Source organism: Ruminococcus turbiniformis (assembly GCF_020687545.1).
GTDB classification, from domain to species: domain Bacteria; phylum Bacillota; class Clostridia; order Lachnospirales; family Lachnospiraceae; genus Mediterraneibacter; species Mediterraneibacter turbiniformis.
Genome location: NZ_JAJEQX010000001.1, coordinates 1 through 57,671, shown reverse-complemented (window position 1 = coordinate 57,671; position 57,671 = coordinate 1). Strand labels below are relative to the sequence as shown.

Annotated in this window: 52 protein-coding genes (1 of these 52 running past the window's edge); 40 read left to right on the top strand and 12 right to left on the bottom strand. The window is 51.8% G+C overall.

Translation table 11 applies throughout. From position 1 onward, the window contains the following. The 15 genes from LKD70_RS00265 to dnaB all read left to right on the top strand — a co-directional run. Positions 1–992, top strand: the 3' portion of a protein-coding gene (locus LKD70_RS00265) for an aminotransferase class V-fold PLP-dependent enzyme (protein ID WP_227706064.1). It extends 145 nt beyond the left edge of the window; 992 of the gene's 1,137 nt are visible here — the last part of the coding sequence; the start codon falls outside the window, past its left edge; the stop codon is at positions 990–992. A gap of 22 nt (positions 993–1,014) precedes the next feature. Further along, positions 1,015–2,178, top strand: a complete 1,164-nt coding sequence (gene yedE / locus LKD70_RS00260) for a YedE family putative selenium transporter (RefSeq protein WP_227706063.1) — start codon at positions 1,015–1,017, stop codon at positions 2,176–2,178. A gap of 21 nt (positions 2,179–2,199) precedes the next feature. After that, complete coding sequence (locus LKD70_RS00255; protein ID WP_227706062.1) at positions 2,200–2,403, top strand: sulfurtransferase TusA family protein; 204 nt, start codon at positions 2,200–2,202, stop codon at positions 2,401–2,403. A 29-nt stretch (positions 2,404–2,432) separates the two neighbouring features. Beyond that, positions 2,433–2,678, top strand: coding sequence for a DUF3343 domain-containing protein (locus LKD70_RS00250; RefSeq protein WP_407690868.1), 246 nt, complete (start codon positions 2,433–2,435; stop codon positions 2,676–2,678). A gap of 152 nt (positions 2,679–2,830) precedes the next feature. Next, the gene (locus LKD70_RS00245; protein WP_407690873.1) at positions 2,831–3,820 is read left to right on the top strand and encodes an ABC transporter ATP-binding protein; all 990 of its coding nucleotides are present in this window, start codon (positions 2,831–2,833) and stop codon (positions 3,818–3,820) included. Further along, entirely contained in the window at positions 3,804–4,670 is an 867-nt protein-coding gene (locus tag LKD70_RS00240) for an ABC transporter permease subunit (protein ID WP_227706060.1), read from the top strand. The genes LKD70_RS00245 and LKD70_RS00240 overlap by 17 nt, the downstream gene beginning before the upstream one ends. Positions 4,671–4,683: 13 nt before the next feature. Then, positions 4,684–6,195, top strand: coding sequence for a Gldg family protein (locus tag LKD70_RS00235; protein WP_227706059.1), 1,512 nt, complete (start codon positions 4,684–4,686; stop codon positions 6,193–6,195). Then, the gene (locus LKD70_RS00230) at positions 6,195–7,100 is read left to right on the top strand and encodes a DUF4340 domain-containing protein (RefSeq protein ID WP_227706058.1); all 906 of its coding nucleotides are present in this window, start codon (positions 6,195–6,197) and stop codon (positions 7,098–7,100) included. The genes LKD70_RS00235 and LKD70_RS00230 overlap by 1 nt, the downstream gene beginning before the upstream one ends. 110 nt (positions 7,101–7,210) lie before the next feature. Further along, on the top strand, positions 7,211–7,618 hold the full coding sequence (locus LKD70_RS00225; protein ID WP_227706057.1) for a zinc-ribbon domain-containing protein: 408 nt from the start codon (positions 7,211–7,213) through the stop codon (positions 7,616–7,618). Positions 7,619–7,657: 39 nt separating this feature from the next. Beyond that, positions 7,658–8,440: a J domain-containing protein gene (locus LKD70_RS00220; protein WP_227706056.1), complete on the top strand. Its 783-nt coding sequence runs from the start codon at positions 7,658–7,660 to the stop codon at positions 8,438–8,440. A 180-nt stretch (positions 8,441–8,620) separates the two neighbouring features. Beyond that, on the top strand, positions 8,621–11,203 hold the full coding sequence (locus LKD70_RS00215; RefSeq protein ID WP_227706055.1) for an FAD-dependent oxidoreductase: 2,583 nt from the start codon (positions 8,621–8,623) through the stop codon (positions 11,201–11,203). Between the two features lie 14 nt (positions 11,204–11,217). Further along, positions 11,218–12,021, top strand: coding sequence for a sugar phosphate isomerase/epimerase family protein (locus LKD70_RS00210; RefSeq protein WP_227706054.1), 804 nt, complete (start codon positions 11,218–11,220; stop codon positions 12,019–12,021). Positions 12,022–12,168: 147 nt separating this feature from the next. Then, complete coding sequence (locus LKD70_RS00205; RefSeq protein ID WP_227706053.1) at positions 12,169–14,217, top strand: DHH family phosphoesterase; 2,049 nt, start codon at positions 12,169–12,171, stop codon at positions 14,215–14,217. Positions 14,218–14,220: 3 nt separating this feature from the next. Further along, positions 14,221–14,670 carry a 50S ribosomal protein L9 gene (rplI, locus tag LKD70_RS00200; protein ID WP_227706052.1) on the top strand — a complete coding sequence of 150 codons (450 nt, stop codon included), beginning with the start codon at positions 14,221–14,223 and terminating at the stop codon, positions 14,668–14,670. Positions 14,671–14,683: 13 nt separating this feature from the next. Next, a complete protein-coding gene (dnaB, locus tag LKD70_RS00195; RefSeq protein WP_227706051.1) occupies positions 14,684–16,030 on the top strand; it encodes a replicative DNA helicase in 1,347 nt (448 codons plus the stop codon). 43 nt (positions 16,031–16,073) lie between these two features. Here dnaB and LKD70_RS00190 read toward each other — a convergent pair whose 3' ends face one another. After that, positions 16,074–16,712, bottom strand: a complete 639-nt coding sequence (locus tag LKD70_RS00190) for a helix-turn-helix domain-containing protein (RefSeq protein ID WP_227706050.1) — start codon at positions 16,710–16,712, stop codon at positions 16,074–16,076. A 150-nt stretch (positions 16,713–16,862) separates the two neighbouring features. Continuing rightward, the gene (locus tag LKD70_RS00185; RefSeq protein WP_009244075.1) at positions 16,863–17,033 is read right to left on the bottom strand and encodes a DUF362 domain-containing protein; all 171 of its coding nucleotides are present in this window, start codon (positions 17,031–17,033) and stop codon (positions 16,863–16,865) included. A 362-nt stretch (positions 17,034–17,395) separates the two neighbouring features. Between LKD70_RS00185 and LKD70_RS00180 the strand changes: the two genes are divergently transcribed. Then, the gene (locus LKD70_RS00180) at positions 17,396–18,745 is read left to right on the top strand and encodes a substrate-binding domain-containing protein (RefSeq protein WP_227706049.1); all 1,350 of its coding nucleotides are present in this window, start codon (positions 17,396–17,398) and stop codon (positions 18,743–18,745) included. A gap of 3 nt (positions 18,746–18,748) precedes the next feature. Here the strand turns inward: LKD70_RS00180 and LKD70_RS00175 are convergent, their stop codons facing one another. From LKD70_RS00175 to LKD70_RS00165, 3 genes are read right to left on the bottom strand one after another with little or no spacing between them, the layout of a single operon-like run. Further along, entirely contained in the window at positions 18,749–20,155 is a 1,407-nt protein-coding gene (locus tag LKD70_RS00175) for a sensor histidine kinase (protein ID WP_227706048.1), read from the bottom strand. A gap of 29 nt (positions 20,156–20,184) precedes the next feature. Further along, positions 20,185–20,886: a response regulator transcription factor gene (locus LKD70_RS00170; RefSeq protein ID WP_227706047.1), complete on the bottom strand. Its 702-nt coding sequence runs from the start codon at positions 20,884–20,886 to the stop codon at positions 20,185–20,187. 13 nt (positions 20,887–20,899) lie between these two features. Continuing rightward, positions 20,900–23,275 (bottom strand): endonuclease MutS2, encoded by a 2,376-nt coding sequence (locus LKD70_RS00165; RefSeq protein ID WP_227706046.1) that lies wholly within the window; start codon positions 23,273–23,275, stop codon positions 20,900–20,902. Positions 23,276–23,428: 153 nt separating this feature from the next. On the opposite strand from LKD70_RS00165, the gene LKD70_RS00160 reads away from it, so the two are divergent. The 7 genes from LKD70_RS00160 (at position 23,429) to LKD70_RS00125 (ending at position 30,768) form a co-directional block, all read left to right on the top strand. Continuing rightward, entirely contained in the window at positions 23,429–24,724 is a 1,296-nt protein-coding gene (locus LKD70_RS00160) for a S1C family serine protease (protein WP_227706045.1), read from the top strand. Between the two features lie 33 nt (positions 24,725–24,757). Beyond that, positions 24,758–25,699: a 3'-5' exoribonuclease YhaM family protein gene (locus LKD70_RS00155; RefSeq protein ID WP_227706044.1), complete on the top strand. Its 942-nt coding sequence runs from the start codon at positions 24,758–24,760 to the stop codon at positions 25,697–25,699. A 197-nt stretch (positions 25,700–25,896) separates the two neighbouring features. After that, positions 25,897–27,339, top strand: a complete 1,443-nt coding sequence (gene rlmD, locus LKD70_RS00150; protein WP_227706229.1) for a 23S rRNA (uracil(1939)-C(5))-methyltransferase RlmD — start codon at positions 25,897–25,899, stop codon at positions 27,337–27,339. Beyond that, positions 27,333–27,827 (top strand): KilA-N domain-containing protein, encoded by a 495-nt coding sequence (locus tag LKD70_RS00145; protein ID WP_227706043.1) that lies wholly within the window; start codon positions 27,333–27,335, stop codon positions 27,825–27,827. Before rlmD ends, LKD70_RS00145 begins: the two co-directional genes overlap by 7 nt. A gap of 90 nt (positions 27,828–27,917) precedes the next feature. Beyond that, a complete protein-coding gene (locus LKD70_RS00140) occupies positions 27,918–28,790 on the top strand; it encodes a M23 family metallopeptidase (protein ID WP_227706042.1) in 873 nt (290 codons plus the stop codon). Between the two features lie 590 nt (positions 28,791–29,380). Next, complete coding sequence (cysK, locus tag LKD70_RS00130; RefSeq protein ID WP_227706041.1) at positions 29,381–30,310, top strand: cysteine synthase A; 930 nt, start codon at positions 29,381–29,383, stop codon at positions 30,308–30,310. A 41-nt stretch (positions 30,311–30,351) separates the two neighbouring features. Then, positions 30,352–30,768, top strand: coding sequence for an RrF2 family transcriptional regulator (locus LKD70_RS00125; RefSeq protein WP_407690872.1), 417 nt, complete (start codon positions 30,352–30,354; stop codon positions 30,766–30,768). On the opposite strand, the gene LKD70_RS00120 is transcribed toward LKD70_RS00125, so the two are convergent. Next, entirely contained in the window at positions 30,746–31,396 is a 651-nt protein-coding gene (locus tag LKD70_RS00120) for a DUF6198 family protein (RefSeq protein WP_227706039.1), read from the bottom strand. The genes LKD70_RS00125 and LKD70_RS00120 overlap by 23 nt on opposite strands. A gap of 231 nt (positions 31,397–31,627) precedes the next feature. Between LKD70_RS00120 and LKD70_RS00115 the strand changes: the two genes are divergently transcribed. The 8 genes from LKD70_RS00115 to aroE all read left to right on the top strand — a co-directional run bounded on the left by LKD70_RS00115 (position 31,628) and on the right by aroE (position 41,606). Then, positions 31,628–32,515 (top strand): LysR family transcriptional regulator, encoded by an 888-nt coding sequence (locus LKD70_RS00115; protein ID WP_227706038.1) that lies wholly within the window; start codon positions 31,628–31,630, stop codon positions 32,513–32,515. A gap of 65 nt (positions 32,516–32,580) precedes the next feature. Then, positions 32,581–33,807: a molybdopterin molybdotransferase MoeA gene (locus LKD70_RS00110; protein ID WP_227706037.1), complete on the top strand. Its 1,227-nt coding sequence runs from the start codon at positions 32,581–32,583 to the stop codon at positions 33,805–33,807. After that, on the top strand, positions 33,804–35,738 hold the full coding sequence (locus LKD70_RS00105) for a molybdopterin biosynthesis protein (RefSeq protein ID WP_227706036.1): 1,935 nt from the start codon (positions 33,804–33,806) through the stop codon (positions 35,736–35,738). The genes LKD70_RS00110 and LKD70_RS00105 overlap by 4 nt, the downstream gene beginning before the upstream one ends. Positions 35,739–35,754: 16 nt before the next feature. Continuing rightward, positions 35,755–37,680 (top strand): aldehyde ferredoxin oxidoreductase family protein, encoded by a 1,926-nt coding sequence (locus tag LKD70_RS00100; protein ID WP_227706035.1) that lies wholly within the window; start codon positions 35,755–35,757, stop codon positions 37,678–37,680. A 4-nt stretch (positions 37,681–37,684) separates the two neighbouring features. Next, the gene (locus tag LKD70_RS00095; RefSeq protein ID WP_227706034.1) at positions 37,685–37,909 is read left to right on the top strand and encodes a MoaD/ThiS family protein; all 225 of its coding nucleotides are present in this window, start codon (positions 37,685–37,687) and stop codon (positions 37,907–37,909) included. Further along, complete coding sequence (locus tag LKD70_RS00090) at positions 37,909–39,399, top strand: iron-containing alcohol dehydrogenase (protein WP_227706033.1); 1,491 nt, start codon at positions 37,909–37,911, stop codon at positions 39,397–39,399. Before LKD70_RS00095 ends, LKD70_RS00090 begins: the two co-directional genes overlap by 1 nt. 80 nt (positions 39,400–39,479) lie before the next feature. Beyond that, on the top strand, positions 39,480–40,532 hold the full coding sequence (locus LKD70_RS00085; protein ID WP_227706032.1) for a choloylglycine hydrolase family protein: 1,053 nt from the start codon (positions 39,480–39,482) through the stop codon (positions 40,530–40,532). A 201-nt stretch (positions 40,533–40,733) separates the two neighbouring features. Beyond that, on the top strand, positions 40,734–41,606 hold the full coding sequence (gene aroE, locus LKD70_RS00080) for a shikimate dehydrogenase (RefSeq protein ID WP_227706031.1): 873 nt from the start codon (positions 40,734–40,736) through the stop codon (positions 41,604–41,606). Between the two features lie 69 nt (positions 41,607–41,675). Here aroE and LKD70_RS00075 read toward each other — a convergent pair whose 3' ends face one another. The 5 genes from LKD70_RS00075 to LKD70_RS00055 all read right to left on the bottom strand — a co-directional run bounded on the left by LKD70_RS00075 (position 41,676) and on the right by LKD70_RS00055 (position 47,418). After that, positions 41,676–42,485 carry a Cof-type HAD-IIB family hydrolase gene (locus LKD70_RS00075; RefSeq protein ID WP_227706030.1) on the bottom strand — a complete coding sequence of 270 codons (810 nt, stop codon included), beginning with the start codon at positions 42,483–42,485 and terminating at the stop codon, positions 41,676–41,678. A gap of 36 nt (positions 42,486–42,521) precedes the next feature. Then, positions 42,522–43,901, bottom strand: coding sequence for a UDP-N-acetylmuramoyl-tripeptide--D-alanyl-D-alanine ligase (locus LKD70_RS00070; RefSeq protein ID WP_227706029.1), 1,380 nt, complete (start codon positions 43,899–43,901; stop codon positions 42,522–42,524). 20 nt (positions 43,902–43,921) lie between these two features. Next, complete coding sequence (locus LKD70_RS00065) at positions 43,922–44,977, bottom strand: D-alanine--D-alanine ligase family protein (protein WP_227706028.1); 1,056 nt, start codon at positions 44,975–44,977, stop codon at positions 43,922–43,924. Positions 44,978–45,011: 34 nt separating this feature from the next. Further along, the gene (locus tag LKD70_RS00060; RefSeq protein ID WP_227706027.1) at positions 45,012–46,460 is read right to left on the bottom strand and encodes a nicotinate phosphoribosyltransferase; all 1,449 of its coding nucleotides are present in this window, start codon (positions 46,458–46,460) and stop codon (positions 45,012–45,014) included. A gap of 223 nt (positions 46,461–46,683) precedes the next feature. Further along, on the bottom strand, positions 46,684–47,418 hold the full coding sequence (locus LKD70_RS00055; RefSeq protein ID WP_227706026.1) for a lysophospholipid acyltransferase family protein: 735 nt from the start codon (positions 47,416–47,418) through the stop codon (positions 46,684–46,686). A 268-nt stretch (positions 47,419–47,686) separates the two neighbouring features. Here LKD70_RS00055 and LKD70_RS00050 point away from each other — a divergent pair, with 268 nt between their 5' ends. The 9 genes from LKD70_RS00050 to LKD70_RS00010 all read left to right on the top strand — a co-directional run bounded on the left by LKD70_RS00050 (position 47,687) and on the right by LKD70_RS00010 (position 56,756). Continuing rightward, complete coding sequence (locus LKD70_RS00050; RefSeq protein WP_407690867.1) at positions 47,687–48,148, top strand: protease complex subunit PrcB family protein; 462 nt, start codon at positions 47,687–47,689, stop codon at positions 48,146–48,148. Between the two features lie 11 nt (positions 48,149–48,159). Further along, the gene (locus tag LKD70_RS00045) at positions 48,160–49,719 is read left to right on the top strand and encodes a DUF3794 and LysM peptidoglycan-binding domain-containing protein (RefSeq protein ID WP_227706025.1); all 1,560 of its coding nucleotides are present in this window, start codon (positions 48,160–48,162) and stop codon (positions 49,717–49,719) included. A gap of 64 nt (positions 49,720–49,783) precedes the next feature. Further along, entirely contained in the window at positions 49,784–50,671 is an 888-nt protein-coding gene (gene ispE / locus LKD70_RS00040; protein WP_227706024.1) for a 4-(cytidine 5'-diphospho)-2-C-methyl-D-erythritol kinase, read from the top strand. Continuing rightward, a complete protein-coding gene (locus tag LKD70_RS00035) occupies positions 50,661–51,338 on the top strand; it encodes a GntR family transcriptional regulator (RefSeq protein ID WP_227706023.1) in 678 nt (225 codons plus the stop codon). Before ispE ends, LKD70_RS00035 begins: the two co-directional genes overlap by 11 nt. A gap of 96 nt (positions 51,339–51,434) precedes the next feature. Then, a complete protein-coding gene (gene spoIIR, locus LKD70_RS00030) occupies positions 51,435–52,067 on the top strand; it encodes a stage II sporulation protein R (protein ID WP_227706022.1) in 633 nt (210 codons plus the stop codon). An 11-nt stretch (positions 52,068–52,078) separates the two neighbouring features. After that, positions 52,079–53,263 (top strand): cation diffusion facilitator family transporter, encoded by a 1,185-nt coding sequence (locus tag LKD70_RS00025; protein WP_227706021.1) that lies wholly within the window; start codon positions 52,079–52,081, stop codon positions 53,261–53,263. Between the two features lie 7 nt (positions 53,264–53,270). Beyond that, entirely contained in the window at positions 53,271–53,993 is a 723-nt protein-coding gene (locus LKD70_RS00020; protein WP_227706020.1) for an acyl-[acyl-carrier-protein] thioesterase, read from the top strand. Between the two features lie 7 nt (positions 53,994–54,000). After that, a complete protein-coding gene (locus LKD70_RS00015; RefSeq protein WP_227706019.1) occupies positions 54,001–54,945 on the top strand; it encodes an alpha/beta hydrolase in 945 nt (314 codons plus the stop codon). Continuing rightward, positions 54,942–56,756, top strand: a complete 1,815-nt coding sequence (locus LKD70_RS00010) for a DUF6320 domain-containing protein (protein ID WP_227706018.1) — start codon at positions 54,942–54,944, stop codon at positions 56,754–56,756. The genes LKD70_RS00015 and LKD70_RS00010 overlap by 4 nt, the downstream gene beginning before the upstream one ends. 15 nt (positions 56,757–56,771) lie before the next feature. On the opposite strand, the gene LKD70_RS00005 is transcribed toward LKD70_RS00010, so the two are convergent. Further along, on the bottom strand, positions 56,772–57,671 hold a 900-nt coding region (locus LKD70_RS00005), incomplete at its 5' end, for an HAD family hydrolase (RefSeq protein ID WP_407690866.1).

Below are 57,671 nucleotides of genomic sequence, written 5' to 3'. Positions count from 1 at the left end.
CGAGGGAAAAGCTGGCGCGTTTTTTTCACGCGGAGAATGCGAATCAGATTGTCTTTACGGCAAACTCCACAGAGAGTCTGAACATTGCCATAAAAGGACTGTTTGCCGGAGGGGACCATGTGATTACAACAGTGCTTGAGCACAATTCCGTGCTCCGGCCGCTGAGGGAGTGCGAAGAGAGGGGGACAGAACTTACCATTCTCGGATGTGATGAGAAGGGCCGCATTTCCTTTGCGGAGATGGAGGCTGCGGTGCGTGAAAATACAAAAGCCATTGTCTGCACTCACGCGTCCAATCTGACGGGAAATATGATTGACCTTAAGAAGGCGGGGGAGACTGCGCGCAGACACGGGCTGCTGTTTGTGGTGGATGCCTCCCAGACAGCCGGAGCGTGTGAGATTGATGTGCAGAAGCTTGGAATTGATGTCCTCTGCTTTACCGGGCACAAGGGGCTGATGGGACCTCAGGGGACCGGCGGCATGTACGTCAGACCGGGTCTCTCTGTCCGGCCGCTTCTGTCCGGAGGAAGCGGAGTGGACACATACAATCCCCGCCATCCGTCCCGGATGCCTGCCGCGCTGGAGGCGGGAACGCTGAACGGACACGGGATTGCCGGCCTGGGCGCGGCGGTGTCGTGGATCATGGATAAAGGTACGGATGAGATAAGGAAGAGAGAGCTTTCCCTGATGCGCCGTTTTTATGAGGGTATTATCCGAATTCCCGGAATTAAGGTTTACGGAGACTTTGACACGGATGACAGAGCTGCCATTGTCTCGTTAAACATCCGGGATTATGACTCTTCGGAAGTCAGCGATGAGCTGAATATGGAATACGGGATCGTGACCCGGCCCGGAGCCCACTGTGCTCCGCTTATGCACCGGGCGCTCGGGACTGTGGAGCAGGGGGCGGTGCGGTTCAGTTTCTCGTATTTCAACACAGAAGAGGAAGTCGATACTGCCATAAGGGCAGTGCGGGAACTGGCATGTGAATAAAAGCCGGTAAGTATGCCCCGGAATGCAGGAGGTGAAGGGGAAAGGCCCATGCCGGTTTCCGGACAGGAAACAGCAGGAGGGAATTATAATGAACTTAACAGATTCGAAGAAAAAACTTGCGCTCTCAGGCGTGGTCTGCGGACTCGTTGCCGCCTGCCTTGCGTATTTCGGCAACCCGGCCAACATGGCGTTCTGTATTGCGTGCTTTATCAGAGACACGGCAGGCGCGCTCGGACTTCATCAGACCGAGACTGTACAGTATGCAAGACCGGAGATCATCGGTCTTGTGCTGGGAGCGTTTCTGATCTCAGCGGCAACGAAGGAATACCGCTCCATGGCGGGATCTTCCCCGATGACCAGATTTGTTCTCGGGATGATCCTTGCAATCGGTTCACTTGTGTTTCTCGGCTGCCCGCTTCGCATGATTATCCGTATGTCGGCGGGGGACCTGAACGCATGGGTGGCGCTGATCGGATTCATCCTCGGAGTCGGCACCGGGGTGATTGCGCTGAAGAAGGGGTTCAGTCTCGGACGCGCACATATGACGAACAGGGCAAGCGGAGGCGTGCTTCCGGTTCTTATGCTCGGAATCCTTGTGATAGCGCTTGCGACGACGCTTTTAAAGAGCAGCCAGAGCGGACCGGGAAGCATGCACGCGCCGATCTTTCTCTCCCTTGCGGGAGGACTGATTTTCGGTGTTTTTGCGCAGAAGTCGAGAATGTGCTTTGCAGGAAGCATCCGCGATGTGATCCTGATGAGAAACTTTGATCTTCTGACCATTATCGGGGGATTCTTTGTTGTGATGCTGATCTTTAACGCGGCGACAGGACGGTTCATTCCGGCGTTTGACACGCCGGGCATTATCGCGCACTCACAGCATCTCTGGAATATCCTCGGAATGTATGCGGTCGGATTCGCGGCAGTGCTTGCGGGAGGCTGTCCGCTGCGCCAGCTGATTCTTGCGGGACAGGGATCGTCCGACTCGGCGGTAACGGTGCTGGGAATGTTTATCGGAGCTGCGATGGCGCATAATTTCGGCCTTGCGGCGAGTGCGACAGCATTAAACGCGGAGACGCAGGAGGTGACGGCCGGAGCCGTGCCGCCCGCGGGACAGGTCGCAGTTGTTATCTGTATTATCGTATGCTTTGTGATCGCCTTTACAAACAGGCGCAGCGAGGGCAGATAGAAGATTCGGAGGAGAACAGATATGAGAGAAGTAGATGCAAGAGGGCTGTCCTGTCCGGAGCCGGTTATGCTCACGGAGGACGCACTGAAAAGCGGGGAGATGCCGGTACGGGTGCTTGTGTCGGAACCCCACCAGAGGATGAACGTGGAAAAGTATGCAAGAGACCACGGAAAGAAGGCTTCATCCACAGAGACGGATGACGGCTTTGCTGTTGTGATCGAGTAGAAAAGAGTGGGAAAGAGCGGGAAAGACAGATGGCAATGAGGAAGAAAGAACGGAAACTTGTAGTCACATTTCACACAACGGCGGACGCCATGGCCATGGAGAAAGCCTGCCGGGAGAAAGACGCTCCCGGCAGGCTGATTCCCGTGCCGAGAGAGATATCAGCCGGGTGCGGCCTTGCCTGGTGCGCGCCGCTTTCCTGCCGGGAGACGCTGATCGGGCTTATGGAGGAACAGGGCATCGAGCGGGAAGAGCTGCACGAGTGCATGCTGCGGTAGGAAGTCTTCACCGGCCGCATTGCCCCTTCTGGACCGGCGCTGAGATACAAAGCTTTGTCACACTTACAACACAGAACCTTCACACAATTCTGGTACCTTTTTAAACGTGCTTAGTGCAAATATATGTTTAGGAGGGTAAGACCTTGATCGAAGTGAGGAATCTGGTAAAGAAATATGGGAACCATCTGGCCGTAGACCACCTGGACTTCACGATTGAAGCAGGGCGGATCTATGGCTTTTTAGGTCCCAACGGCGCCGGCAAATCCACAACAATGAACATCATGACCGGGTATCTGGGTGCCACCGAGGGGCAGGTACTGATCGACGGGCATGATATTTTAAAAGAACCGGAGGAGGCGAAAAAGCATATCGGCTATCTTCCGGAACAGCCGCCGCTGTACATGGATATGACAGTGCGGGAATATCTCCGGTTTGCGGCAGAGTTAAAAGGAATACCGAAGAAAAAAAGAGAGGATGAGATAACCGAAGTAGAGAAGATGGTCAGAGTCAGAGATGTGGAAAACCGTCTGATCAAAAATCTTTCCAAAGGATACAGGCAGAGAGTGGGTCTTGCACAGGCCGTGCTCGGATTTCCGGAGACGATTATACTCGATGAGCCGACGGTGGGGCTTGACCCGAAGCAGATCATAGAGATCAGGGAGCTGATCCGGAAGCTTGCAAAGAAACATACGGTAATACTGAGCTCCCATATTCTGGCGGAGGTCAGAGAAGTCTGTGACTACATACTGATTATATCAAGAGGTAAGCTGGTCGCCAGCGATACGCCCGAGAATCTGGAAAAGATGTTAGGCGAGAACAGTACGGTAGAACTTGAGACGAGAGCGGTTCCTTCCGAGATCCGTCTCCTTCTGAAAAATGTGCCCGGGATTGAGATGATGGAGATCAAAGCCGGCGGAAACGGCATCTCAAATGTTATGATCCGGCAGAAGAAAGACGAGGATGTAAGAGAACGTGTATTCCGTGCTTTTGCATCGGCCGACGTACCGCTTCTGACACTTAAGACAGCGGGAACCAGCCTTGAGGACGTATTTATGGAACTGACGCAGAAAGAGACGGTTCCGGAAGCGTTCAGAAAGCAGAAGAAATGGGAGGAGGATAAGAACAATGCTGGCGATATATAAAAGGGAGCTGAAATCATATTTTCAGTCTATGGTCGGGTGCGTATTTATCGCGTTCCTGATCGCATATACGGGAATTTATTTTATGGCTTACAACATGGTTTCGGGATATCCTTATTTTTCCTATACACTTTCGGGATCTCAGCTTGTATTTATCGTCGGAATCCCGCTGATAACCATGAGAAGCTTCTCGGAGGAACGTAAGAACAAGACAGATCAGCTTCTTCTCACAGCGCCGGTAAGCCTGGCAAAAATCGTGATTGGCAAGTATCTTGCCATGGTGACGGTTATTGCAATACCGAATATTATTTTCTGCGCATTTCCTCTGATTATCATGTCGCAGGGAACGGCATATCTGACGATTGATTATATTTCCATCGGTGTATTTTTCCTGCTGGGATGTGTGTACGCCGCCATCGGCATGTTTATGTCATCGCTTACCGAGAGCCAGATGATCGCGTTTATCAGCAGTTTTGGCGTGCTGATTGTGCTGTATTTGTGGGAAGCAATTCTTACTATGCTGCCGAGTTCAGCCGTGAGCGGGCTGATAGGTGTAATCATTATTCTCACGGTTGTAGTATTCTATATATGGAATATGACAGGAAATGTGGCCATTGTGGGAGGACTTGAGATTATCGGTGCTGCTGCCGCCATTATTGTCTATGTTGTGAAGTCAGAGATGTATGAGAATCTGCTCACAAACCTTCTTGGAAGACTGGCGCTTTCCTCTGTATTTACAGACATTACGGACAACAGTATTGTTGATTTGACCGGAATTGCACTGTATCTTTCATTTATCGCTGTGTTTGTGTTCCTCACAGTACAGTCGATTCAGAAGAGACGCTGGAGTTAGGAGGGACAAAAACATGAATAAGTTAAAAAGCATAAAAAGCATTGGCAGGGGAAAGGGCGTAAAAGGACTGAAAAACAGTTTCCATACCTCAGGGACAAAGCACGGATCTTACAGTGTCGGAGTGACAGTACTTGTGATTGCGGTAATTGTTGTGTTTAATCTGATTGTCGGACAGATACCGGAAGCGTACCGCAACCTCGATGTGAGCAGCACGAAAATATATGATATTTCGGATACAACAACAGAACTTCTTGACAGCCTTGAGTCGGATGTAGATATGACCGTGCTGGCTGTAAGGGACGAGACGGATGAGAGAATCCGGACTTTTTTGAGCAAGTATGACGCGCTGTCGAATAAGATTAATATTGAATGGATTGACCCGGTGCTGCATCCGTCTGCTCTTACAGAGTACGACGCTTCGGAGGATACGATTGTTGTCTCATGCGCGGATACGGGAAAGACGACGACAGTTTCCTTTGATGATATCCTTGTGTTTGACGAGTATTCTTATTATTATTACGGCAGCATGAGCTATACCTCGTTTGACGGAGAGGGGCAGCTTACAAGCGCCGTGAACTATGTGACAAACGATGTGGAGAGGACGATTTACCAGACGACAGGACACGGGGAGGGAGAGCTTTCCTCAACAATTACTGATATGCTGGATAAAAACAACTATCTTCTCTCAGAGACAAATCTGCTGATGGAGACTGCTGTCCCGGAAGACTGTGATCTTCTGCTTATGTATGCGCCGACGGCGGATCTGTCAGAGGATGAGGCGCAGATGCTCAGGGATTATCTGGCATCAGGCGGCAAGATTATGGTGATTTTCGGGGAAACCGGCGCATCTGAGCTTGCAAATCTTTCCGGTATCCTTACAGAATACGGCATGGAGCCGGTGAACGGATATATCGCAGATCCGTCCAGGTGCTATCAGGGCAATTACTTCTATATTTTCCCGGAACTTTCTGTATCGGGAGATATGGCGGAAGGCATTTCCACCCAGATGGTACTTCTTACCTATGCGCAGGGAATGAATCTGGCAGACCCGGAAAGAGATACGATCAGCGTGACAGATTTTATGTCCTCGTCTGACCAGGCGTATGCAATTACAGAGGATGCCCAAACTGAAGGCTCCTATGCGATCGGCGCGACGGCCACCGAGACAGTAACACTTTCATCCGGGGAAGATGAGGATTCATCCGATACGTCAGCAGACAGTGAGGAGAGTGAGGAGAGTGAGGAAACTGCGGAGAGCCGCCTTACCGTTATCACAGCGGGAAGCCTTATCGATCAGGGCATTACTGACTCCTTCTCACAGCTTGAGAATACACAGCTCTTTATGAATGCGGTGACGGCAAACTTCGAGGGCGTACAGAATCTGTCGATTGAGGCAAAGAGCTTAAGTGTGGAGTATAATACAGTACAGCATGCAGGGCTTTTCAGCATGATTATGATCTTCGGAATCCCGGCTGTGATTCTGATCGCAGGGTTCGCTGTATGGTTCAGAAGGAGGAAGGCGTAGTGAAGAGAAAAAGAGGAGTGATTATTCTTGCAGGGGTGCTTGTCCTGCTTCTGGTTATTTACTTCGCGCTTCAGTCGTGGAACAGCGAACAGGAAGCAAAACAGGAAGAAGAGGAGGAAGCGGCAGTCGTCCATGTGACGCAGACGGATGCTGAGGACATCACCGCAATCAGTTTTGACGTGGGAAACGGAAGCATTGAACTGGTAAAAGAGGATGGAACATGGTACTATTCGCCTGACAGAGATTTCCCGCTGAACCAGACCTACCCGGAAGACTTCGCCGAGGCGCTGGGAGATATCACTGCCGAGCGTGAGCTCGTGGATGGGGATGAATTGGCAGCCTACGGGCTTGACGAACCGGTATATACTGTTGAATACACAGATACTGACGGAAATGTGACTTCCATCTATTTTGGAGATACAGCCAACGGGGACTATTATGTGACGACAGGAGATACTGACAGTGTATATACAGTTGCAAGTTCACTGATTGACGATCTGAATTACCAGCTTTCGGATATGGCTGTGCTTGATTCGTTTCCGAGCATCGGAAGCGGCAATCTTGTAAAAGAGGTGATTACACAGAATGGCGAGACAACAACTTATGACAGTGAAGATGAAGAGCAGGAGGAGGATATCGCGGCAATTGCCGGAGGGCTTGGCGCGGTGGATCTGACGGACGCGGCGGATTATTCTGTGGCAGATGAAGACCTGGCGGGCTTTGGTCTTGATGAGGCATCCAGAACAACGGTCGAAGTGACATATACCGAGGACGATGAAGAACAGCTTCTTACAATGTATATGGGAGGAAGCGACGAAGATGGAAACCGTTATGTGATGATTAACGATTCAAGAATTGTTTACCTGATTTCAGAGGAAGTCTGCAGCAACATTCTGAATAATTAATAGGATTTTAATTGACTTTGAGGGAAAAACGGAGGAAAATATATCCTGTATCACATTTGGGCGCCGGTATATACGTGCCGGCGCCGGCAATATCAGAAGGATGGATGAATATGAAAGAAAGATTAGCTCGTTTTATGCAGGGAAGATACGGGGTGGACCAGTTCTCCAGATTTCTTCTTATCGCAGGACTTGTCCTTGTGTTTGTGTCATTGTTCTTTGGCAGCAGTGTGCTCGGGTCGGCTGCATACCTGCTCGGCTGGGTGATGGTGATCTACTGTTATTTCAGGATGTTTTCAAAAAACATTTCAAAGCGTTATGCGGAAAATCAATCGTTCCTCTCCAAAACTTCAGGGATAAGAAACTTTTTCCAGAACCAGAAAAATATCTGGAAGCAGCGCAGAATATATCATATATATACATGTCCGTCCTGCAGACAGAAGATACGAATACCGCGTGGAAAAGGAAAGATAGAAGTCCGTTGTCCGAAGTGCGGCACTACTTTTATTAAAAAGAGCTGACGCCGTCGGATAACCGGAAAACGGAGGGAGAAGGAACACATGACAGATCCATACAGTATACTCGGTGTGGACAGAAACGCATCTGAGGATGAGATCAAGAAAGCCTACCGAAGGCTGAGCAGAAAGTATCATCCGGATGCGAATATCAACAATCCTCATAAAGAGGAGGCAGAAGCAAAATTTAAAGAGATACAGCAGGCGTATCAGCAGATCATGGATGAACGCCAGAGAGGGTACTCCTCTGCCGGCGCCGGAAACGGAGCGTCCTACGGAGGAAGCGGCAGTTCCGGAAGCGGATATGGCGGATACAATGATTACAGCGATTACGGCCCGTTCGGCGGCTATGGTCCGTTCGGAGGGTTCGGAGGCTTTGGAGGCTACGATCCGTTCGGTAACCAGGGCACGGGCGGAAATCAGAATGCGGGCCAGACAGAGGAGGACATCCATCTGCGGGCTGCGGCAAACTATATCAGGAGCGGGCACTACAGCGAGGCGCTCAATGTCCTGAACGGAATAAAAGAGAGAAGCGCACTCTGGTATTTCTACAGCGCCTCGGCCAATTCCGGGCTGGGCAATAATGTGACGGCGCTCGAGCACGCAAAGGAGGCCGTCCGGCTGGAGCCTGACAATGCGCAGTACCAGATGCTGCTTCAGCGGCTTCAGAACGGTGAAAGCTGGTATCAGCAGCGGCAGAGCCCGTTCGGCTACTACGGAACATTTGATTCCAGCTGCTGCATCAAGCTGTGCGCGGCGAACATTCTGTGCAATATCTGCTGCAGCGGAGGACTTTGCTGCGGCGGACAGGGATATTATTATATGTAAATACCGGTATATACGTGAGAATGTGAACAGTACTGATCCATTTCCAGCGGATCGGTGCTGTTTTGCTTTATTGACATATGGTCTCAAAGAGGTATACTTAAGTCAGAATCGGATGTGTGCGGATTAAACGGATCCAGAGTTGTTTTCTGCAGCAGAAAAAAAGGAAGAGGAGGGAAACGCATGAAGGTATTGATCATTGGCGGCGTGGCAGCGGGAACGAAAACCGCGGCAAAATTAAAGAGAGAGGACAGAAGCATTGAGGTGACAGTCATTACAAGAGATCAGGATATCTCCTATGCAGGCTGCGGTCTGCCCTACTATGTGGGAGGTATGATCGAAAGCCGGGACGAACTGATTGTAAACACCCCGCAGAAATATTCCGGACTCACCGGAGTGGAAGTGCGCACGGGCAAGGAAGCGGTGGCCCTCGACGCGGCGAAAAAAGAAGTGACGGTAAAAGATGTGCAGACCGGAAACACGGAGGCCTGTCCCTACGACAAACTTGTTATCGCGGTCGGGGCGTCCGCGTCAAAACTCCCGGTTGAGGGGGCGGAGCTGCCGGGCGTGTTTACAATGCGGACTCCGGACGACGCGGAAGCAATCCGTACATACGCGGACGAAAACGGAGTGAAAAAGGCGGTTGTGATCGGCGCCGGATTTATCGGACTTGAGGCAGCCGAGAACTTAAAGGCAAAGGGAATCAGCGTGACAGTGATCGATTTCGCACCGCAGATCCTTCCGAATATTCTGGATCCTGAGATGGCGGCTTACGCCAAAAAGCATCTGCTCAATGAAGGGGTGCGCGTGATCACGGGAACGAGTGCCGAGAAGATTCTCGGGACAGAACGGGTGAGCGGAGTCAAGACGTCAGCGGGAACACTTGCCTGCGAGATGCTTATTATGGCTGCCGGAATCCGGCCGAATACGGAGTTTTTAAACGATTCCGGCATTGAGATGTCCAAGGGAACGATTCTTGTGGACAATCAGATGAAGACAAGCCTGGAAGACGTGTATGCGGCGGGCGACTGCGTGATGGTCACAAACCGGATTACGGGAAAGAGGCAGTGGTCGCCCATGGGATCTTCTGCAAACATGGAAGGACGTACTCTCGCGCAGATTCTTGCGGGAGCGCAGAAGTCCTATCCCGGCGTGCTCGGAACCGGAATTGTGAAGCTGCCGGGGCTGAATGTCGGGCGAACCGGACTTACCGAAGAACAGGCGAGGGAAGCAGGGTACGACGTAGAGACCGTGCTTGTGCCGTCGGACGACAAGGCGCACTATTATCCCGATTCCTCGTTCTTTATCACAAAGCTGATCGCGGACCGGGCGACGAGGAAACTGCTCGGAGTTCAGGTGTTTGGCCCGGGAGAAGTGGACAAGATGATCGACATCGCGGTGATGGGCATCAATATGGGCGCCGTGCTGGAAGATTTTGAGAACGCGGACTTCGCGTATGCACCGCCGTTTTCCACGGCAATCCACCCGTTCGTGCAGGCGGTTTATGTGCTGATAAACAAGCTGGACGGCACCTTTGTCAGCATGACTCCGGCGGAATACGCGGCGGGAAAGGCAAAAGGATACCGTGTGGTAGACGTGCAGCCTGAACCTGCGATCCGCGGGGCGTTCTATGTGAACCTTGCGCAGGTGAGAGGCGAGATTGAAGGACTTGACAAAAAGGAAAAGCTGCTCCTTGTCTGTGCGAGAGGCAGAAGAGCCTACTTCCTTCAGAACAGGATGCGCTATTACGGTTATGAGAATACGGTGGTTCTTGAAGGCGCGACATTCTTTAATGATGTGAAGGTGGAAAACGGAGATGCTCCGGTGTCCAAAGAGGAGGAGACCCGGGTAAAGGCGCTGGGATTCTTAAAGGATAAGAGGACACCGGATAAGTTCAACGGCCGTGTGATTACGAGAAACGGAAAGATCACGGCGGAAGAAGCCAGAGTGATCGCGGAAGCTTCAGAGAAATACGGAAGCGGAGAGGTGACGATGACCTCCCGTCTGACAATGGAGATTCAGGGGGTTCCGTTCGACAATATAGAGCCGCTCAGAGAGTATTTGATGCAGGCAGGACTTGAGACCGGAGGAACCGGTTCTAAGGTGCGCCCGGTCGTATCCTGTAAGGGAACGACATGCCAGTACGGACTGATCGATACCTTTGCCCTCTCCGAGGAGATCCACGAGAGATTCTACCACGGATACAGGGAAGTGAAGCTTCCGCACAAGTTCAAGATTGCCGTTGGCGGATGCCCGAACAACTGCGTGAAGCCGGATCTTAATGATCTTGGAATTATCGGGCAGAGAGTGCCTCAGATTGACCTGGAGAAATGCCGCGGGTGCAAAGTATGTCAGGTCGAGAACAACTGTCCGATCCAGGTGGCGAAGCTTGCAGACGGAAAAATCACGATTGATGACAGCGCATGCAATCACTGCGGAAGGTGTATAGGAAAATGTCCGTTCCATGCAGTGGAAGACTATACGAACGGATACCGCATCTATATCGGCGGACGCTGGGGCAAGAAAGTGGCCCAGGGCAGATATCTGGACAAGGTGTTTACCGATAAGGACGAGGTGCTGGCTGTTGTGGAAAAGGCGATCCTTCTGTTCCGCGAGCAGGGAATCACCGGAGAGCGTTTTGCAGATACGGTGGCGAGGATCGGGTTCGAGAACGTGCAGGAGCAGCTACTGTCCGACGATCTGCTGGAAAGAAAAGAGGAGAATATCAGGGCGCAGAAGCATATGAAGGGCGGAGCAACCTGCTGAGAAGAGAGAAGATTATGAGATTTGGATGTTGTCTGAATATGGTCGCGTCAGAGCCCGGCGGGACCGGAATTGAAAAGATTCATACCCTGGCAGAGCTGGGGTATGATTATGTGGAACTGCCGCTGGCCCAGATCTCCACGATGGGAGCGGAGGAGTTCAGAGAGCTGAAACGGGCGGTGGACGCTTCGGGAGTCCGCTGCGAGACGTGCAACAATTTTTGCCCCGGCGAGCTTCGGCTCATCGGGGAAGACGCAGATCCCCGGAAAGCGCTTGAATATGCCGGAAGGGGACTGGAGCGCGCCCAGGCGCTGGGCGTGGAGTACACCGGATTCGGAAGCGGGCCGGTCAGAAGCGTGCCGGAGGGCGTTTCCCCGGAAGAGGGATATGAACGTCTGGCAGAGTTTTTAAGAGAACTTGGAACGCTTGCGGAGAAACATCATATTACAGTGCTTATTGAACCGGTGCGGAAAGCAGAGAGTAACCTGATCAACACCTATGAAGAAGGATGCCGCCTGGCGGCAGATGTCGCGTCGCCGGCAGTGAAAATGCTGGTGGATTTTTATCACATGGCCGTGGAGGCGGAGCCGGCAGAGCACCTTCTGAAATTCGGAAGGGGAAAACTGTGCCATACGCACATTGCGAATCCGGCAGGGAGAGCGTTCCCCGCGGATGAGAGCGAGGCGGATTACGCATCGTTTTTCTTGGCGCTTGAAAAAATCGGATATAACGGGCGGATCAGCTGTGAGGCATATACGGAAAACTTTGAGAAAGATGCGGGAAAAGCGCTTGAATTTCTGAGAAGAAACTGCGGCAGGTGAACGGAAGTCTGTGCTTTGATTTAATAGTGGAATATAATCTGAAAAGATGGTATAATAAATCATTGTAACGTTGGCAGATTGGTTTTATCAGCTTTCATAAACAATCGTTGTGCGCGCCCCGAACCGGGTGCGGATGAGGTAGTATGTATGAAAAAGAAGAACAGAATGCGTTTAAAAGGCCAGCTCAGGATGTACATGAACTGGCCGCTCATTATGACAGTTCTGCTTGTGGCAATGGACATATGGCTGTATGTGATCGACCGGAAGGCCGGTCTGATTATGACCGTATGTATCGTGCTTTACCTGGGAATTGCCTGCGGCCTGTATTTTTACAACCGGTCTCTGATCCTGGCGGACCTGATTCAGTTCTCTGCGCAGTACAAGGGGATTGAGAATACGCTTCTCAAAGAACTGCCGGTTCCTTATGCTGTCGTCCTGGAGGACGGCCGTATTCTCTGGATGAACGACGCTTTCGCCGCTCTGTCGGAGGGACCGAGAAAAGAAAAATATCTTCACAGGGTTATACCTGAGCTCTATCCGGGGGTATTCCCGAAAGGGGATATCGGACACTCGGAACTGGAAGTGACTTACAGGGACAGAAACTACCAGGCCGAGCTAAGAAGAGTGTCCTTTGAAGGGTTCAGCGAGAAAGAGGAACTTCTGCAGATCCCTGCGGAGGAAGAATACTTTGTGGCGGTATCGCTGCAGGATGTGACGGAACTGAACGCCTACATCCGCGAGAATGAAGACCAGCGGATGATCGCCGGACTGATCTATATCGACAACTATGACGAAGTGATGGAGAGTGTCGAGGAGGTGCGCCAGTCACTGCTCGTGGCACTGATTGACAGGAAGATCAACAAGTATATCGGTGATGTGGACGGTATCGTGAAGAAGATGGAGAAGGATAAATACTTTATCGTCATCCGCAAGGAGAGCTACAGAAGAATTGCGGAGGACCGGTTCTCCCTTCTCGAGGAAGTCAAGCAGGTCAATATCGGAAATGCCCGTTCAGCCACGCTGAGCATCGGTCTGGGACTGAACACGGCGACTTACGCTCTGAGCTATCAGTATGCCCGTGTGGCGATTGATCTTGCGCTGGCGCGCGGCGGCGATCAGGCCGTGATCAAGGACTGCAACGGTATCACCTATTTCGGCGGAAAGAAAGAACAGACCGCAAAGAATACCCGTGTAAAGGCCCGCGTCAAGGCGGAGGCACTCCGTGAGTTTATTGTGACAAAGGATCAGGTCATGGTCATGGGGCACAAAATCGCGGATCCGGATTCTTTCGGCGCATGCATGGGAATTTACAGGGCGGCGGTAAGCCTGGAGAAGAAGGCGCATATTGTCATCAACACTGTGACCGAGTCCGTGCGTCCGCTCTACGATGAGATCGCGGAGAGCCCGGCGTACGAGGACGATATTTTCCTGACATCGGAGCAGGCGCTCGACTACATCTCCGACAATACAATGGTGATCGTGGTGGATACGAACAAGCCTCAGATGACGGAGTGCCCGGAGCTTCTCAAACGATCCAGGATGATCGCTGTGCTTGACCACCACCGGCAGGGCAGCAATGTGATTGAGAACGCAGTTCTCTCCTATGTGGAGCCGTATTCTTCGTCAACATGCGAGATGGTTGCGGAAGTGCTGCAGTACATTGCAGATGACGTGAAAATCCCGTCTGTGGAGGCAGACTGCCTCTATGCAGGCGTTATGATTGATACGAGAAACTTCATGAACCGGACAGGAGTGCGGACTTTCGAGGCCGCGGCGTTCCTGCGCAGATGCGGTGCGGATATCACCCGCGTGCGCAAGATGTTCCGGGATGACATGGAATCATACAGGGCAAAGGCGGAGGCAATGCGGAAAGCGGAGGTTTACCGCGACGAGTTTGCCATTGCAGAGTGCCCGAGCGACATTGACAGTCCGACCGTGCTGGGAGCGCAGGCAGCCAACGAGCTTCTGGATATCAGCGGCATCAAGGCGTCCTTCGTGCTCACAGAGTATGAGGGCAAGATCTATTTGAGCGCACGCTCCATCGATGAGGTGAACGTGCAGATTATCGCCGAGAAACTGGGCGGCGGCGGACATATCAACTCCGCGGGCGCACAGTTCGACCATACAAATATGCCGGAGGCGATCAGTGCGCTGAAAGCGACGATAGACCAGATGATTGAGGAAGGAGATATATAGAAGATGAAAGTTATTTTACTGCAGGATGTAAAATCTCTCGGGAAAAAGGGCGATATCGTCAGTGTGAACGACGGTTACGCCAGAAACTTTATTCTGCCGAAGAAGATGGGTGTTGAGGCTACGGGAAAGAACTTAAACGACCTGAAGCTTCAGAAGAACAATGAGAAAAAAGTAGCGCAGGAGAACCTTGACGCCGCGAAGAAGCTGGCTGCGGAGCTGGCTGAGGGCCAGGTGGAACTGTCCATCAAAGTAGGAGAGGGCGGACGTGCCTTCGGGTCGGTGTCCGGCAAGGAGATTGCGGAGGCAGTCAGCGATCAGATGAAACTTGCGGTGGACAAGAAAAAGATCCAGTTAAAAGAGCCCATCAAGTCTCTTGGAACACATATTGTAAAAGTGAAACTTCACCCGGAAGTCACCGCGGAACTGAAAGTGGTTGTAAAAGAAGAAGCGTAAGGGGATATTCGCTATGGATATGGAAGCGGCAATGAAACGGATACCGCCACACAGCATTGAAGCGGAACAGGCAGTGCTCGGGGCGATGCTGATGAATAAGGACGCTGTCATGACTGCGTCGGAGATACTCACGGGCGAGGACTTCTATCAGACGGCATACGGCATCCTGTTTGACGCCGTTGTCGATCTGTTCCGGGCGGGAAAGCCGGTTGATCTGATTACCCTTCAGGAGCATCTCAAGGAAAAGGACGTTCCCCCGGAAGTAAGCAGCATGGAATATGCCCGGGAGCTTCTCGTGGGGACGCAGACGTCCGCGAATGTGAAGTATTATGCGGAGATCGTCAAAGACAAGGCGATTCTTCGCAGACTGATCCGAATCAATGAAGAAATCGCCAACACCTGTTATCTTGAGAACCAGCCTCTGGAAGAGATTCTGGAGAGGACGGAGAAACAGGTGTTTGAACTTGTAGAGCACGGAAACTCTCAGGAGTATGTTCCGATAAAGCAGGTTGTTCTGAATGCCCTCGATGTGATCGAGAAAGCGTCCAAGACAAAAGGAAATGTAACGGGAATCCCAACCGGATTCATCGATCTGGATTACAAGCTGTCGGGGCTTCAGCGTTCGGACCTGGTGCTGATCGCGGCGAGACCGTCTATGGGAAAGACGGCGTTCGTGCTCAATATCGCCCAGCATGTGGCGTTCCGCCAGAATCTGGCGGTGGCGATCTTCAGTCTCGAGATGTCAAAGGAACAGCTCGTAAACCGTCTCTTTTCTCTGGAGTCCCACGTGGACGCCCAGGTTTTAAGAACGGGAAATCTGACAGATACGGACTGGGAGAAACTGATCGAAGGTGCAGGCACCATCGGAAATTCCAGAATGATCATAGACGATACGTCGGGTATCTCGATCTCGGAGATGCGCTCAAAGTGCAGAAAATATAAGCTGGAGCAGGGACTTGATCTGATTATCATCGACTACCTGCAGCTTATGAGCGGAAGCGGCGGGAGAAAGAACGAGAGCCGTCAGCAGGAGATCTCCGAGATCTCCCGTTCCTTAAAAGGACTGGCCCGTGAGCTCAATGTTCCCGTGATCGCTCTGTCGCAGTTAAGCCGTGCGGTGGAGCAGAGAACCGACAAGCGTCCGATGCTCTCCGACCTGCGTGAGTCGGGAGCGATCGAGCAGGACGCCGACGTATGTATGTTTATTTACCGCGATGACTATTATAACCCGGATACGGAAGATAAGAACATCGCGGAAATCATTATTGCAAAACAGAGAAACGGCCCGATCGGAACCGTGAGGCTTGCGTGGATGCCGCAGTACACACGTTTCGGCAATGAACTGCGGCAGCAGCAGTAAGCGGACGGAGCGGGCGGTGGTGCATCTGTCGATGCGCTGCGGACTATGTAAATATTTTTTTGAGCTTTCCGAGCGGACTGACTCTGGCAGTTTCTCTCCGGTTCGCCTGCTGCTGGCGGATCAGAGTGTCGAGTCTGCGGAAATGCTCTTCCTGCTGGCGTTCTTTGGCCTGCAGGAGAAAATCCATCTCATGCATGACATCAGCGGTCACGGTACTGCTGATGTCTTTTTTCAGCACATCGTTGTTTTCAGTGAGCGCTTCCCGGAAAACGTTGCCGATCAGAGAACGCATCTGGTCTGCACGGTTTAAGGAGATCATGATATTGTCCGCCGTGTCCGTATCGTCCGGGACTGCTTTCAGTTCAGCTTTGTCATGATCCGTTTTCGGCTCTGATTGATCTGATTTATCGGAAGCGGGAGATTCGTTTCCGGAGGATCTCAACTTCAGGCGCGTTTCTTTTAACTCCGGAATAAGAGGCTTGAGATCTCTTAAGAGCATCCCTTCGTCTTTCAGTTTCTTAATGCAGCGAAAGAGCTGAATGTCATCATCCGTATAATATCGATGGCCCATTTCCGTGCGCCCGATTGTCAGGTTCAGTTCTTCTTCCCAGTATCTTAAGACGTGGGATTCAACTTCCACCTTTTTCGCGGCTTCGGAAATCATAAATCTGACCTCGCCCATTAATATTTATACCTCCTTTAAACTTTAAGGTCATTATAGCACAGGGGTGCTTAAGGGGAGGGAAGAATCGTTCGTTAAATTGTGACAAAAAAACACCGCTCCGGAAAAGGAACGGTGTTCTGCGTGTGATCACTTTGCGATTTTCTATTATTACTCTGCTGAGATAGCACCTGTCGGACATGCAGCTTCGCATGCTCCGCAGTCTACACAAGCATCAGCATCAATCTCATATTTGCCATCGCCTTCGGAGATAGCGCCTACTGGACATTCGCCTTCGCAAGAACCACAGCTTACGCATTCGTCACTAATTACGTGTGCCATAGTATGTATCCTCCTTTTCTGAATTGCGAAAAGGATCTTGTCCTTTTCCGCTGTTTTCATTTTAATACATTGAAAGTGATTATACAAGAGCTTTAAGTGTTCTAAATTAAATACCTCTGAATTAAATGTGCTGTATCAGTTCCGCTTTGAGAATGACGCGGTCTGAACAGATACGCTTTGAGGAGAAAACATATCGGAAATGCAAAATTTAAGGAAAAATTCACTTTATTTTTCCATGAATTGGTGTATTATAGTACAGTGAAACGCTGATATGCACAGATAAACGGGTGATATGCAGCTGCAGGACAGCAGGAGCAGGAATGTTATACGCTGCGCGTACCGGCGTCAGTGGAGGAGCAGAAATGAAAAAGCAGATAACAGCAGCAGTCCTCTCGATATGTGTCGCAGCAGGCGCCTGTGCCTGCGCGCCGGCAGAAGAGGAAAATGTATTTACAGGCGAAAAAGTAGAGCAGCCGGAATGGCAGGAAAACCTGGATGCGATCAGCCCGTCTGTGTATGCGAGCATAGACGACCTGGATCTGGAGCCGGGAACATATATATCGGTGATTGGAAAGCGGGACGACGGCGCATACTGGGAGCAGGTGAAAGCCGGTGTGGAACAGGCGGCCGATGATATCAACGAGAGACTCGGATATTCGGGAAGCGATGAAATCAAAGTTCTGTTTAACGCGCCTTCCGGATCGGAAGATATCGACGAGCAGGTCAATATTCTCGACGAAGAGATGGCGCGCTATCCGGATGTGATCGCCATCGCAAGCATTGATGAGAATGCTTCGGCCGTTCAGTTTGATCTGGCGATCAGCAACGGGATCCCGATCGTGGCGTTTGACTCCGGAAACAGTTATCAGGGGATACAGTGCATCTGTATGACAGACAATCAGACAGCCGCGGCGGAAGGCGCTGCGAAACTGTGCGAGGCGATCGGAGAGAGCGGAGAAGTGGCGCTTCTCGTCCAGGACTCGGTTTCTGCGAATGCAGGAGAGAGAGCACAGGCATTCCAGCAGGAGATCGCGGATAATCATCCCGGCGTCACTGTCGTGGAGACGCTTTATATGGATCAGCTTGACAGCCTGAAAAGACAGGCTGCGGCCGAGGAGCTGGGCGTGACACAGGAAGAGCTGGAGACATGGACAGCCGCGGCGGCCGGAGAGGCGTCTGCGGAGGGCGAAACCCAGGATTCAGCCGATGCGTCGGACAGTGCGGATGCGGGTGCGGGTGCAGCAGATACGGAGAACAGTGCGGGAATTGATGGAGAAGCAGCGGATGACGGAGAGAGCATGTCTGAAACCGCAAGGGCAAAGCTTGAGGATATCAATACTCTGGCGGAGGAGATGAGCGATGAGGACGTGATCGCCTACTATCTGCAGAAACACCCGGAGCTGGCGGGCTGCTTTGCGACAAATGGCGACGCTGTTTCGCTCGGAGCAAATGTTCTGGAAAATATGGATAAGACAGAGGATATTGTCCTGATGGGGTTTGACGCCGGAAGTGATCAGGTGCAAGGCCTGGAAAACGGCAGTATTGACGGACTGATCGTCCAGAATCCTTTCGGCATGGGATATGCCACGGTTGTAGCCGCGGCGCGTACCGTACTGGAGATCGGCAACGAGGCGGCAGTCAACACGGGCTATATCTGGGCCGACAGAGATAACCTGGAAGATGAGGCTGTGCAGGCCATGCTCTATGAATAAATTTTACTCAATAAATGGCAGGGAGAAGATGAACTCGGTTCCGACTCCTTCCGTGCTTATGACGTTGATATGTTCGTCATGAGCCTGAATAATTTCTTTGACAATGGACAGGCCAAGGCCTGTCCCTTTTTTGTCTTTTCCGCGGGACAGATCGGATTTGTAGAAGCGCTCCCATATCTTGTTCTGCTCTTTTCTCGGAATGCCGATGCCGTGATCTCTTACGGAGATAAAAGCCTTGTCGCTGCGCAGACTTACCTCAACTGTAATGGAAGACTCATTGTCGCTGAATTTGATCGCGTTGTCGAGCAGGTTATAGAGAACCTGCTGGATCTTCCTCCTGTCAGCGTACACGATCACTTTGCCGGGCATGAGAAGAAGCTCGATGGAGATATGTTTCGGAGTACACACCGCTTCAAATGATTCTGCGGTTCCCTTGATCACTTCCTGGATATCAAATTCCGCTTTGTCAAGGAGCAGCTCTTTTGTGTCGAACTCATTCAGAGTGAGAAGATCGCCGGTCAGGTCGGTAAGCCGCTCTGTCTCGAAAAGAATGATCTTTAAATATTTTCCGTACAGCTCCGGCGGAATCGTACCGTCGGCCATGGCTTCCACGTACCCCTTCATGGAGGTGAGCGGGGAGCGGAAATCGTGGGAAACATTGGCCACGATTTTTTTCTGATAGTCGTCCATGTCCTTTAACTGCGCTGCCATGTAATTCAGTGATGCGGAGAGATGCCCCATCTCGTCGTGAGTGTAGACAGGAATCTCATAATCCAGGTTGCCGAGAGCGTACTGCCTTGCTGCTTCTGTGATCTGCTTAAGCGGACGGAAGACAAAAAACTGAAATCCCAGGAGAAAGATAAAGGAAAGCAGGTATATGACTCCAAGTGAGATATACACAGGGATCATAATGGGGCGGCAGCGGTCTTCGATCAGTGAAACCGGGCTGTGAATCAGCAGATACCCGACGGTGGAGTACCGCTGCGTCACAGGAGCCATCACAGTGATCACTTCCTCATCGAAATAACCGTGGTATGTGCCGGAGAGAAAACGGTCCCCTCCGATTTCGGCCGGGTCAAAGTTCTCGATTGCCTCGGGGGCGGATGTCCCTTCCATATTGGACGAGGTGATCAGGTTTCCGTCTGCGTCAACAAACCACAGAGATGCCTCAAGGTAGAGCCGCATGGCCGCAAGCTGAGACTGGACCGCGTAGAGGGAAGAGTCATCCGTAAAGTAGGACGGAAGATAATCGTCTGCGATCAGCGTGGCTTCCCGGTAAAGCGTGCGGGAGGTATCTTCCATAAGACGGTTTGTCACAAGCTGCGTTGTAAGCGTCGCCGTGGTAAACAGACACAGAAAGCCGAAGATAATATAGAGTGCGATAAATTTTAAGTGCAAAATACTTTTCATGCTGCTGCTCCGGTAGTTGTTCGTCGTTATTATTTCGTTTCAAATTTGTAGCCGATCCCCCACACCGTGCTTAAGCTCCAGTGGGGATGATCCTTGATTTTTTCGCGGAGACGTTTGATATGGACGTCCACGGTACGTGTGTCGCCGATGTATTCGTATCCCCAGATCCGGTCCAGAAGCTGTTCGCGGGTGAACACCTGGTTTGGGGAGGAGGCGAGACAGTAGAGAAGCTCAAGCTCCTTCGGAGGCATTTCCACATTGCGGCCGTCGCAGACAACGGAATAGTTTGTGAGGTTGATTGTGAGATCTTCATACTCCACGCATTTTGCCTTCTCCTTTTCCGGCTGCTCCGGTTTGACCGGGTGGTATCTTCTGAGTACGGCGCGTACGCGGGCGACCATTTCCTTGGAATCAAAAGGCTTCATAATATAGTCGTCCGCTCCGAGTTCCAGACCGAGCACCTTGTCGAACACTTCGCCTTTGGCGGAGAGCATGATAATCGGAGTGGCAGAGTGTGCCCGGATCTCCCTGCATACCTGGTAGCCGTCGATGCCCGGCAGCATCAGGTCCAGCAGGATGAGACTGGGCTGGTAAGTCTCGAACGCTGCGAGAGCGTCCTCGCCGTTGTACACAATCTTTGTATCAAAACACTCTTTTGTGAGATAGAGTGAGATCAGTTCCGCGATATTTTCGTCATCATCCACAATAAGAATTTTCTGTTTCAATGCCATTGTCGGTACCTCCTTATCCAAGTTCTGCAATTGTAACTCCGGCATCTCCCTCGCCAAATTCCGCGAGGTGATATGATTTTACGTGTTTCTGGCGTCTCAAATATTCGTGAATGCCTTTCCTGAGCGCTCCCGTTCCTTTCCCGTGTACGATCCGGACGGTATTTAAGTGAGAGAGAAGCGCGTCGTCCAGATATTTGTCCAGTTCGGCTATTGCTTCGTCTACGGTCCGGCCGAGCAGATTGATCTCCGGGCTTACGGAGAGGGATTTGCTCATCTTGATCTTTCCGCGGGAAGTGCGGTTCAATTTCTGCGGCGCGTAGGCTGGAGCCTCGTCGATGATTTCCAGATCAGAGATGTTGACCTGGGAATTTAAAATTCCCATCTGGACGGTTACATTTCCGCGGGAGTCCGGGACGGAGCGCACGGTTCCGGTCAGGTTCATACTCAGAATTTTTACGGTTTCGCCCGGCTTGAAGTCTTCCGGTTTGTATGCCTTTTTCTGCTTCGCAGACTGAATGGAAGAAGCGGCGGAAGTATCCTTTATCTTTTTGCGGAGACGTTCGCGCTCTTTTTCCATCTCTGCGGCCGAGATGTTCTCCTTGCCGAATTTGTGGAAGTTGCGGATTGTCTCATCGGCAACCTCTTTCGCGTCGCGCAGGATGGCCGCGGCTTTTTCGTTAGCTTCCCGTATGATTTTATCCCGCTGTGCGTCCAGCTTTTCCTGGCGCTGTGCCGCCTGTTTCTTCAGCTCTTCCGCTTCCCGGCGGTAGGCGGCGATCTCTTCCCGCTCTTTTTCGATAGTGCGTCTGCTCGTCTCAAGGTCGGTCAGAAGATCCTCGAAGGAGATATCCTGTTCACTTAAGCGCTTTTTTGCGTCCTCGATAATGTAGTCCGGAAGGCCCAGCTTGCCGGAGATGGCGAACGCGTTGCTCTTTCCGGGAATACCGATGAGAAGACGGTAGGTGGGCCTCAGGCTTTCCACGTCGAACTCGCAGCAGGCGTTCTCCACGCCGGGGGTGGACAGAGCATATACTTTCAGCTCGCTGTAGTGGGTTGTGGCCATGGCACGGATGCCTCTCTGATGGAGATAGGAGAGGATCGAAGTCGCCAGCGCAGCGCCCTCTGTCGGGTCGGTTCCGGCGCCCAGCTCATCGAAGAGGACAAGGGAGTGTTCGTCGACCTTTTTGAGGAACGAAACAATATTTGTCATATGGGACGAGAACGTACTCAAGCTCTGTTCAATGCTCTGTTCGTCGCCGATATCCGCATATACCTGATGAAAGACAGCCAGCTCGGAACGGTCGGCAGCCGGAATGTGAAGCCCTGCCTGCCCCATCAGAGTGAACAGCCCCACGGTTTTTAGAGACACAGTCTTTCCGCCGGTGTTCGGTCCGGTGACGATAAGGAGGGTAAAATCTTCCCCAAGAGAGACCGTGATGGGTACAACTTTTTTCTGATCGAGAAGCGGATGACGCCCCTCGCGGATGTGGATCCTGCCCTCCTCGTTCAGAACCGGACGGCTGCCGCGCATGGAGAGCGCAAGGGCTCCTCTTGCGAAAATGAAATCCAGGTCGGTCATCGTCCGGTAGTCGGTGCGGATCTCTTCAATATACTGTGCGGCGTCCGCGCTTAAGCGGGCGAGAATCACCTGAATCTCCTCCTGCTCTTTCGCATACAGCTCCTTTAAGTCATTGTTCAGCTTTACGACAGCCATCGGCTCGATAAAGAGCGTTGAGCCGGTGGAAGACTGATCGTGAATGAGTCCCTGGACGGAAGAGCGGTACTCTGCTTTCACAGGGATGCAGTAGCGGTCTCCGCGCATGGTGATAATCGCATCCTGCAGATACGTGCGGAGCGACCCGTTTACGAGCCCGTTCAGTGTAGAGTGAATCCGGTCATTGATCGCACCCATGCTTCTGCGGATGTGCTTGAGCGTGCTGCTGGCGTCGTCGCTGATCTCGTCTTCGGAAATGATGCAGCGCTCGATCTCTCCGGAGAGTGCGGGGAGCGGGTCAAGCTGATCAAAGAATGCATCCAGACAGTCCGCAGAATCTTCCTGCGTGTCATGGCGTCCGTAGGCCTTTGCGCGGGCTGTGTTAGACAGAAGCTTTGCGATGCGCAGAAGCTCGGAGATGCTCAAAGAGCCCCCGATCTCAAGACGTTTCATGGACTCTTCCACAGGGGAAGCGTCGGAGAAGGAGATGCGCCCTTTTCTGACGATGCGTGTATAGGCGGCAGCGGTCTGCTCCTGATACGTATTGATCTTTTCGAGATCGGTCATCGGTTTTAAACGGCGGCAGAGCTGTCTGCCGCGAAAAGATCCGGCATTCTCTTCAAGGAGTGCCGTGATCTTGTCAAATTCAAGTTTTGTCAAAGTTTTCTGATTCATAAATCCACCTGATCTAATGTGTTGATAATGCCCTTTAAGGGCTGTAAACATTTTACTCCATTCTCGGGATAAAGAAAAGCTTTTCCTTCATGATTGAAGATTGAACAATCGGTACGAATCGGTTATACTATAATTCGGAGGAGATATAAGTCCATGCCGAACGAGAAAGACCAGAATCAGAGTAAGGATGAAGTTCCCGAGGAAAAGAAATATTCCTTTCTTCAGGAGACAATAAAACCGAAACCGATCAGCAGGCAGCAGCTTATAGGAGAGATCGGCAGAGTCGCAGTGTACGGAGTGATCCTCGGCCTGTTTGCCTGTGTGGGCTTTTTTGCGCTTAAACCGTGGGCACAGAACTGGTTTAAGGAAGATCCGGCGACGGTGACGATCCCGGAGGACGAAGAACCGCAGGAGGCAGAGAGTGAAAATGCGGAGGAAGATCCTGCCGCTGCTGCGGAGGCTGCTGATCCGGTTCTGGACGCAGAGAGTTATGACGAGATGCTTTCAGCGCTGAATGACATTGCAGCGGAGGCAGGACGCGGTGTCGTATCAGTAGAACCTGTGACGGACGCTGAAAACTGGACAGCAGAGATGACCGGAATTGACGGAGGCGCGACAGGAGTGATCACCGCGGACAACGGGCAGGAACTTCTGATTCTCTCAGATGATTCCGTGTGCGCGGACGCGTCCGCATGGAATGTGGTCTTCTCAGACGGAAGCAGCTTAAGCGCTTCTCTCAAAATGCAAGACAGAAATACAGGACTGGCTGTTTTCAGTGTGCCGCGAAGCAGCATTTCAGAGTCAACGTGGGCTTCGATCAAAGTGTCGGTGCTTGGAAACTCGAATCTTGTGAACCAGGGGGATTCTGTGATTGCCCTGGGAAATATGTTCGGATATGAAGATGGGATGAGTTTCGGGCTGGTCAGCTCAACCGCGTATAAAGAGTCGTTTTATGATGGGGAGTGTGACATTCTCTCGACAGACATATCGCTTAGTGACGGCGGTACCGGGGTACTGTTCAACATGGCGGGGGAAGTTATCGGAATGATTTCATCGGATATATGGGATCAGAGCGGCAGCAGCGCAGCAAACGCGTATGCTATTTCGGATCTGAAGACAATTATAGAAATGCTGGCAAACGGACAGAGCGTACCGTATGTGGGTGTGCGCGGCATAACAGTCACAGGCGAGCTTCAGGAATCCCAGGGAATGCCTGCGGGTGTCTACGTGGTGGACGTAGACCCGGATTCGCCGGCCATGTCAGCGGGGATCCAGAGCGGTGATATCATATGCCAGGTGTCAGGGGAAAGTGTGTCCAGCATCGTTACATACCAGAGCGCTGTACTTGACACTGCGGCAGGTCAGCAGGTGACATTCCAGGGCAAACGGCTTGGAGCCGGCGGGTATGTGGACGTGGAATACACTGTGACAGTGGGCAGCAGAGAATAAAGCAGCAGAGAATAAAATAGAAAGAGGAAAGACATGAGATATATTAACGGATTACATGAAGGCGAGACAATCAGAAATGTCTATCTGTGCAAGGGAAAACGTTCTGCGGAGACGAGAAACGGAAAACCGTATGACAACCTGCTTCTGCAGGATAAAACAGGGATACTGGATGGAAAAGTCTGGGATCCGAACTCGCAGGGAATCTCGGACTATGACGAGAAAGATTTCATCGAAGTGTTCGGGGATGTGATCAGCTACAACGGCAATCTTCAGATCAACATCCGCCAGATCAGAAAAGCCGGGGAGGGCGAGTATGATCCGGCAGATTACATGCCGACTACGGAGAAAAATGTGGACAGGATGTACGAAGAGCTTCTGGCGTACATCCGCCAGATCGGAAATCCGCATTTAAAACAGCTTCTGGAATACTATTTCGTGAAGGATGAAGCTTTTATAAAGACATTCCGAGGACATTCTGCGGCGAAGACGGTGCATCACGGATTCTCCGGAGGACTTCTGGAGCACACGCTGAGCGTGGTTCATATGTGCGAGTATTTTGCAGGCGCATATTCGATCCTGAACAGAGATCTTCTCATTGCCGCGGCGATCTGCCATGATATCGGAAAGACGAGAGAACTTTCCTCTTTCCCGGACAATGACTACACTGATGAAGGCCAGCTGATCGGCCACATCGTAATCGGCGTGGAGATGGTGGATGAAGCGCTCCGGACGATTCCGAACTTTCCGCCCCGTCTTGCAAATGAGCTGAAACACTGTATCATCGCGCACCACGGCGAGCTGGAGTACGGGTCGCCGAAGAAGCCGGCGCTTGCGGAGGCCATGGCGCTTAATCTTGCGGACAATGCGGACGCCAAGATGCAGACGCTCACAGAGATTTTCAAAGGGAAAACAGGAACGGAGTGGCTTGGATATAACCGTCTGTTTGAATCGAACTTAAGAAGAACGTCGATTTAAAAAAACAGGACAGCGGGGACGCACAGAGCGGCGCTTGCGCGCGGGCGGTGCGTCCCTTTTTGTACAGGCGACGAGCCAAAGTCCGGGCTTGACCGAGACCTTGGCGACCGCTTACAATCCCGGAATGTGCCTTTTGGCACTTCCGGTGATTTCTTTTTTGTACAGGCGAGGAGGATAGAAGTGAGGTGGCAGAGCAGATGCAGAAAAATGATACGGCAGTGACTGCGATTACGGATATTGGAGTGAACGGAGAGGGGATCGGAAAAGTAGACGGATATACGCTTTTTATCAAAGACGCGGTCATCGGAGATACGGTGGAAGCAAAGGTTATGAAGGCGAAGAAAAACTACGGGTATGCCAGGCTTATGAAAATCATCGAGCCATCGCCGGACCGTGTGGAGCCTGTGTGCCCGTTTGCAAGGAAGTGCGGGGGATGCCAGATTCAGGAGATGTCCTACGAAAGGCAGCTGGCATTCAAAGAGCAGAAAGTCAGGGGGAATCTGGAAAGGATCGGCGGGTTTGACGGCGAACTTCTCGATCAGGTTATGGAGCCCATTCTGGGAATGGAGAATCCGTTCGGCTACCGGAACAAAGCACAGTTCCCGTTCGGAAAAGACCGGAACGGCAATACAGTGACCGGATTTTATGCAGGGCGCACGCACGATATCATTGCGAATACGGACTGTGCCCTCGGTGTGCCTGTAAACAGAAAAATCCTTGAGATCATTCTGGAATATATGGAGCAATACGGTGTCTCGCCTTATGACGAGAAGAGCGGGAAGGGGCTTATCCGGCATGCGCTGATCCGGTATGGATTCCAGACCGGGGAGATCATGGTCTGTCTCGTAGTGAACGGGACTGCGAAAGACCTTTCCCATGCGGAGAAACTGACGGAAAAGCTCTGCACTCTGGAAGGAATGACGAGCATTTCCATAAGTCCGAATACAGAGCGCACGAATGTGATTATGGGAAAGACGTACGAAGTGCTCTGGGGCCAGGGATATATCACGGATACGATCGGCGGGATTCGATATCAGATCTCCCCGCTGTCTTTCTATCAGGTGAATCCGGCCCAGACGGAAAAACTTTATTCGACTGCCCTTGAGTATGCAGAGCTGACAGGAAAAGAGACGGTGTGGGATCTGTACTGCGGGATCGGGACGATCACACTCTTCCTCGCCCAGAAAGCAAAGAGTGTGTATGGTGTCGAGATTGTTCCCCAGGCTATCGATGACGCCCGGAGGAACGCGCACATCAACGGCATTGAAAACGCGGAGTTCTTTGTGGGAAAGGCAGAGGAAGTGCTGCCGAAGTATTATGCGGCCCACGGAGAAAACGCCGCAGCGGCGGATGATGCGGATAATGCGGATGATATGGCGCATGCGGATGTGATCGTGGTCGACCCGCCGCGAAAAGGATGCGACGAGGCGCTGCTTGACACGATCGTGAAGATGAAGCCGGAGAAGGTTGTGTATGTGAGCTGCGATTCCGCGACACTGGCCAGAGATCTGAAGATGCTGTGCGGGAACGGGTATGAGCTGAAGAGAGTGCGGGCGGTGGACCAGTTCCCGATGACGGTGCATGTGGAGACTGTGTGCCTTTTATCCCACAAATCACCAGATAGTGTTATCAATTGTTAGATTATTCCCTGGATTTTACATGTGATGAAAAAATATGGGAAGATGAAGAAGAACTGGAAAATGAATTTATTTCATTAACGGATATTGCAAAATATAGAAATGAAGATGACCCAAGATTTGTGATTCAAAACTGGATGCGTAATCGTAACACGATAGAATTTTTAGGCGTTTGGGAAGAATTGCATAATCCAGATTTTAACCGTGTGCAATTCGAGGCGGTTAAAAATGAGGCTGGACTAAATCGTTTTGTTATGACCCCGACAAAGTGGATTACTCAGATGAACGCTATTGGTATTGTCTCAAAAGCAGGACGTTATGGCGGAACATATGCCCATAGCGATATTGCTATGTCTTTCGCAACATGGATTTCTCCTGAATTCCAGTTATATATCATGAAAGATTACAGGAGATTAAAGACTGATGAACAAATGCCAACTACCGAGGGGCAGACGTGGAGTGGTACATCAAGGCAGACGACATTGTGCTGAAAAATAAACAGATAAAAGCTGATATGTATTGCCTGCCCTTTCAAGCTCCTATATAATGAGAACGAAACAATATAGGAGTGATGATAATTAGTGGAAACTTTCGCAAAAATCATAAAAAAGATGTATTGGCTAGGATTGATAGGTTTTCTTGGAACATTTCTTGATATTCCGGTGTTGAGGTTATTCTATCTGTTTTTTCTGCTGGCGATTGTGGATTTTGTTCTATCTTTTATTATTGTGATACGGACAGAAAGCACAGATGAAACAGCAATCGCCTTGAAATTCTTGTCTCAGAATATAGGTATGCTGATTGGAATACCCGTGATATATGTACGAAACTTGTTTTTTCTGCCTAATATCCGTAATTATAAACCACAGACTTTATATAGTCTTCCATTTTCGGGGTGCTGGACTGTGGCAAATGGCGGAATAAATAGAGAAACTTCCCATTCTTGGTCTATCTGCAATCAACGATATGCGTATGATTTTTTCGTTGAGGAAAATGGAAAAACATTTCATGGGAACGGGAAATCCGTATCTGACTATTTCTGCTACGGAAAACCTGTTTTATCTCCTGCTGACGGCATAGTGGTTGAAATCAAAAATCTTTTTGAAGATACTTCTATCCCAGAGGAGCAAGAGGTATTATGTAGTGCTTCTGACGTAAGAGGAAATTATATCGTTATTCAGCACGCAAAGCATGAATATAGTACCATAGCACATATTAAAAAAGACAGCTTTTGTGTAAATGTAGGCGATAAAGTATGTCGGGGACAGCAGATTGCCTGCTGTGGCAATAGCGGTAACACAAGCGAACCGCATATACATTTTCAAGTACAGCAGGGAAAGAGTTTTCTTTTTTCCGCAAGCCTGCCGATTTGGTTCACAAAGATAATCAATTATACAACCTCAAAAGCAGACTCACATATCAGCAGGGGACAAATAGTAGAAAATCAGAAATAAGTAATCAAGCGGTTAGTCTATGCGATTGACCGCTTTTTCCATATCCAGAAAGGGGTGTTTATGAACCTATACAAATACAAGGGAAAGTGTATCAGAGCCAGCGACAAGAACCTTGTGTACCGCTTCTGTGCGGGTACACTCCTGCTCCTGTTCGTGGAGGTTCTTCTGCTACTCAGATGAATTTGAATAACTCAGATTTCATCTGCAGGAAAGACTGACACTGGATACAGAGGCAGGGGGTGGTGCATTTTAATGTTTGAATTATTTGCGATTCACCTCTGTTGACATTATATGTATATATTTTGATTCACGCTAGGAGACGGCAAGATTGACGGCGGACCATTGACCTGTATTAGTTCTTTACAGGAGGTTGCTTCATAACAGGTGATTAAAAAAGTGGCGGACAGATTTTTATACTAAACTGCCCGATTGATGCAATTAAAAGCGTTCACTTTACTATTGCGAATTACCTATTGACATAGTAGGGAATTAGTGGTATAAATATACCTACCAAAACAATAGGTATAAACAAGAGGCTATTTCAGTAATTCTTATCAGCCATTCATATAACAGAGAAAGGAAAGATAATTATGAGCAATATATTTACATCTGCTGACCAGTTAATAGGAAAAACTCCGCTTCTGGAGCTTACACACATCGAGGAGGAATTTCAGCTGAAAGCGCGTATACTTGCGAAGCTGGAATACTTTAACCCGGCCGGATCGGTCAAGGACCGGATTGCCAGAGCGATGATCGACGATGCGGAGCGGTCCGGACGGTTGAAACCAGGTGCTGTAATCATAGAGCCGACTTCCGGAAATACAGGGATCGGTCTGGCATCTGTGGCAGCTGCAAGAGGATACCGGATCATTATTGTCATGCCGGAAACGATGTCCGTGGAGCGGCGCCAGATTATGAAAGCCTATGGAGCGGAGCTTGTGCTTACAGAAGGTGTGAAGGGAATGAAGGGAGCGATCGCAAAGGCAGAAGAACTGGCTGCTGAGATTCCGGGAAGCTTTCTTCCGGGACAGTTTGTGAATGAGTCGAATCCGAAAGCCCACCGGGAGAGCACCGGTCCGGAAATTTATGAAGACACGGACGGCGAAATTGATATATTCGTGGCCGGAGTAGGAACCGGCGGAACGATCACCGGAACCGGTGAGTATCTGAAAGAAAAGAAGCCGGATGTCCGGATCGTAGCGGTAGAGCCTGCTGCCTCCGCGGTGCTGTCTGCGGGAACGGCAGGGCCTCATAAGATTCAGGGGATCGGCGCGGGATTTGTACCGGATGTGCTGAACACCAGCGTTTATGACGAAATTATTACGGTAGAAGATCAGGATGCATTTGAGACCGGAAGACTGATTGGCAGAAAAGAGGGAATCCTTGTCGGCATATCCTCCGGCGCGGCGGTCTGGGCGGCTGTCGAGCTTGCGAAGAGAATGGAAAATGAAGGAAAGACAATCGTTGTCCTTCTGCCGGATACTGGAGACAGATATCTGTCGACGCCCATGTTTGCGTAAAGCGTCGGATTGTAAAAAGCAGTGAAGTGAGGGGGCGGGAAATCATGATTTCAACAAGAGGCAGATATGCGCTCCGCGTAATGATAGATCTTGCGGAGCATGCAGATGAAGGATACACTCCAATGAAAGAAGTAGCAGAGCGACAGGGCATTTCCTTAAAATATCTGGAAAGGATTATGCCCGCGCTCTCGAAAAGCGGACTTGTAGAAGGCGTACATGGAAAGGGCGGCGGATATCGCTTAAGCAGACGGCCGGAAGAGTACACAGCCGGAGAAATACTGCGCCTGGCAGAAGGAGATCTCGCTCCGGTAGCCTGCCTGGAATGCGGCGCAGAGCCATGCTCCAGAGAGGCATACTGCAAGACGATTCCGATGTGGAAGAAGTTTTATGAAATAACGAATGAATATTTTGACAGTGTCACGATTGCGGATCTAGTCAATCCATCATCCGCCCAATAGCCCCGATCGCTTTTCCCATTGTCAGCGCTGCCAGGACTGTCCCGATGCCAAGCCCGTCGAGGTGGCCGAGACAGATCCAGGTCAGCGCTGCAGTGACGATAAGGCAGGAAGCGTCAAAACCGATTTTGATTCTGGAATAGCGGATGCCTGTGATCTGCGAGAGCTCCCTCGGAAAAAGATCCGTCGGCACGATCGGCAGCCCGCACCGGTTGGAGAGTGCGATGCCGATGCAGATGAGCAGGTAACTTATGAAAAAATATACAATACGCCAGGCAAGTGAGCCGGGCAGAATCTGAATCCACATTTCATGGATATCCAGCAATTCGCTGAAAACAAAACCCACAGCAAAACTGAACAGATATGTCCCCACAAAACGGCGCCGGAGAATCATCAGGGATGCGACGAGAAGTCCCTGAAACAGATAGGTCCACATTCCAAGAGTCAGAAAAGGGAATGCCTCTGAAAAAGCATATGGCACGCTTGAAATTGCAGAGATCCCGGAACCGGAATACAGCATGAGAACGACGCCGAACGAATTGACTGCGACGGCGGTGGCGAGCATCAGTACGCCGCGCGGCAGAGATGGGGAATTTGATTCAGCTGCGACGGAAGCAAATGTATTTTCCATAATGACAGAAACTCCTTTTTGTTATGATAACGTCAGTGTATAAGGGGCAGCCCGCAGTATATTACGGATTACAGATGTCCGTTTTGTATGAGCGGCTGCTTTTATAGTGTAGTACAGAGATGACAAAAGAACAAATGAATAGTTTCTATAAAATAATAGTTTTTATCTATAATAAGTGTTATACTGCTTCTAAAGGACACCGCGAGATTCTGACAGAAAGGAGCCGGCGATTTGAATTTAGATTATTTGAGATATTTTGTAAAACTGGCCGAAGTACAGCATTATACGAAGGCGGCTGAACAGCTCTGCATCTCCCAGCCCAGTTTGAGCCATGCCATCCGGCAGCTGGAGGCGGAGCTTGGCGTTCAGCTTTTTGAAAAGACGGGGAGAAACACCGAGCTTACCAGGTTCGGGGAAGAGTTTCTGGCCTATTCAAGACGTGCGCTTTCCACACTGGATGACGGAGTCAGCTCACTTAAGAGAAGTGCAAGAGGCGAGGGACTGATCCGTCTTGGTTTTGTGCGCGCACTTGGGACAGGTTATATCCCGCACCTTGCGGCACGTTTTCTCGAGGAAAATCCGGACAGGGAGATCCGTTTTTCTTTCCACAGCGACAGGACGCAGGCGCTTCTGGACGGACTGTTTCACCAGTCTTATGATCTTGTATTCTGTTCGGAACCTCCGGCTGACGCACCGTTTACCGCGGTTCCGGTAGAGCATGGGGATCTTGTGCTGATTGTTCCGAAATCCCATCCGCTTTCAGAAAAACACAGTGTGGATCTGAGAGAGACGCTGCCTTATCCGATGGTGTATTTCTCGGAAGCTCCGGGAATACGCAGCCTGATCGACAGCCTGTATGAAGCGATCGGAGCGAAACCGAAGATCGCGTGTGAGACAGAAGAAGACCAGGTGATCGCGGGCCTGGTGGCAAACGGTTTCGGAATCGCAATTGTTCCTTATATGGATCTTCTGGAGAAACTGGATCTCTCAGTTATCAGGATAAGCAATCCGCCGTACCGGAGAGAATTTTTCATGGTGAGCAATAACAATGTCTATCTTCCTCCCGCGGCGGACCGTTTCCGGAAATTTGTGCTTGAGAATCGGAATTCCGGCTGTTGATACTGCAGGAATACAGAGTTATAATTGATTTAGGACAAGAAGGGAAAGGAAGCCGCTGATCGGATATGAAACTGCTGAACACGGATACGCTTGAGGAGGTACGGGAAAAGCTTCGGACAGAGACGGAGGAGATGAAATTCAGGACATGCGTTATGGATATGGAGGAATCCTGCGGATTTATCTGTGCGGAGGATGTGTTTTCCCCGGAAGATATGCCGCCTTTTGACCGGTCTACTGTGGACGGCTATGCCCTGGCGGCGCAGGAAAGTTACGGAGCCGGGGAATCTTCCCCGGTCTTTCTGCATGTATGCGGGCAGATAGGGATCGAGGAGGCGGCAGAGATCAGTCCGGGAGAGGGGGAAGCGGTGCGGGTGCAGACCGGTTCCATGATCCCGGAAGGAGCGGACGCTGCGGTGATGGCGGAATACACAGAGGAGTACGCTCCGGGGCAGATCATCTGCTGCCGCCCGGTCAGCTCCGGAGAAAATGTGATGCGAAGAGGCGAGGACATCCGGGCCGGGGAGTGTATTATCCGCCGCGGTCAGAAGATCGGGACCGCCGAGACCGGTATGATGGCGGGGCTTGGAATCCGGAAGATCCGGGTTTATGAGAGGCCCTCTGTGACGGTGATCTCTACCGGAGACGAGCTGGCCGGTGAGGGCGAACCGCTTACAGCGGGAAAGATCCGTGACATCAACACATATACATTGTCCGCGGCAGCCGAAGAGTCAGGTATGACGGTGCTGAATAAGATAAGGACGGCGGATGATGAAGCGGAAATACGCCGGGCTGTACAGACTGCCTCGGAGAAAAGCGACATCGTCCTTATCTCGGGCGGAAGCTCAAAGGGAAACCGGGACTATACGAAAGAGGTGCTGGAAGATGTGACCGGAAACGTATTTACCCACGGAATTGCGCTTAAGCCGGGAAAACCGACAATTCTCGCCTATGACAGAGCGCGGCGCACAGTGATCGCGGGACTGCCCGGACATCCGATGGCGGCGCTGCTCGTGTTCCGCCTTGTGATTGCGCACTGGTACCGGATGAAAACCGGGGCGAAAGAACCTTTTCTCATTCCTGCTGTCATGGGAAGCAATGTCTCAAGCAATCAGGGAAGGGAAACATGCCTTCCGGTGAGACTGATCAGAACAGCAGACGGATACGAGGCGGCACCGGTGTATGCGAAATCCGGGAGCATTTCCGCACTGTCAGAAGCGGATGCGTTTGTCATGATCCCCAGAGACAGGGAAGGGATCAGAAAAGGAGAAAGGATCTGGGCGGAACTTTTATGAAAAGAAATCTGTATCTGAATGTGCAGGATAAGGAAGCTGCACTGGAGAACTATCTGGACGCACTGGGAGAAATACAGACAGAAAGCGAGATGGTTTCCGTGACGGAAAGTCTGGGAAGAACTGCCGCGGAGGCTGTTTTTGCCCGATGGTCCAGCCCCTCTTACAACTCCTGCGCGATGGACGGGATTGCAGTTGTCAGTTCCCGGACAAAAGGGGCTTCCGAAAAGAATCCGCTTCTGTTAAGAGAGGGAGAGGATTATCTGGATGTGGACACGGGTGATATGATACTCCCGCCTTATGACGCTGTCATCATGGCGGAGGAGCTGATCGAGACGGAGAGCGGGGACGGGTATGAGATCATTTCCGCAGTCCCGCCGTTTGCCAATGTGAGAGCTGTCGGTGAGGATATTGTGGCAGGGGAGATGATACTGCCGTCTGGCCATGAGATCCGCGCGGTGGACATATCGGCCATGCTCTCCGCCGGAGTACGCACGATCCCTGTCCGTAAGAAACCGGCCGTGGGAATCATACCGACCGGCGATGAGATGACGGACATTGCGGACGTACCGGACACCGGGCCTGAGGACGGACGGATCGCGGAGACAAATTCATGGATGTTTGACGGACTGGTGAGAGAAAACGGCGGCATCGGAAAACGGTATGACATCGTGCCGGACAGGCCGGAGCTTCTGGAAGAGGCAGTGCTTCGGGCAGTGCGGGAGTGCGACATTGTCATTGTCAACGCCGGATCAAGCGCCGGACGGGACGACTATACGGTCCATGTCTTAAGAAAGCTGGGGACCGTGCTCACCCACGGCGTGAGTATAAAGCCGGGGAAACCGGTGATACTTGGGATTGTGAAAGGAAAACCGGTGATCGGGCTTCCCGGGTACTCGGTGTCAGCCTACCTGGCATTCAGGGAGTTTGTCGTTCCGGTCATGAACCGCTTTCTTTTAAGCGGCGGCAGAGCGGAGGAGAAGATCCGGGCGAAGCTGACAAAGACTGTCATGTCCGGCCTGAAATATGAGGAGTATGTGCGGGTGAAGCTGGGGCTGGTGGACGGAGAGATGATCGCGGCGCCGCTTGGACGGGGCGCGGGCGCGTCCATGTCGCTTGTGAAAGCGGACGGTTTCTGTGTGATCCCGAAAAACAGCGAGGGCATCATGGCCCATGAGGAGGCGGAGATCCGCCTTCTGGAAAAGCCGGAGCAGATCGGCAGAACGCTGGTTGTAATCGGAAGTCACGATATCATCCTCGATGTGTTAAACGACCTGATGATGGAATCACAAAGCGGGATGCGGCTATCATCCACACACATGGGTTCCATGTCCGGGCTGATCGCCCTGAAGAGGCGGGAGACGCATATTGCGCCGTCTCATCTTCTCTGCGAGGAAGACGGAACATACAATGAGGCTGTGATCCGGGAGATGTTTCCGGGAGAAAAAATCGTTCTGATCAAGGGCGTGCGACGCAGACAGGGATTTATTGTAAAAAAAGGGAATCCTCTGAATATCCGCACTGTGGCGGATCTGACTCCGGAGGTGCGGTATATCAACCGGCAGAAGGGCGCAGGAACCCGGGTGCTCTTTGACTATCTGCTGAAAAAGGAAGGGATACCGAAGATGCAGATCACAGGATATGAACACGAGGCCGCCACGCACATGAGCGTGGCCGTGGCTGTCCAGAAGGATAACGCGGACGTGGGAATGGGGATTTATTCCTGTGCCCGGACGCTCGGCCTGGACTTTGTGGATGCGGCGTCTGAGGAGTATGACTTCGTGACAAGAGAAGAGTACCTTGATCTGCCGGTTGTACAGGAGTTCCTGAGGGCGCTCCGAAGCAGGGAGTTCCTTGCAAAGCTTGAAGAACTGGGCGGATACACAGCGGAAGAGATCGGAGAGATTCGTAAGATCCATAATTTTTTATCATAAATAAGGAGGTGAAGTCATGGCGACAGAATACGGCGGTTACATGGGAAAAGTTCTGAAAGTCAATCTGACGACCCGCGAGGTGTCAGAGTATCCGTTTTCCGATGAGGAGAGAAGGCTGTTTATCGGCGGAAAGACAATGGCAGCGAAAATACTCGGCGATCATCTGACCGGGAAGGAGAAGGCATTTTCGGAGGAGAATCTTCTTGTTGTCACGACCGGTCCGCTGACCGGTTCCGGAGCGCCGAGCTCCAGCCGCTTTAACATTTCCACGCTGTCGCCCCAGACGGGGTATATCACGTCGTCCAACTGCGGCGGTCATTTCGGCTATTATCTGAAGAAAGCCGGAATGGATGCGCTCATACTGACAGGAAGGTCTGAAAAGCCGATATGGATTGAGATCAACAATGACAAGGTGATTTTCCATGACGCGGACGACATCTGGGGAATGAAGACAGGAGCGACCCAGGAGGCGCTTGATGACAAACTGCGTATGAAAAACGGACGGGTGCGCAAGAATGGAAAGATCTGCATCGGTCCGGCGGGAGAAAATCTCGTGCTCTACTCCTGCATCGTCTCCAACGAGCGTGTCTCAGGGAGAGGCGGCACCGGGGCGGTTATGGGATGGATGCGCCTGAAGGCAGTCTGCGCGTCCGGAAATAAAGAAGTGCCCGTATATGACAAAGAGAAGATGGTCAGACATACGCAGAAGTGGTTCCGTTACCTTCGGAAGCATCCGCTGACAGGAAGCCAGCTCCCGAAGCTTGGCACGGCCGGACTTGTAAGTGCCATGCAGATGAAGCATATCCTTTCCACAAAGAATTATACATACGGACAGTATGATGAATTTGAGAAGGTGAGCGGGGAGGAACTGGCGGAGAAATACAATATTGTAAACAAAGGATGCCTCACATGTCCGATCCGCTGCGCCCGCACGGTGGAAGTGGACGGGCAGCAGGTGAAAGGGCCGGAGCTTGAGACACTTGTCCTTCTCGGCGGCGGAATTTTAAATGATAATCTGGAGTCCATCATGAAATGGAACTATGAGATGGATGAGCTGGGGCTGGATACGATTTCCTGCGCGAACACGATCTCCTATGCAATGGAGGCAAATGAGAAAGGACTGTGGGACAACGGGCTGAAGTTTTCTGAGACAGAACAGCTTTCCGAGCTCTTTGAGGACATTGCGTACCGGAGAGGTATCGGGGATGAACTGGCTCAGGGAAGCCGGCGCCTGGCGGACAAATACGGCGGAAAGGAGTTCGCTGTCCACGCAAAGGGCATGGAACTGGCAGCCTACGAGCCGAGAAAGGCAGTGGGGCTGGGACTTGGGTACGCCACGAGCAACCGGGGCGGCTGTCACTTAAACGGCGGATATCTTGTCATTCTGGAAGGGCTGGGGCTTTCCATGGATCAGACGACGTATCACAGCAAGGCGGATCTGACCATGCTGTTCCAGGATCTGATGGAAATGATCTCTGCCACCGGACAGTGTCTCTTTACGAGTTACGCCTTTTTCCCGACGCCGCTGATGAACCATCCGAACGCATGGTATACGAAGCTTGTGAATAAAGTGCTTCCGTACACCGGTCCGGCTGTGAGGATTATCAACAAATATCCGGAGATCGCCTGTTTCCACCTGCCGGTGTTCCACCACACGAAAGGCTTTGAATACACGACGGGGATGAAGATGACCTTTGGTCAGTATATCCGCTGCGGAGAGCGGGGATTTAACCTGGAGCGCGAGGTGAACCGCAGATTCGGCGTGAACGCCAACAAGGACGCACTGCCGAAAAAACTGACAGATACGCTGCAGGATCCGAACGATCCGAACTCGAAGGTTCCTCTTGAGAAACTGAAAAAAGTGTACTATCACGCGAGAGGCTGGAGTCAGGACGGACTGCCGACGAAGCGGCTTCTGAGAAAACTGAAGATCGGAGGGTGAGGCTGTGGTTACGGTGAAAATATACGGCGTGGCCCGGCTGAAGGCCGGTACCGGCGCCTTTGAGTGTGATGTGAAAAGTGTAGACGAAGTGTTAAACAGGATTCCGAATGTGACGAGGAAAGAGGCGAAAGACCTTGTGCTCCTTGTCAACGGGAAGCCTGCCGGCAGACACAGCCGTTTAAAAGACGGGGATGAAGTCGTGCTGCTGGCTCCGGCGGGAGGTGGCTGATGATGAAGAAGAAAAGAGAAGTGCCGTGGATTGACGAGGAGGCGTGTGCGGGATGTTCCGTCTGTGTGGAGAACTGCCCCATGGACTGTATCTCCATTGAACCGCCGAAATTCCACGGGGATATCCGGACGATTGCCCGGATTGATACGAAGAGGTGTATCGGATGCGGGATCTGTGCGAAAGCCTGTCCCATCCGTGCTGTTAAGATGAGGAGAGAAGGAAGAATGGAAACTGAGATGAAGACAAAGTGGAGCCCTAAAAAGGTATTCTGCCGGGGATTCCAGTACGGGATGAAATACGGGATGTGCGTCCTTCCGTGGGGAGTGCCGAAGGTGTTAAGAGGCGAAGGATGTGTGAAAAAGCTTCCCCGCTCGGTAAAGAGAAGGAATTTTAAAAAGGTACTCATTGTGACAGACGCCACGCTGATGAAGCTTGGTCTTCTCAACGGAATGCTTGACGCAATGAAGGAAGAAGAGCTGCCCTATGTGATTTACGACGGAGTGGCCCCGAATCCGACAGATGAAAATGTGGAGGAGGGCGTGAAGCTCTTTAAGGAGAACGGCTGTGACTGTATGATCGCGTTTGGAGGAGGATCTCCCATGGACTGCGCAAAGGGAATCGGAGCGCGTGTCGCAAGGCCGAAAAAGCCGGTGAAAAAGCTCCAGGGCCTGTTCCGGGTGCTGCGTCCCATTCCGATCATTTTTGCAGTACCGACGACAGCGGGAACCGGATCGGAGACGACGATTGCGGCGGTGATCACGGAGGCGGCGACGCACCACAAGGCGTCCATGAATGATCTCTGCCTGATGCCGAAATATGCGGTACTGGATCCGGAACTTACGAAAGGTCTTCCGCCTCATGTCACATCGACAACCGGGCTGGATGCGCTCTGTCATGCGGTTGAAGCTTACACAAACAACATGTACAACAGTAAGCTGGAAAAGGAGATGTGCAGAAAAGCCGTAAAACTGATTCATGACAATCTGTACCGCGCTTATACGGACGGAACGGATATGGAGGCACGGCAGAACATGCAGGAGGCGGCGTTCCTGGGCGGACGTGCCTTTACCCGCGGATCAGTCGGATATGTACATGCCATCGGCCACACGCTTGGCGGACTCTACGGCACACCGCACGGACTTGCTATGTCCATCCTTCTGCCTCATGTCATGAGAGCGTACGGGAAAGCGGTTTATACAAGACTTGCCGAACTGTGCGATGTGTGCGGCATTACGGCGGCAGACGAGAGCAAAGAGGCAAAGGCGGAGGCGTTTATCCGCTGGATCGAGGATATGAAGGAACAGATGAATATTCCGGAATATCCGGATATGATCAAAGAAGAGGATATCGACCAGATCGTGGAATGGGCGGAGAAGGAAGGCAATCCGCTCTATCCTGTGCCGGTGATCTGGAGCAGACAGGAATTTAAGACGTTTATTCTGTCGATTATGCCGAAAACGGAAACAGAGATGGAGACAGAGCCGGCTTAAGGAGGGAAAAACGTCAGCAGAAACAGCAGATGAGCAGAGGAAGCAGATAAGGGCGGCAGCCCGGAAATGGAGAAAAGGGTATGTGTACATGCATTACTTACAACAGTGGAGACTTTTATTTCGGGAGAAACCTGGATCTGGAGTATTCGTTCGGAGAGTGTGTTGTGATTACACCGCGCAGATTTCCCCTTCAATACCGCCACGGGAAACACTGCGGAGATGCCCACTATGCCATGATCGGTATGGCGGCGTCCGCAGGGCTTGAAGGCCCTCAGGCATTTCCCCTCTATGCGGAGGCGGTCAACGAGAAGGGGCTTTGCATGGCGGGCCTGAACTTTCCGGGAAATGCAGTGTATACGACGCCGGAGGAGGAGAAGGAGAATGTGGCGTCCTTTGAAATCATTGCCAGGATTCTCTCCTCCTGTGCTTCGGTGGACGAGGCAGACAGCCTGCTGGATCATATGAATATCACAGATACAGCGTTTGCCCCGGGGCTGCCGCCGGCGCCGCTTCACTGGATGCTGGCGGACCGGGAGCGGTGTATTGTGATTGAGCAGACAAAAGACGGACTGAAGCGGTATGACAACCCGTTCGGCGTGCTGACGAACAACCCGCCTTTTGAGTACCACCTCATGAACATGAACAATTATCTGAATCTGACGCCGGAGAATCCGAAAATGCGGTTTGTAAGAGAAGGAAAAACGGTACAGTCGGAAGACCGGCCGGAAGTAATGCCGGGAGACCAGACAGAAGCGCAGCCGGAAGTGCAGGACAGGCGGGAAATCCGGCTGGCGCCGTACTCTCAGGGGATGGGAGCGATCGGACTGCCGGGCGACTTCTCTTCTGCGTCCCGGTTTGTCCGCGCGGCATTTCTCCGCTGCAATTCTGTCAGCGGCCCGGAGGAGGACGCGAATGTGGCACAGTTTTTCCACATTCTGTCGAATGTGGCGATGGTGCGCGGAGCAGTGGTGACGGCGGAGGGAAAGTATGATATTACAACCTATTCCTGCTGTGTAAATGCAGATACGGGAACGTATTATTACAGAACGTATGATGACAGCCGGCTGCACTGTGTCAGAATGGACAGTGCAGATCTGGACGGAGACCGGCTGACAGCGGGAGGAATGGCGTGATGGCGGCAGGAATGGCGTGACAACGAAAAAAACGGTGTGACGGCGGAAGAAATGGCCTGGCAGCAGGGGGATGACGTGGAAGAAAGCTGCACATATTGACGCGTTAAAGTGTTGAAGTGAGAGCCTGACTGTGTTATACTGAACGAAGCAAAGCGGTGACATGTCCGCTTTTCCAGAAACAGACTCAGGAGGAAAGCAGAAATGGAAGCAAGAATTACAGGACACACAAGACTTTACGCGCTGATCGGATCCCCGGTAGGGCATTCAGGATCTCCGGCTATGTATAATTACAGTTTTGAGAAACTTGGGATTGACGCCGCTTATCTGGCGTTTGACGTGCCCCTTGAGAAGACGAAAGAGGCGGTGGATGCACTGAAGACGCTCAATGCGGGCGGATTCAACGTGACGATGCCGTGCAAGACGGCGGTGGCGGGTCTGGTGGACCGGCTTTCTCCGGCAGCCGAGCTGGTCGGCGCGTGCAACACGGTCGTTGTGGAAGAGGACGGCTCCCTGACCGGACATATTACGGACGGTGTGGGATTCGTGCGCAATTTAAAAGAGCACGGAGTGGAGATCAAGGGGCAGAAAATCGTGCTCCTGGGCACAGGCGGCGCTGCGACGGCGATCGCGGTGCAGGCGGCTCTCGACGGTGTGGAGGAGATCGCAATCTTCAACAGGAAAGACGAGTTCTACGCAAACGGGGAAAAGACGGTTGAGAAGATCAGAAAGGCGGTGCCGGGAATCGGGAAGGTCTGGATTGATGATCTGGACAACACCGAACTTCTCGGAGATGTGATCGCCCGGAGCGACGTCCTGATCAACGCGACCCGTGCGGGAATGAGCCCCATGGAGGACGTTACCCCGGTGCCCGCTGAGTTCCTTCGCCCGGAGCTTGCGGTGGCCGACGTAGTCTACAATCCGAAGGAGACACTCCTTGTCCGCAAAGCGAAAGAAGCGGGATGCCGTGCAGCCATCGGCGGAAGCGGAATGCTTCTCTGGCAGGGCGTGGAGGCGTTCCGGCTCTATACAGGACAGGAGATGCCTGTCAGGGAAGTGGAAGAGCGGTTCTTCTGATCACTGCTGATCATAGAAAAGCCACGGGCCTTTGTGCCGGCGGACGTGTGTCCGGCACAAAGGCCCGTTTTAACGCATAAAATGATTGATAACCTGAAGGATTCCGTCCTCATCATTAGAGGCAGTGATATAATCCGCAGAATCTTTAATCAGCGGCTGGGCGTTTCCCATGGCGACGCCCAGACCTGCATATTCGATCATGGTCAGATCATTGAATCCGTCCCCGCAGCAGATCATCTCTTCCGCAGTGAGCCCCATACTGTTCAGAAGCTTCTGAAGGGAGAGCGCTTTGTCGACATGCTGCGGCATAATTTCGAGAAAATACGGCTCAGACCGGTAGATGCTGAGGAGACCGTGATACTTCTCTTTCAGAATCGGGATCAGTTTTTCCAGAAGCTCAGGCTCACCGGCGCCAAGCAGTTTGTTGACCGGAAAATCAAGGGCGGCGGGGAAGTCATCTACAGAGATCACGTCCATTTTATTGATTCCCGACTCAATTTCCACATACTGATTCGGACAGATGCCGGAGAGAATGCAGGTATCTGTGTATGAGATGACATCCAGCCCGGGGAATTCTCTGAAATACTCCCAGATCGGACGGATCGTCTCGGGCGGAATCGTACGGTTATATATGAGTTCGCCGGTGGAACACTTTGTGATCCGGGCGCCGTTGAACGAGAGCATATATCCGCCGTACCGCTCCATGTGAAGCTGGGCGGCAAGCGGAGCGACCCCGTTGATAGGCCGGCCGCTTGCGAGCACAAGGATTTTTCCGGCTTCCTGGATCTCCATAAGCCCCTGCTTTGTCGCGGGAGTGATTTCTTTTCTGGAATTGGTCAGTGTGCCGTCCAGATCAAGCACAAGCATCTGATAGTTCATAGCAAAATTCCTTAATTTATATTGTTTCGCTGAGCCCTATTTTGTGAGTCGTTCCACAATTTCGGGAAATTCCATTCCGTGGGAGGCTTTGACGAGAATCGTGTCTTTTTCCTTTAATACATTCTCCATATCAGCGAAAAAGGCCGCCTTATCCGCATAGTGGCGGACGTCTGTCCCCAGGTGTTCCTTTTCCGCGGTTTCCCTCGCGCCCCGTGCGATCTCTTCTGCCAGAGCGCCAATGCAGATTACGGTATCAATTCCTGCCTGTGCAGCGTGGACTCCGGTATTGTAGTGCATCTCTTTTTCCTTATCTCCGAGTTCAAACATATCTCCGAGTATGGCGGCGGTTCTTGTGTCCGCACAGGCGAGAACGTCGAGGGATGCCTTCATGGATGCCGGATTGGCGTTGTAACAGTCGTCGATCACTGTGTAGCGGGAACCTTCGATCAGATTGTTGCGCCCGGCGATCGGTACGTTGGCCTCGATTCCTGCGGCGATCTGCTCATCCGTCATTCCGAGGGCATAGCCGACGGCGATTCCGGCAAGAGCGTTGTGGACCATATGGCTTCCGGGAATGCTGATGTGCGCCCGGAACCTGGAGGCTGGAGTGACAAATTCTGCGTCCGTTCCTTTTAATCCTCTGCTTACGATGTTTTCCGCGCGGAAAGCACAGGACTCATCCAGTCCGAACAGAACCGGACGGACTCCGTTTTCCGGTGTAAATCCGCGCAGTTTGTCATCGTCTCCGTTCAGGATGATTGTACCGCCGGGATTCATATAGGCAAACATCTCTGTCTTCGCCTTTAAGATCCCGTCTCTTGAACCGAGACTCTCGATATGCGCGACGCCGATGTTTGTGATCACACAGATGTCCGGGCGGGCAACTTTTGCAAGCCGCGTCATCTCTCCGAAGTGGCTGATCCCCATTTCCAGGACAGCGATCTCGTGTTCCTCTCTCAGGTTGAAGACCGTCAGAGGAAGGCCGATCTCATTGTTGAAGTTTCCTGCGGTTTTCAGAACACGGTACTTCTGGCCGAGCACGGAGGCAATCATCTCCTTTGTGCTCGTCTTCCCTACGCTTCCGGAGATGCCGACCACTTTGATATCAAGTGCTCTGCGGTAGTGCTCTGCAATGTCTTTGAGCGCCTGTTCGCAGGAGGAGACGAGGATATACGGGTATGGCGTGACGCCTAAGTCCTGCTCCGATACCGCGCAGAGCGCGCCTTTTTCCATCACCTGGGGGATGAATGTATGCCCGTCTACGCGGGCGCCCCTGATGGCGACGAACAGCCCGTCTTTTTCGATTTTCCGGCTGTCGATGACAACGCAGGAAACTTCTTTTCCCGCGGAGGCGTCATCGCCGTGGTATGTGCCGCCGCACGCAGCGGCGATCTCGCGAAGTGACATGTGTTTCATAGAAACGGTTCCTTTCTGCTTTATGAATATCTGGCTTCCAGTGACTTGCGGATGATGAGCTCACAGAGCTCACCGTATTCAATTCCAACGACTGCGGCCTCCTTCGGAAGAAGGCTGGCGGCTGTCATGCCGGGGAGGGTGTTCATCTCCAGACAGTAAAGGTTCCCTTCCGGATCCAGCAGAAAATCGGCGCGGCTGTACACATTGAGTTTCAGCGCGTGATAGGCTTTTGCTGTGAGTTCCATCATACGTTCAGCCGTCTCCTGAGGAATATCCGCAGGGCAGACTTCCTCTGTGGCGCCGTCCTGATATTTGTTCGCATAGTCGAAAAATCCGGCTTTCGGGATGATTTCGATGGGAGGAAGCGCCTCTCCGTCGATAATGCCGCAGGCAAATTCCCTTCCCTTGATATATGTCTCGATGACGACTTCATCCTCATAGCGGAAGGAGTTACTGAGCGCAGTCTCGTATTCCTCCTCTGTCTTTACGATATAGACTCCGATGCTGGAACCGCCCGAGCACGGCTTGATTACGACCGGGAGAGAAAGCCCGGTGGAAGCAAGAGCGTGATCGGGGCTGTTTTTGTGCAGGCACACGCCGGCTGGAGTATCGATTCCTGACTGCTGGAAAACCTGTTTTGTAAATCCTTTGTCCATCGCTACGGCGCAGCCGAGAGAATCAGGGCCTGTGTAGCGGATTCCGAGCAGATCAAACGTGGCCTGGAGTTTTCCGTTTTCGCCCTCGCCTCCGTGCAGACCGAGAAAAGTAATGTCCGCCAGGCGGCACAGGTCGATCACATTCGGTCCGAGGAAACACGGAGACTGATCTTTCCGGGAAGCCTTTACGGCCTCAAGATCCGGCTCTTCTGTGCCGATGTTTCCGGCGATCTCAAGTCCGTGGCCGGGGAGAGTGAATACATCCTCAAGATGTTCCGGAGGATTCTCAAGCCCGAGATAGACGTCGAGAAGATAGGCGTCGTGCCCTCTTTCAACGAGTGTTCTGCATATTCCTGCAGCCGAGACTAAAGAGACGTCTCTCTCTGTGCTTAGTCCCCCTGCCAGTACAATGATTTTCATAATAGTTTATACTCCTTTAATTTGACTTTTCTTTTCAGATGCTGACGCTGTTAAGCAGCGCAGTCTTTGTGTCGTAGAGTTTCTGTGAGAGATCCACGTACACTTTGTGCGGATTGAACAGACGTTTTGTCTCTTCCCAGAGCGTCTCCTTTTCCTGACGGCAGAATTCTGCGATCTCTGTCACGGAAGGAGACTGATATTTGCATTCGCCCCGGATAAATACCGGTTTTAAAATCTCTTTCATCGTGTATGTTCCGCCCTCGAGCCGGGTCTTCTTCCATGTGGCGTTGGGGTCAAAGAGAAGCAGATCCTGGGACGTGTCATACTCTTCGCCGACAAAGCAGATGAGATCCGCGCGGATCTTTCCGGTCTCTTTGTCGTAGATGCGGTATATCGTCTTGTTTCCGGGATTGGTGATCTTCTCCACATTTTCCGAGATCTTGATCTTCGGAACGAACTCTCCTTTTTCGTTCTGGATTGCCGCCAGTTTATATACGCCCCCGAATGACGGGCAGTCTTTGGACGTAATCAGGTTCGTGCCGACACCCCAGGATGTGATCTCGGCGCCCTGAATCTTCAGGTCATTGATCAGAAATTCGTCCAGGTCGTTTGACGCGGCGATTACAGCGTCGGTAAATCCTGCGTCATCGAGCATTTTCCTGGCTTTTTTGGAGAGGTATGCAAGGTCGCCCGAGTCGAGACGTATGCCGTAGCTCTTCGGATGGATTCCAGCCTCGCGCATCTCAGTAAACACACGAATGGCGTTCGGAACGCCGGATTTCAGCGTGTCGTAAGTGTCTACGAGAAGGGTACATGCATCCGGATAAAGACGGGCGTATTCCTTAAACGCGGTGTATTCGTCCTTGAAACTCATAATCCAGCTGTGGGCGTGAGTTCCGAGGACCGGTACGTCAAACATCTCGCCGGCAAGAACATTGGAAGTGCCGACGCATCCTCCGATGATCGCGGCTCTCGCACCGTAAAGTCCGGCATCCGGACCCTGAGCGCGCCGCAGTCCGAATTCCATGACGCCGTTTCCCTGTGCGGCATGTACAACCCGGGACGCTTTCGTGGCGATCAGACACTGATGGTTGATGATTGTCAGGATCGCAGTCTCTACAAGCTGTGCCTCCATAATAGGCGCGACAACTTTGATCAGCGGTTCTCTCGGAAAGATCACGCTTCCCTCCGGGATCGCGTAAATATCTCCGCTGAAATGGAATCCGCTTAAATAATGAAGAAAATCTTCGCTGAAGATTCCCAGGCCTCTTAAATAATCTACATCTTCATAGGAAAAATTCAGGTTTTTGATATAATCTATGACCTGATCCAGTCCGGCCATGATGGAATATCCGCCTTTGTTCGGATTCTCGCGGAAAAACATGTCAAAGATAACCGTCTCATTCTCCTGTGTTTCAAAATAGCCCTGCATCATGGTCAGTTCATACAGATCTGTCAGCAGGGTGAGATTCTGTGCGCTCATAACTGTTCCCTCTTTTCATTTGCCAGCGGCGCCGGAATGCGGCTCCGGGGTGTGATTTTCTTTTCGATTATAGCACAAGAAGGGGGAATGTTCCATATTTTGTTTAAAATGCGGCTCTGCCCGCAGATAACGGCCGGTCGTGCTGCTGAAAAGGCAAAAAAGTGCTGCCATTCTAAAAAATAGAGAGGCAGCACTTCTGTACAATGAAAAAATATAAAGTTTTTTAAACCAGTTCGGCATTCTTTTTTATCGTTTCCTGAATGATGTTGTGCACGTAATCTCCAATATGCTTCTTTGTCTCTTTGTCGAGCTGATCCGGGTAGATCGGTTTTCCGTACTCGATAACCACATGAGTCTTTTTTACCCACGGCATATGGCTCTCAAAGATTTCCGCCGTGTTGTTCATGGAGACCGGGATAATCGCGCATCCGGTTTTGGTTGCGATTTTAAACGCGCCGTCTTTGAAGGGAAGCATGGTGAGCTCATCCCCTTTGTTGCGCGTTCCTTCGGGGAAGATACAGATCGAGATGCCGTTTTTGATATCTTCGATCGCCTCAAGGATTGTCTTGAGTCCTTCTTTCGGATTGGAACGGTCAAGGAAGAGACAGTGGAGGCGTTTCATCCATGTAGTGAGTGTCAGGTAGCGCTCCATCTCTTTTTTCGCCACATAGCCGGTGAGCCGGCGGCATCTGCTGTAAGTCAGAAGAATGTCAAAATAGCTTCTGTGGTTCCCGATATACAGAACCGGTTCGTCGGGGACGTTCTCTTCGCCGATAACAGTCGCTTTTACTCCGGCCATTTTCATAATCAGCCGGAACGCCCACTGCACGATGCGGAGGGAACTGATGTCACGGGCATAGGGGTTGAATTTTCCGATGACCCATTCCACTGCGAGAACGGGGATCGTCAGGGTAAGGTAAAGTGCAAGAAAAATCACAATACATACGAATCGAATCATATAAAAACCTCATTTTCTCTGTATTTTTCTGTTTCAGTGCCGGATGTTCCCTGCGTGTTCAGAGACGGCCGCACTGATGCGTCCGTATTCTGTGCCTGTACCGCAGAGCGGCATCCTCGTAAATTATACAGCGGCGGTATATAAAATACAAGCACAAGCCGAAAGAATAAAGAGACAGAGGCAACGAGAGCAGACCGGAAAAAGAGAAGAGAATAAAGAGGCAGGGGATGACATATGATTATAGGGAAATATGCAGCGGAGACAGGATATGAACCGGAGGCAGTATGGGAAACGGAAGCTGTGTGCAAACCGAAAAGGGCATGCAAACCGGAATATGGCGGTGATGCTGATTCTGGCAATAGTGTTTCTTGTATCCGGATGCGTCACCCGGCACGGGGATACACAGAAAATCAGAGATATTGAGTTTACGGTGCTTGAGAGAGAGACGGCGCCGGAGGAGCTGAACCGGCTCATCGGGGAGAAGAAGACCGGGGCGTTTCGTCTGACTTATGCGGATCAGGGGAAACTTTACATCGCCGAGGGATATGGAGCGCAGCCGACGACCGGGTACAGCGTGGAAGTGGAAGAGCTGTACGAGACAGCGGATGCGGTTTATATACATACGACCCTTCTTGGACCCGAGAAGGGGGAGGAGACGAAAGAGATCGCCACGTATCCTTATGTGGTCGTGCAGATGGAATTTATTGAGAAAGACGTCTTGTTTGATTGAGGAGGAGCGCAATGGAGCTGATCAGAAAACCGATTCATTACACACAGGAAGGAAAGAGCATTTTCGACCAGTTTTATCTGGACGAAGACTATAATGTGCCGGATCAGAAAGAAGATGTGGGGAGAATTGTCCAGGGAAGCGCCAGACTTCGCGCTGAGGAGATTCGCCCGATAGAGAACTATATTAAGATTACGGGAAAGGTGTACTTTACGATCCTGTATATGACTGACTCAGGCGATCCCCGTCCGGCGGCTCTGGAGGGCTCGGTTCCGTTTGAAGAGATGGTGTATGCGGAGAGCGACGGCAATGAGACATTCTTTCTCAGCAACGTCAGGACCGAGTTCAGTGTCTCTGTTGTCAATTCGCGGAAGCTTACGTTAAGAATCACGGCGGAGGCGGAGATCGGGAGGGAGAGCTTAAGAGACGAAAGGCTGACCGAAGATGTGGACAGTGAGACCCCGCTCTGCCGGAAGAAGGAGAAGATGAACCTGCTGAAACTGGCTGTCTCGAGAAAGGATACATACCGGATCAGAGAAGAGATTAATCTGCCGGGGACAAAGGAGAGCATCGGCCAGCTTCTGTTTAAAGACATGGATATCCGCAGACTTGATATCAGGATGGGGACGGATGAAGTTCTGATCCGGGGAGAGCTGCTTGTCTTCTGTATGTACCTGTCCGCGGAGGAGAAGGCGGACTGGATCGAGCAGAGCATCCCGTTTGAAGGTTCAATTTCGTGCGAAGGTGCGAACGAAAACATGTATTACCATATCCGGCACGAACTGGAGGACCCGATTCTCGATATCCGGCTTGACGAGGACGGGGAGATGCGCGTTCTGGGTGTGGAAGCCGCGCTTTCCCTCGGGATGAACCTCTATGAAGAGGAAGAGACTGAGATTTTAACCGATATGTATTCTCTGGAACAGGAGTGCGCATTTGATACAGAGGATACGGTGCTTGAAGAGCTGCTCATGCAGAATCAGTCCAGATGCAGAATTGTGGAGCGGCTGGCCCTGCCGGAATTAAAAGACGACGTTCTGCAGATCATACACAGCACCGGAAGTATTCAGACGGAGAGCGAGCAGCGGACGGAAGAAGGGATTCGCGTCGAGGGGATTCTTCATCTGTCATTTCTCTATTTAAGAGGAAACGACGCGGAGCCGTACGGGAGCTGGCAGGGGATTATGCCGTTTTCCTATCTGATCGAGTTTCAGGATATGCCGGAGAATACGGCGGACAGTCTCACAAGCCATGTAGAGCAGATGAGCGTCGCCCTGGCGGGCAGCGAGGCAGTGGAGATCAAGGCCGTGCTGGCGTTCGATGTATTTCTGCGCAGGCTTGTGCCGGTGAATGTGATTACGGATGTAAGGCTCCAGCCGCTTGACGCGGAGGCGTTATCCCAGCGGCCGGGAATCGTGGGGCATATCGTACAGCCGGGAGAGGATCTGTGGTCGCTTGCGAAGAAATATCTGACGACAGAGGAGGGAATTATGGAAGTAAACGGGCTTGAGAGCGAGAAGATCAGCCAGGGGGATAAACTGTTGATTTTTAAAGAGAATATGAGTATACTATAGGCATAATGTATACAAGATACAGAAAGTATGGAAGAAGGTACAGAAAGGAGTTGTACAGCAGAGGATGAATCAGATTGAACTGAGAGCACTGGCAAAGATCAATCTGGGGCTGGACGTACTGGGGAAAAGAGAAAACGGGTATCACGACGTGCGGATGGTGATGCAGTCGATCTACCTGTATGACGATGTAAAGATTGAGAAGACGGCGGAGCCGGGAATCTCTCTTGTGACCAATCTCGGATTCCTTCCTACCGGGGAGGGAAATCTTGCCTACAGGGCGGCAAAGCTTCTGATGGACGAATTTGAAATTGAGGAGGGCGTAAAGATCTCTCTGAATAAACACATCCCTGTTGCGGCGGGGCTCGCCGGAGGGAGTTCCAACGCGGCGGCCGTTCTGTTTGGAATAAACCGGATCTTCCGGCTCGGATTGTCCCAGAAGGAACTGATGGAGCGCGGCGTGTCGCTGGGAGCTGACGTGCCCTACTGCATTATGAGAGGGACTGTCCTGGCGGAAGGGATCGGAGAGGAGTTAAGCGTGCTGCCGCCCATGCCGAAATGCACGGTCCTCATTGCGAAGCCTCCGGTAAGCGTATCCACGAAAGTTGTCTACGAGGCGCTTGATGCAAAGGAGATCGCAGTTCATCCGGATATCGACGGAATCATAGACGGGCTGAAGAAAAAGAGCCTGAAGGATGTGGCGGCATGTATGGGAAATGTTCTTGAGGATGTGACCATACCGATGCATCCCGTGATCGAGGACATCAAAAATGAGATGAAGGCATCCGGTGCCTTAAACGCCATGATGAGCGGAAGCGGCCCTACGGTGTTCGGCCTCTTTGAGAGCCGGGCGGCAGCCAGGGAGGCACAGAGGCGCATCAGAGAAAAATCGCTGACCAGACAGGTCTATGTGACGAGTATACACAGTGTGAGGAGGAATCAGAATGCCGATTGATTTTGAAGTTACAATGAACGAGTACCTTCCCCTTCGGGATGTGGTGTTCAACACACTGCGCCGGGCGATCTTAAGAGGAGAGTTAAAACCCGGCGAGAGACTGATGGAGATTCAGCTTGCAAACAAGCTGGGCGTGAGCAGGACGCCGATCCGGGAGGCGATCCGCAAGCTGGAACTTGAGGGGCTCGTGCTGATGATTCCGAGAAAGGGAGCGGAGGTCGCTGAGATCACGGAGAAGAATTTAAGAGATGTGCTGGAAGTGCGCTGCGCTCTGGAAGAGCTGGCGGTGCAGCTGGCATGTGACCGGATCGACAAGGCGGGGATTCTTGAACTGCACGCTGCTGCGGACCGGTTTAAGGGAAGACTTGACAGCGATGATATCACGCAGATCGCCGAGGCGGATGAAGCGTTTCACGACGTTATTTTCAAAGCGACCGGGAATGACAGGCTGATCCAGCTTCTCAACAATCTGCGTGAGCAGATGTACCGTTACCGGATTGAGTACCTGAAAAAAAGAGAGTGCCATCCCCAGCTTCTGAAAGAACATGCGACGATTATTAAATCGATTGAGGAGCATGACAAGGACAGCGCGACGCAGATCACAAGCCAGCATATCAACAATCAGGTGACCACCGTGGTCGGCACGCTTAAACACAGAGAAGAATAAATTCAGCTGTATAATTTGAAAGAATCTGTCCACACTCCATATATCACAGCTTTGAGTGAAAGTATGAAAAAGCATTGAGATATGGAGGGACTACATATGTCGGAACAGAAAAGAACATCAGGAAAAATGACCGCTGCCGCGATGCTTTTTGCGGCGGCTTTCGCACTTGCCGTCACACTGTCTGTATGCGGAAGAGCGGCCGCGGCCGCGCAGGCCCGGCTTCAGGAACATCTGGCGCAGGAGGTCCTGCGGTTTCACGTGCTGGCGAACAGTGACAGCGAGGAGGACCAGGAAGTGAAGTTAAAGGTCCGGGACGCGGTGCTCGCCTATCTTGAGGAGAATATGCCGGAAGAATACAGTGTCCGTCAGACCGAAGACTGGGTCAGAGCTCATATCGATAAGATCGAAGAGACGGGGCGGCAGGCGCTTCTGGCAGCGGGATCTGACGACACGCTCTGCGCCGCCGTGACGACCTGCTGGTTTCCGGACAGGACGTACGGCGATCTTACATTTCCTGCGGGAAACTATGAAGCTCTGAGAGTGGAGATCGGGTCTGCCGGCGGGCATAACTGGTGGTGCGTTCTGTATCCGTCGCTCTGCTTTCTTGATACGGCGCAGGCAGTGATGCCGGATGAAGGGAAACAGAAATTAAAAAACGTTTTGACGGAAGAGGAGTATTCAGAGATAACAGCAGCATCTGATTTTAAGATCGGCTGGTATTTCTGGTGAGTAGAATAGCCATGACAGAATTTTTGGTAAGACATTTCATAAAAGACTATAAAGACGTGGAGAAGATATCCGTGCGTACAGCATACGGAGTGCTGGCGAGCATTGTGGGTATCTTCTGCAATGTCTTTTTATTTGCGGTGAAATTTGCGGTCGGACTCATCCTTCACAGTGTATCCGTTACTGCGGACGCCTTCAATAATCTCTCCGACGCAGGTTCATCTGTCATAAGCTTTGTGGGAGTGAAGATGGCGGAGAAGCCGGCTGACAGGGATCACCCGTTCGGGCACGGAAGAATTGAGTACATAGCGGCCCTTGTTGTGGCGTTTATCGTGCTTGAAGTCGGATTTACTTTTTTAAAAGATTCCATAGGAAAGATACGCAATCCGGAGGAGATCAACTTCCAGGCGGTTTCCGTCGTTATTCTTCTTCTTTCCATTGCTGTGAAGCTGTGGCTCGGACTGTTTAACAGAAAACTCGGGGAGAGGATCGACTCCAAAGTGATGCAGGCGGTGTTCGCTGACTCCATGGGTGATGTGATTACCACGGGCGCCACGATTGTCTCTATCGTTTTCTTTGCGGTCACAGGGATCAACATCGACGGCTTCGTGGGAGCCGGGGTTGCCCTTGTCGTCATGTGGGCGGGATTCAGCATTGCGAAAGATACGCTGGAGCCCCTTATCGGGGAGGCGATTGACCCGGAAGTCTACGACCGGATCAAGCATTTTGTGGAAAGCTATGACGGCATCGAGGGAACGCACGACCTGATTGTCCACAACTACGGGCCGGGCAGAAGCATGGCATCCATCCACGCGGAAGTGCCGAATGATGTGGATATTGAGGAGTCGCACGAGGTAATCGACCGGATCGAGAGAGAGGCGTCAAAGGAGCTGGGACTTTTTCTCGTTATCCACATGGATCCGGTGGAGATGCGGGATGAGAAGGTGCTCCGTATCCGCGAGAAGGCGGTGGAGATCCTGAATAAGACGGATCCGTTGTGCAGCCTCCACGATTTCCGTGTCGTGCGCGGGGAGAAGCAGATCAATCTGATCTTTGACATGGTTATCCCGATCGAGTACGGCGAAGAGAGGAAAAATGACCTGATCCGGCAGATGGAAGAGCAGCTTGAGGCAGAGGATTCCAGATATAAATGCGTGATTACGGTGGACTATGACTATAAGGCAAAGACTGAGGAGTGAAGATACGATGAATCAAAACAGGAAGAACAGTTATGAATTCAGCGGAAGAGTGCGGTACAGCGAGATTGACCACAGGGGAACCATGACGCTGCCCGCGCTGATCAATTATTTTCAGGACTGCAGCATCTTTCAGTCAGAGGAGCTTGGCCTCGGGACAGAACGGCTGAAAAAGGAACAGAGGGCATGGGTGCTGTCCTACTGGCAGATTATTGTGGACCGGTATCCGGAACTCTGCGAAGAGGTTACGGCCGGAACCTTTGCCACAGAGTTCAAGGGACTCTACGGCTATCGGAATTTCTATATGAAAGACCGGTTTGGGAAGATTACGGCGCGTGCAAATTCGATCTGGGTGTTCATGGACCTGGCAAAAGGAAGACCGGTGCGCCCGGAGGCGGAGCATATTGAGCCGTACGGAACATCCGAACCGCTGGACATGCCGTACGAGGACAGGAAGATCGTGCTCCCGGGAGCGTGTACGGAACTGGAACCATTCCCGGTGCGCCGATACCATATCGACACGAATGAGCATGTGAACAACAGCCAGTATGTACAGATGGCGATGGAGATGCTGCCGGGGGATACGGCGATCCGGCAGGTGAGAGTCGATTATAAAAAATCTGCTGTGCTGGGGGATATGATCTTCCCGAGAATTGCAAAAGAAGAAAACCGGACGGTGACGGAGCTGTGCGATGCTTCCGGAAAACCGTACGCGGTTGTGGAGATAAAGTGAGGACAATATGACAAAAGCCATGAGAGCGCTTCTTACGGCCCTTTCCTTCGGAAATATTGATGTAGAATCCGCCCGGAGGATCGCGGATCTTAAGAAGCTGGACCCCATGAGAATTTTTCTGAAGAAACTGGATATTGAGATATACAACGGAGACTATAAAGTTCCGGTCAGACTCTATTTCCCCGATGAGCGGTCTATGGAAGACGACCGGCCGGGACTTTCCGTCATCCTTTTCTTTCACGGAGGAGGCTGGACGACAGAGAGCGTGGAGACATATGACCGGGTGTGCGCGCGGATGGCCCAGTCCACCGGACAGACTGTCGTCTCCGTAGAGTACCGGCTTGCCCCGGAGCATCGGTTCCCCACAGGTTTCGAGGACTGCTATGCGGCGGCAAGAGCCATGTTCGCGGGCCATATTCTTCCTGAGACAGATCCGGAGAGAATTACGGTTATGGGCGACAGTGCGGGCGGAAACCTTGCGGCGGCTGTATGCATGCGGGCCAGAGATACAAAGGATTTTTCGCCCAGAAGGCAGATCCTGATTTATCCGGCTCTGAACAACTGCTATACAGAGGAATCGCCATATGAATCTGTCAGGACAAATGGGACAGGCTATATTCTGACAAGTGTGAAGATGGAAGACTATGTGAAACTTTATGAGAGGACGCCGGCCGATCGGGAAAACCCGTATTTCGCCCCGCTTATGGCAGAAAACTTTTCCGGGCTGCCGGATACGCTCATTCTTACGGCTGAGCTGGACCCTCTGCGGGATGAGGGAGAGGAATACGGGCGGAGGATGAAAGATGCAGGATGCAGGGTGCATGTTGAGCGGATCAGAGGCGCGCTGCACGGATATTTCGCCCTTGGAATCCAGCATCTGTACGTGCAGGAGAGTTTTGAGCATATTAACCGGTTTCTGCAGATCGAAGCGGGAGGCGTAAAAGAAAAGTGAAAGAGAAAAAACGCAGGCGATGGAGAAAGCTGGATAATGCAGCCCAGGCATTTCCGGCTGCCACTGGGAAAAAGGACACGAGGGTATTCCGGTTTTACTGTCTTCTCACCGAGGATGTGCAGGAGGAGATTCTGAATCGTGCTCTGGAGCGGACACTTGAGAAATACCCTCTCTTTCTCTCTGTCTTAAGAAAGGGAGTATTCTGGTTTTATCTTGAGCCGAGAAACCTAAAGGCGGAAGTCCGGGCAGAAGACCGGCCGCCGTGCAGCAGAATCTATGTTCCGGATCACAAGAAACTGCTTTTTGAAGTTTCCTACTACGGAAGAAGGATTAATTTTGAAGTGTTTCATGCCCTGACGGACGGAACGGGAGCTATGATCTTTTTAAAAGAACTTGTGAGAAACTATCTGACGGAAACGCATCCGGAAAAGTGCTTTCCTGAACTGGTGGACGACGGCGGGCTGACCGACAGCGACTATGAGGAGGACAGTTTCTCACAGTATTATACAGGCAGAAAGAACGGGGAAGGGAAAAAATCCCGTCCTGCGTTTCAGCTTCGCGGAGACCGGCTGGAGCAGTCAGAGATGGAGATCACTGAGATGCTTCTTTCTGCGTCGGATGTGCACCGGAAAGCGAAAAATCACGGAGTGTCCGTGACCGCATATCTGGCGGCAGTGTTTCTCTTTGCGCTCTATAAGGAAGTGCCCAGAAGCAGACTGAAAAGGCCCGGGACGCTTATGATTCCGGTGAACCTGAGAAATTTCTTCCCGTCGGAATCTATGACGAATTTCTGGAGCTGGATTGAGGCATCCTGCAATTTTGGAGAAAATACAAAGTTTCCCGATGTGATAGAAGAAATGAAAAAGACATTTGACAAGAGTGCGATTCACAGCGAGATTTCGAACCGGATGAACAGCCTTGTGAGGCTTGAGAAAAACCCGTTTTTAAGGGCGGTTCCCCTTGAGATTAAAAATCTCTTTCTGCTTGCAGGGACTACGCTGGGCGGGCGCAGCGTGACCGGGGTCTACTCCAATATCGGACAGATCCGTATGCCGGAGGAATATGAGCCGCACATAGAGAGATTCGGATTTTTTGCCAGTACGGACAAGATCCAGATGTGTTCCTGCTCTTACCGGGATACGCTTGTGCTCGGACTTACATCGAAGATTGCAGGTTCCGGCGTGATGAGAAACTTCGTGCAAATACTCCGGGAAGAAGGGATTGACTGCCGTGAAGTGGAGAACGATTTCCCGGGATACAGCCGGAAGCCGTCCCGGACCGCCCTGACTGGTCTTCGGATTTTCTCTTTTACATGTACTGCGGCAGTGATAATCTGCTGGATGCTGAACTACCTTCTGACACCGGGACAGTGGTGGGCCGGCTATGCGACGGCAGGTATTTTCTGCACATGGCTTCTTATCATGGTCGGGTTCAAAAAGCGAAAGAACCCTTTGAAAAACGGAATGTGGCAGCTTATGATCGTATCAGTGGGTTCTGTCCTGTGGGATGTGTTTACCGGCTGGCAGGGCTGGTCGGCAGACTACGTCATTCCCCTGGCCGCCCTGGTAAACCTGTTTTCCATGGTGATTATATCTGCGGTGTGCCGGCTGGAGGATGCGGAGTACCTGTTTTATCTTGTGCAGGCCGGAGTGTGCGGACTGATTCCGTTTATCCTTCTGGCAGCCGGAGCTGCGGACGCACGGCTCCCGTCGATTCTCTGCTCCGGGATCAGCCTTCTCTTCCTGGCGGGGATTGTGATTTTCCGGTGGAAGGATCTGAAAAGGGAAGTGCAGAAAAAGTTTCGCGTATAGCACGTACAGCGCTTGTCAGGAGCGCTGCGAAGCGGGGACAAAAGGCTGCTTTTTCAGCAGTTCCTCGAGCACTTCCTCCACATTGCCTGTGACGTGCGCTGCATGGGCGGAGATGCCGGGAGCGCCGGTGGACATGGCGTAGCTTTCTCCGGCGAGTTCCAGCATCTCCACATCATTGTACTGATCGCCGAAGACCATACATTCTTCAGGAGAGACGCTGAAAAGGTCGAGCAGATCCTGAAGTGCGGTCCCCTTGTTGTGGTCGGGCACGACAAAGTCGATCCATATGTTTCCGGATGTCACGACCTTGATCTCAGAGGAGAACAGTGTCTGAAGATGTTTCAGAAACTCATGGAAAGAGGGAAACTCCCGGGAAGAGTCCGGGACAGTCCTTCCGGAGCCGAAGGCAGTCATATCGGCGACAGCGAGCTTGAGGAAGGGGCCGTCCGCCTTTGTTACGTCGTCGACGATCTGCGTCTTATATCTGAGTACATTTCTGACATGGTTTTCAAACTCCGGATTTTTCCCTTCGATAAGACAGGTGTCCTCCCTGGAGACGAGAATTTCATAGCCGGGTCTTTTTTTCAGCTCCCGCATGATGCGGTATGCAAGGGTGTCCGGAATGATTCCGCGGGAGATGACTTTTCCCCGGTGGATGCAGAGGGAACCGTTCTCTGCGATGTATGAGATCCTGTCCTCAAGACCTGAAAAGAGCAGGCGTTCATTTGCGTATTGTCTGCCGCTTGCAGCGGCGAAATGGATTCCGCTGTCTATGACTCTGCGGATAAGATCCAGGGTTTCGGGGGCCAGGCTTTGGGCTCCGTTTCTGAGCAGCGTTCCGTCCAGATCACTTGCGATCAGCTTTATCATCGTTTTTCCTCCATCGTGTGTGGGATATTTCCCCAGAATTATATC

Bases quoted from the DNA above. Each gene is read 5' to 3' on its own strand.
- LKD70_RS00065 (WP_227706028.1), bottom strand. From the start codon at position 44,977: ATGAAAATCATTGTACTGGCAGGGGGACTAAGCACAGAGAGAGACGTC.
- LKD70_RS00020 (WP_227706020.1), top strand. From the start codon at position 53,271: ATGAATCAAAACAGGAAGAACAGTTATGAATTCAGCGGAAGAGTGCGG.
- LKD70_RS00045 (WP_227706025.1), top strand. From the start codon at position 48,160: ATGGAGCTGATCAGAAAACCGATTCATTACACACAGGAAGGAAAGAGC.
- rlmD (WP_227706229.1), top strand. From the start codon at position 25,897: ATGCAGAAAAATGATACGGCAGTGACTGCGATTACGGATATTGGAGTG.
- dnaB (WP_227706051.1), top strand. From the start codon at position 14,684: ATGGATATGGAAGCGGCAATGAAACGGATACCGCCACACAGCATTGAA.
- LKD70_RS00175 (WP_227706048.1), bottom strand. From the start codon at position 20,155: ATGAAAAGTATTTTGCACTTAAAATTTATCGCACTCTATATTATCTTC.
- LKD70_RS00225 (WP_227706057.1), top strand. From the start codon at position 7,211: ATGAAAGAAAGATTAGCTCGTTTTATGCAGGGAAGATACGGGGTGGAC.
- LKD70_RS00070 (WP_227706029.1), bottom strand. From the start codon at position 43,901: ATGAAACACATGTCACTTCGCGAGATCGCCGCTGCGTGCGGCGGCACA.
- LKD70_RS00170 (WP_227706047.1), bottom strand. From the start codon at position 20,886: ATGGCATTGAAACAGAAAATTCTTATTGTGGATGATGACGAAAATATC.
- rplI (WP_227706052.1), top strand. From the start codon at position 14,221: ATGAAAGTTATTTTACTGCAGGATGTAAAATCTCTCGGGAAAAAGGGC.
- LKD70_RS00215 (WP_227706055.1), top strand. From the start codon at position 8,621: ATGAAGGTATTGATCATTGGCGGCGTGGCAGCGGGAACGAAAACCGCG.
- LKD70_RS00220 (WP_227706056.1), top strand. From the start codon at position 7,658: ATGACAGATCCATACAGTATACTCGGTGTGGACAGAAACGCATCTGAG.
- LKD70_RS00165 (WP_227706046.1), bottom strand. From the start codon at position 23,275: ATGAATCAGAAAACTTTGACAAAACTTGAATTTGACAAGATCACGGCA.
- LKD70_RS00190 (WP_227706050.1), bottom strand. From the start codon at position 16,712: ATGGGCGAGGTCAGATTTATGATTTCCGAAGCCGCGAAAAAGGTGGAA.
- LKD70_RS00210 (WP_227706054.1), top strand. From the start codon at position 11,218: ATGAGATTTGGATGTTGTCTGAATATGGTCGCGTCAGAGCCCGGCGGG.
- LKD70_RS00090 (WP_227706033.1), top strand. From the start codon at position 37,909: ATGATGAAGAAGAAAAGAGAAGTGCCGTGGATTGACGAGGAGGCGTGT.
- LKD70_RS00235 (WP_227706059.1), top strand. From the start codon at position 4,684: ATGAATAAGTTAAAAAGCATAAAAAGCATTGGCAGGGGAAAGGGCGTA.
- LKD70_RS00250 (WP_407690868.1), top strand. From the start codon at position 2,433: ATGGCAATGAGGAAGAAAGAACGGAAACTTGTAGTCACATTTCACACA.
- ispE (WP_227706024.1), top strand. From the start codon at position 49,784: ATGAATCAGATTGAACTGAGAGCACTGGCAAAGATCAATCTGGGGCTG.
- spoIIR (WP_227706022.1), top strand. From the start codon at position 51,435: ATGTCGGAACAGAAAAGAACATCAGGAAAAATGACCGCTGCCGCGATG.
- LKD70_RS00075 (WP_227706030.1), bottom strand. From the start codon at position 42,485: ATGAACTATCAGATGCTTGTGCTTGATCTGGACGGCACACTGACCAAT.
- LKD70_RS00155 (WP_227706044.1), top strand. From the start codon at position 24,758: ATGAGATATATTAACGGATTACATGAAGGCGAGACAATCAGAAATGTC.
- LKD70_RS00205 (WP_227706053.1), top strand. From the start codon at position 12,169: ATGAAAAAGAAGAACAGAATGCGTTTAAAAGGCCAGCTCAGGATGTAC.
- LKD70_RS00035 (WP_227706023.1), top strand. From the start codon at position 50,661: ATGCCGATTGATTTTGAAGTTACAATGAACGAGTACCTTCCCCTTCGG.
- LKD70_RS00050 (WP_407690867.1), top strand. From the start codon at position 47,687: ATGAACCGGAGGCAGTATGGGAAACGGAAGCTGTGTGCAAACCGAAAA.
- LKD70_RS00085 (WP_227706032.1), top strand. From the start codon at position 39,480: ATGTGTACATGCATTACTTACAACAGTGGAGACTTTTATTTCGGGAGA.
- LKD70_RS00105 (WP_227706036.1), top strand. From the start codon at position 33,804: ATGAAAAGAAATCTGTATCTGAATGTGCAGGATAAGGAAGCTGCACTG.
- LKD70_RS00100 (WP_227706035.1), top strand. From the start codon at position 35,755: ATGGCGACAGAATACGGCGGTTACATGGGAAAAGTTCTGAAAGTCAAT.
- LKD70_RS00110 (WP_227706037.1), top strand. From the start codon at position 32,581: ATGAAACTGCTGAACACGGATACGCTTGAGGAGGTACGGGAAAAGCTT.
- LKD70_RS00185 (WP_009244075.1), bottom strand. From the start codon at position 17,033: ATGGCACACGTAATTAGTGACGAATGCGTAAGCTGTGGTTCTTGCGAA.
- LKD70_RS00015 (WP_227706019.1), top strand. From the start codon at position 54,001: ATGACAAAAGCCATGAGAGCGCTTCTTACGGCCCTTTCCTTCGGAAAT.
- LKD70_RS00120 (WP_227706039.1), bottom strand. From the start codon at position 31,396: ATGGAAAATACATTTGCTTCCGTCGCAGCTGAATCAAATTCCCCATCT.
- LKD70_RS00055 (WP_227706026.1), bottom strand. From the start codon at position 47,418: ATGATTCGATTCGTATGTATTGTGATTTTTCTTGCACTTTACCTTACC.
- LKD70_RS00240 (WP_227706060.1), top strand. From the start codon at position 3,804: ATGCTGGCGATATATAAAAGGGAGCTGAAATCATATTTTCAGTCTATG.
- LKD70_RS00025 (WP_227706021.1), top strand. From the start codon at position 52,079: ATGACAGAATTTTTGGTAAGACATTTCATAAAAGACTATAAAGACGTG.
- LKD70_RS00160 (WP_227706045.1), top strand. From the start codon at position 23,429: ATGCCGAACGAGAAAGACCAGAATCAGAGTAAGGATGAAGTTCCCGAG.
- LKD70_RS00255 (WP_227706062.1), top strand. From the start codon at position 2,200: ATGAGAGAAGTAGATGCAAGAGGGCTGTCCTGTCCGGAGCCGGTTATG.
- cysK (WP_227706041.1), top strand. From the start codon at position 29,381: ATGAGCAATATATTTACATCTGCTGACCAGTTAATAGGAAAAACTCCG.
- LKD70_RS00180 (WP_227706049.1), top strand. From the start codon at position 17,396: ATGAAAAAGCAGATAACAGCAGCAGTCCTCTCGATATGTGTCGCAGCA.
- yedE (WP_227706063.1), top strand. From the start codon at position 1,015: ATGCAGGAGGTGAAGGGGAAAGGCCCATGCCGGTTTCCGGACAGGAAA.
- aroE (WP_227706031.1), top strand. From the start codon at position 40,734: ATGGAAGCAAGAATTACAGGACACACAAGACTTTACGCGCTGATCGGA.
- LKD70_RS00060 (WP_227706027.1), bottom strand. From the start codon at position 46,460: ATGAGCGCACAGAATCTCACCCTGCTGACAGATCTGTATGAACTGACC.